Annotated in this window: 54 protein-coding genes and 1 pseudogene (2 of these 55 running past the window's edge); 35 read left to right on the forward strand and 20 right to left on the reverse strand. The window is 49.7% G+C overall.

Annotated features, from left to right (window positions below):
- The 6 genes from lpxL to ACJJI7_RS10470 all read left to right on the forward strand — a co-directional run.
- A protein-coding gene (lpxL, locus tag ACJJI7_RS10445; RefSeq protein ID WP_444902215.1) for an LpxL/LpxP family Kdo(2)-lipid IV(A) lauroyl/palmitoleoyl acyltransferase crosses the window boundary here: on the forward strand, positions 1-366 show its final stretch. Its footprint begins 600 nt before the window's first position; 366 of the gene's 966 nt are visible here — the last part of the coding sequence; its start codon lies beyond the left edge, outside the window; the stop codon is at positions 364-366.
- Positions 367-458: 92 nt separating this feature from the next.
- Entirely contained in the window at positions 459-1,334 is an 876-nt protein-coding gene (dapA, locus tag ACJJI7_RS10450; protein WP_020412005.1) for a 4-hydroxy-tetrahydrodipicolinate synthase, read from the forward strand.
- Positions 1,335-1,368: 34 nt separating this feature from the next.
- Positions 1,369-2,556, forward strand: coding sequence for an NlpB/DapX family lipoprotein (locus tag ACJJI7_RS10455; protein WP_020412006.1), 1,188 nt, complete (start codon positions 1,369-1,371; stop codon positions 2,554-2,556).
- Positions 2,556-3,329 (forward strand): MBL fold metallo-hydrolase, encoded by a 774-nt coding sequence (locus ACJJI7_RS10460; protein WP_282951600.1) that lies wholly within the window; start codon positions 2,556-2,558, stop codon positions 3,327-3,329. The genes ACJJI7_RS10455 and ACJJI7_RS10460 overlap by 1 nt, the downstream gene beginning before the upstream one ends.
- A 99-nt stretch (positions 3,330-3,428) precedes the next feature.
- Positions 3,429-4,253, forward strand: coding sequence for a sulfite exporter TauE/SafE family protein (locus ACJJI7_RS10465; RefSeq protein ID WP_444902214.1), 825 nt, complete (start codon positions 3,429-3,431; stop codon positions 4,251-4,253).
- A gap of 193 nt (positions 4,254-4,446) precedes the next feature.
- Positions 4,447-5,283: a sulfite exporter TauE/SafE family protein gene (locus ACJJI7_RS10470; RefSeq protein WP_020412009.1), complete on the forward strand. Its 837-nt coding sequence runs from the start codon at positions 4,447-4,449 to the stop codon at positions 5,281-5,283.
- A 97-nt stretch (positions 5,284-5,380) separates the two neighbouring features.
- On the opposite strand, the gene ACJJI7_RS10475 is transcribed toward ACJJI7_RS10470, so the two are convergent.
- A complete protein-coding gene (locus ACJJI7_RS10475) occupies positions 5,381-6,913 on the reverse strand; it encodes a peptide MFS transporter (RefSeq protein ID WP_444902213.1) in 1,533 nt (510 codons plus the stop codon).
- Between the two features lie 378 nt (positions 6,914-7,291).
- Between ACJJI7_RS10475 and ACJJI7_RS10480 the strand changes: the two genes are divergently transcribed.
- From ACJJI7_RS10480 to ACJJI7_RS10490, 3 genes are all read left to right on the forward strand, one after another.
- Positions 7,292-8,422, forward strand: coding sequence for a tetratricopeptide repeat protein (locus tag ACJJI7_RS10480; RefSeq protein ID WP_444902212.1), 1,131 nt, complete (start codon positions 7,292-7,294; stop codon positions 8,420-8,422).
- 228 nt (positions 8,423-8,650) lie between these two features.
- Complete coding sequence (locus ACJJI7_RS10485; protein WP_282951594.1) at positions 8,651-11,485, forward strand: TonB-dependent receptor plug domain-containing protein; 2,835 nt, start codon at positions 8,651-8,653, stop codon at positions 11,483-11,485.
- 372 nt (positions 11,486-11,857) lie between these two features.
- Entirely contained in the window at positions 11,858-14,863 is a 3,006-nt protein-coding gene (locus ACJJI7_RS10490) for a TonB-dependent receptor plug domain-containing protein (protein ID WP_282951593.1), read from the forward strand.
- Between the two features lie 77 nt (positions 14,864-14,940).
- Here the strand turns inward: ACJJI7_RS10490 and ACJJI7_RS10495 are convergent, their stop codons facing one another.
- Together ACJJI7_RS10495 and ACJJI7_RS10500 are read right to left on the reverse strand one after the other, a co-directional pair.
- Positions 14,941-16,602, reverse strand: coding sequence for a tetratricopeptide repeat-containing sulfotransferase family protein (locus ACJJI7_RS10495; protein WP_444902211.1), 1,662 nt, complete (start codon positions 16,600-16,602; stop codon positions 14,941-14,943).
- A gap of 107 nt (positions 16,603-16,709) precedes the next feature.
- Positions 16,710-17,000, reverse strand: coding sequence for a hypothetical protein (locus ACJJI7_RS10500; protein WP_020412015.1), 291 nt, complete (start codon positions 16,998-17,000; stop codon positions 16,710-16,712).
- A 962-nt stretch (positions 17,001-17,962) separates the two neighbouring features.
- On the opposite strand from ACJJI7_RS10500, the gene ACJJI7_RS10505 reads away from it, so the two are divergent.
- Positions 17,963-20,668: a TonB-dependent receptor plug domain-containing protein gene (locus tag ACJJI7_RS10505; protein ID WP_282951591.1), complete on the forward strand. Its 2,706-nt coding sequence runs from the start codon at positions 17,963-17,965 to the stop codon at positions 20,666-20,668.
- Positions 20,669-20,940: 272 nt separating this feature from the next.
- Positions 20,941-22,091: pseudogene (locus ACJJI7_RS10510) on the forward strand (IS30 family transposase).
- 435 nt (positions 22,092-22,526) lie between these two features.
- Here the strand turns inward: ACJJI7_RS10510 and ACJJI7_RS10515 are convergent.
- The 3 genes from ACJJI7_RS10515 to ACJJI7_RS10525 all read right to left on the reverse strand — a co-directional run bounded on the left by ACJJI7_RS10515 (position 22,527) and on the right by ACJJI7_RS10525 (position 27,413).
- A complete protein-coding gene (locus tag ACJJI7_RS10515) occupies positions 22,527-25,424 on the reverse strand; it encodes a TonB-dependent receptor (RefSeq protein WP_444902210.1) in 2,898 nt (965 codons plus the stop codon).
- Positions 25,425-25,550: 126 nt separating this feature from the next.
- The gene (locus ACJJI7_RS10520) at positions 25,551-26,612 is read right to left on the reverse strand and encodes a FecR family protein (protein WP_282951589.1); all 1,062 of its coding nucleotides are present in this window, start codon (positions 26,610-26,612) and stop codon (positions 25,551-25,553) included.
- 282 nt (positions 26,613-26,894) lie between these two features.
- A complete protein-coding gene (locus ACJJI7_RS10525) occupies positions 26,895-27,413 on the reverse strand; it encodes an RNA polymerase sigma factor (RefSeq protein WP_020412022.1) in 519 nt (172 codons plus the stop codon).
- 235 nt (positions 27,414-27,648) lie between these two features.
- On the opposite strand from ACJJI7_RS10525, the gene dnaX reads away from it, so the two are divergent.
- From dnaX to ACJJI7_RS10575, 10 genes are all read left to right on the forward strand, one after another.
- Positions 27,649-29,595 (forward strand): DNA polymerase III subunit gamma/tau, encoded by a 1,947-nt coding sequence (dnaX, locus tag ACJJI7_RS10530; protein ID WP_444902209.1) that lies wholly within the window; start codon positions 27,649-27,651, stop codon positions 29,593-29,595.
- Between the two features lie 62 nt (positions 29,596-29,657).
- A complete protein-coding gene (locus tag ACJJI7_RS10535) occupies positions 29,658-30,002 on the forward strand; it encodes a YbaB/EbfC family nucleoid-associated protein (protein ID WP_020412024.1) in 345 nt (114 codons plus the stop codon).
- A 30-nt stretch (positions 30,003-30,032) separates the two neighbouring features.
- Complete coding sequence (gene recR / locus ACJJI7_RS10540) at positions 30,033-30,641, forward strand: recombination mediator RecR (protein ID WP_020412025.1); 609 nt, start codon at positions 30,033-30,035, stop codon at positions 30,639-30,641.
- A gap of 5 nt (positions 30,642-30,646) precedes the next feature.
- Positions 30,647-31,774: a ribonuclease D gene (gene rnd / locus ACJJI7_RS10545; protein ID WP_282951587.1), complete on the forward strand. Its 1,128-nt coding sequence runs from the start codon at positions 30,647-30,649 to the stop codon at positions 31,772-31,774.
- Positions 31,775-32,062, forward strand: a complete 288-nt coding sequence (locus ACJJI7_RS10550) for a YcgL domain-containing protein (RefSeq protein ID WP_020412027.1) — start codon at positions 31,775-31,777, stop codon at positions 32,060-32,062.
- A 7-nt stretch (positions 32,063-32,069) separates the two neighbouring features.
- Positions 32,070-32,519: a YcgN family cysteine cluster protein gene (locus ACJJI7_RS10555; protein ID WP_282951586.1), complete on the forward strand. Its 450-nt coding sequence runs from the start codon at positions 32,070-32,072 to the stop codon at positions 32,517-32,519.
- A gap of 58 nt (positions 32,520-32,577) precedes the next feature.
- Complete coding sequence (locus ACJJI7_RS10560) at positions 32,578-32,958, forward strand: hypothetical protein (protein ID WP_353377026.1); 381 nt, start codon at positions 32,578-32,580, stop codon at positions 32,956-32,958.
- 435 nt (positions 32,959-33,393) lie between these two features.
- Positions 33,394-34,074: a YEATS-associated helix-containing protein gene (locus tag ACJJI7_RS10565; protein ID WP_020412030.1), complete on the forward strand. Its 681-nt coding sequence runs from the start codon at positions 33,394-33,396 to the stop codon at positions 34,072-34,074.
- Between the two features lie 139 nt (positions 34,075-34,213).
- A complete protein-coding gene (locus tag ACJJI7_RS10570) occupies positions 34,214-35,059 on the forward strand; it encodes an AAA family ATPase (protein ID WP_020412031.1) in 846 nt (281 codons plus the stop codon).
- Between the two features lie 101 nt (positions 35,060-35,160).
- Positions 35,161-36,342, forward strand: coding sequence for a vWA domain-containing protein (locus ACJJI7_RS10575; RefSeq protein WP_020412032.1), 1,182 nt, complete (start codon positions 35,161-35,163; stop codon positions 36,340-36,342).
- Between the two features lie 56 nt (positions 36,343-36,398).
- Here the strand turns inward: ACJJI7_RS10575 and ACJJI7_RS10580 are convergent, their stop codons facing one another.
- The gene (locus tag ACJJI7_RS10580) at positions 36,399-37,892 is read right to left on the reverse strand and encodes a peptide MFS transporter (RefSeq protein WP_020412033.1); all 1,494 of its coding nucleotides are present in this window, start codon (positions 37,890-37,892) and stop codon (positions 36,399-36,401) included.
- A 151-nt stretch (positions 37,893-38,043) separates the two neighbouring features.
- On the opposite strand from ACJJI7_RS10580, the gene hrpA reads away from it, so the two are divergent.
- The 7 genes from hrpA to ACJJI7_RS10615 all read left to right on the forward strand — a co-directional run bounded on the left by hrpA (position 38,044) and on the right by ACJJI7_RS10615 (position 47,244).
- On the forward strand, positions 38,044-41,958 hold the full coding sequence (hrpA, locus tag ACJJI7_RS10585) for an ATP-dependent RNA helicase HrpA (protein WP_282951584.1): 3,915 nt from the start codon (positions 38,044-38,046) through the stop codon (positions 41,956-41,958).
- 237 nt (positions 41,959-42,195) lie between these two features.
- Positions 42,196-42,519, forward strand: coding sequence for an HvfA family oxazolone/thioamide-modified RiPP metallophore (locus tag ACJJI7_RS10590; protein ID WP_020412035.1), 324 nt, complete (start codon positions 42,196-42,198; stop codon positions 42,517-42,519).
- Positions 42,520-42,612: 93 nt separating this feature from the next.
- Complete coding sequence (locus ACJJI7_RS10595; RefSeq protein WP_020412036.1) at positions 42,613-43,458, forward strand: HvfB family MNIO-type RiPP peptide maturase; 846 nt, start codon at positions 42,613-42,615, stop codon at positions 43,456-43,458.
- On the forward strand, positions 43,439-44,224 hold the full coding sequence (locus ACJJI7_RS10600; RefSeq protein WP_020412037.1) for an HvfC family RiPP maturation protein: 786 nt from the start codon (positions 43,439-43,441) through the stop codon (positions 44,222-44,224). The genes ACJJI7_RS10595 and ACJJI7_RS10600 overlap by 20 nt, the downstream gene beginning before the upstream one ends.
- 171 nt (positions 44,225-44,395) lie before the next feature.
- The gene (locus ACJJI7_RS10605) at positions 44,396-45,298 is read left to right on the forward strand and encodes an MlaA family lipoprotein (protein ID WP_245556659.1); all 903 of its coding nucleotides are present in this window, start codon (positions 44,396-44,398) and stop codon (positions 45,296-45,298) included.
- 38 nt (positions 45,299-45,336) lie between these two features.
- Complete coding sequence (locus tag ACJJI7_RS10610) at positions 45,337-46,515, forward strand: PP2C family protein-serine/threonine phosphatase (protein WP_020412039.1); 1,179 nt, start codon at positions 45,337-45,339, stop codon at positions 46,513-46,515.
- Between the two features lie 210 nt (positions 46,516-46,725).
- Positions 46,726-47,244 (forward strand): STAS domain-containing protein, encoded by a 519-nt coding sequence (locus ACJJI7_RS10615; protein ID WP_282951583.1) that lies wholly within the window; start codon positions 46,726-46,728, stop codon positions 47,242-47,244.
- Between the two features lie 69 nt (positions 47,245-47,313).
- Here the strand turns inward: ACJJI7_RS10615 and ACJJI7_RS10620 are convergent, their stop codons facing one another.
- The 3 genes from ACJJI7_RS10620 to dusA are packed head-to-tail and all read right to left on the reverse strand — an operon-like array spanning position 47,314 to position 49,780.
- On the reverse strand, positions 47,314-47,772 hold the full coding sequence (locus ACJJI7_RS10620) for a tellurite resistance TerB family protein (protein ID WP_020412041.1): 459 nt from the start codon (positions 47,770-47,772) through the stop codon (positions 47,314-47,316).
- On the reverse strand, positions 47,753-48,748 hold the full coding sequence (gene tal, locus ACJJI7_RS10625) for a transaldolase (protein WP_020412042.1): 996 nt from the start codon (positions 48,746-48,748) through the stop codon (positions 47,753-47,755). The genes ACJJI7_RS10620 and tal overlap by 20 nt, the downstream gene beginning before the upstream one ends.
- Positions 48,749-48,802: 54 nt before the next feature.
- Positions 48,803-49,780, reverse strand: a complete 978-nt coding sequence (gene dusA, locus ACJJI7_RS10630) for a tRNA dihydrouridine(20/20a) synthase DusA (protein WP_444902208.1) — start codon at positions 49,778-49,780, stop codon at positions 48,803-48,805.
- A 147-nt stretch (positions 49,781-49,927) separates the two neighbouring features.
- On the opposite strand from dusA, the gene ACJJI7_RS10635 reads away from it, so the two are divergent.
- The gene (locus tag ACJJI7_RS10635) at positions 49,928-51,073 is read left to right on the forward strand and encodes a site-specific integrase (RefSeq protein WP_444902207.1); all 1,146 of its coding nucleotides are present in this window, start codon (positions 49,928-49,930) and stop codon (positions 51,071-51,073) included.
- Here ACJJI7_RS10635 and ACJJI7_RS10640 read toward each other — a convergent pair.
- The 10 genes from ACJJI7_RS10640 to ACJJI7_RS10685 all read right to left on the reverse strand — a co-directional run bounded on the left by ACJJI7_RS10640 (position 50,991) and on the right by ACJJI7_RS10685 (position 54,544).
- Positions 50,991-51,245: a pyocin activator PrtN family protein gene (locus ACJJI7_RS10640; protein WP_475114842.1), complete on the reverse strand. Its 255-nt coding sequence runs from the start codon at positions 51,243-51,245 to the stop codon at positions 50,991-50,993. The two genes, ACJJI7_RS10635 and ACJJI7_RS10640, sit on opposite strands and share 83 nt — an antisense overlap.
- A 95-nt stretch (positions 51,246-51,340) precedes the next feature.
- Positions 51,341-51,616, reverse strand: coding sequence for a hypothetical protein (locus ACJJI7_RS10645; protein WP_444902206.1), 276 nt, complete (start codon positions 51,614-51,616; stop codon positions 51,341-51,343).
- 83 nt (positions 51,617-51,699) lie between these two features.
- Entirely contained in the window at positions 51,700-51,843 is a 144-nt protein-coding gene (locus ACJJI7_RS10650) for a hypothetical protein (protein ID WP_444902205.1), read from the reverse strand.
- A gap of 31 nt (positions 51,844-51,874) precedes the next feature.
- Positions 51,875-52,162, reverse strand: coding sequence for a phage antirepressor KilAC domain-containing protein (locus ACJJI7_RS10655; protein WP_444902204.1), 288 nt, complete (start codon positions 52,160-52,162; stop codon positions 51,875-51,877).
- Positions 52,159-52,317: a hypothetical protein gene (locus tag ACJJI7_RS10660; protein WP_444902203.1), complete on the reverse strand. Its 159-nt coding sequence runs from the start codon at positions 52,315-52,317 to the stop codon at positions 52,159-52,161. Before ACJJI7_RS10660 ends, ACJJI7_RS10655 begins: the two co-directional genes overlap by 4 nt.
- Entirely contained in the window at positions 52,317-52,625 is a 309-nt protein-coding gene (locus ACJJI7_RS10665; RefSeq protein WP_444902202.1) for a DUF6378 domain-containing protein, read from the reverse strand. Before ACJJI7_RS10665 ends, ACJJI7_RS10660 begins: the two co-directional genes overlap by 1 nt.
- Entirely contained in the window at positions 52,622-52,978 is a 357-nt protein-coding gene (locus tag ACJJI7_RS10670) for a hypothetical protein (RefSeq protein ID WP_444902201.1), read from the reverse strand. Before ACJJI7_RS10670 ends, ACJJI7_RS10665 begins: the two co-directional genes overlap by 4 nt.
- Positions 52,975-53,157 carry a hypothetical protein gene (locus ACJJI7_RS10675; RefSeq protein ID WP_444902200.1) on the reverse strand — a complete coding sequence of 61 codons (183 nt, stop codon included), beginning with the start codon at positions 53,155-53,157 and terminating at the stop codon, positions 52,975-52,977. Before ACJJI7_RS10675 ends, ACJJI7_RS10670 begins: the two co-directional genes overlap by 4 nt.
- Complete coding sequence (locus ACJJI7_RS10680; RefSeq protein WP_444902199.1) at positions 53,154-53,492, reverse strand: response regulator transcription factor; 339 nt, start codon at positions 53,490-53,492, stop codon at positions 53,154-53,156. Before ACJJI7_RS10680 ends, ACJJI7_RS10675 begins: the two co-directional genes overlap by 4 nt.
- Before the next feature lie 392 nt (positions 53,493-53,884).
- The gene (locus tag ACJJI7_RS10685; RefSeq protein WP_444902198.1) at positions 53,885-54,544 is read right to left on the reverse strand and encodes a helix-turn-helix domain-containing protein; all 660 of its coding nucleotides are present in this window, start codon (positions 54,542-54,544) and stop codon (positions 53,885-53,887) included.
- 84 nt (positions 54,545-54,628) lie between these two features.
- On the opposite strand from ACJJI7_RS10685, the gene ACJJI7_RS10690 reads away from it, so the two are divergent.
- From ACJJI7_RS10690 to ACJJI7_RS10715, 6 genes are all read left to right on the forward strand, one after another.
- Positions 54,629-54,880 (forward strand): transcriptional regulator, encoded by a 252-nt coding sequence (locus ACJJI7_RS10690; protein WP_444902197.1) that lies wholly within the window; start codon positions 54,629-54,631, stop codon positions 54,878-54,880.
- A gap of 137 nt (positions 54,881-55,017) precedes the next feature.
- Positions 55,018-55,527: a hypothetical protein gene (locus tag ACJJI7_RS10695; protein WP_444902196.1), complete on the forward strand. Its 510-nt coding sequence runs from the start codon at positions 55,018-55,020 to the stop codon at positions 55,525-55,527.
- Between the two features lie 291 nt (positions 55,528-55,818).
- A complete protein-coding gene (locus tag ACJJI7_RS10700) occupies positions 55,819-56,601 on the forward strand; it encodes a hypothetical protein (protein ID WP_444902195.1) in 783 nt (260 codons plus the stop codon).
- A 26-nt stretch (positions 56,602-56,627) separates the two neighbouring features.
- Entirely contained in the window at positions 56,628-56,873 is a 246-nt protein-coding gene (locus tag ACJJI7_RS10705) for a hypothetical protein (RefSeq protein WP_444902194.1), read from the forward strand.
- A gap of 49 nt (positions 56,874-56,922) precedes the next feature.
- A complete protein-coding gene (locus ACJJI7_RS10710; RefSeq protein ID WP_444902193.1) occupies positions 56,923-57,309 on the forward strand; it encodes a hypothetical protein in 387 nt (128 codons plus the stop codon).
- Positions 57,310-57,527: 218 nt separating this feature from the next.
- Positions 57,528-57,671, forward strand: the 5' portion of a protein-coding gene (locus ACJJI7_RS10715) for a D-Ala-D-Ala carboxypeptidase family metallohydrolase (protein ID WP_444902192.1). It continues 234 nt past the right edge of the window; 144 of the gene's 378 nt are visible here — the first part of the coding sequence; it begins with the start codon at positions 57,528-57,530; its stop codon lies off the right edge, out of view.

A 57,671-nucleotide genomic window follows, 5' to 3' on the forward strand; every position in this document is an offset into this window, starting at 1 on the left:
GACCAGGATTATGGAATTAAGCAGGGCGTCTTTGCCCCGTTTTTTGCCAATCCTGCGGCAACGGTGACAGGCACATCGCGATTTGCCCGGGTAGGACGCGCCAAGGTAGTACCCTATGTGCTGACTCGTTTGGAGGATTGCTCCGGTTACCGCCTGAAGGTGTACCCGCCTATTGAGGAGATTCCCTCTGGAGACGAACTGCAGGATGCCATCCTGGTCAACCAGTTCATTGAAGCTCGTATTCGAGAGGCACCAGAACAGTATATGTGGGTGCATCGACGTTTTAAGACCCGGCCGGAAGGCGCCAATAATGTGTACGAAGGGGTCCGTAAGAAGAAAAAGAAGCGCAGGAAAGTGGCGAGCTAGTCACACTGGCATAGACACTGCGCCCTAAGTAACATACAGGTTCGATTCTGGCGGTGCTATTCCAGGCCGAGCGCGAAAATTAAGGAGAGAGAATGTTTACCGGCAGTATGGTGGCCTTGGCTACCCCAATGTACGCAGACGGAAGCCTGGATTGGGACAGTCTGCGCAATTTGGTTGAGTGGCATATAGAACAAGGCACCCGCGCATTGGTTGCAGTAGGTACTACCGGCGAATCAGCCACTCTGGATGTGAATGAACACATTGAGGTCATCCGGCGCGTGGTAGATCAGGTTGCGGGGCGCGTTCCAGTGATTGCAGGAACGGGTGCCAACTCAACTACTGAAGCGATTGAACTGACAGAAAATGCCGCTCGTTGTGGCGCCGATGCCTGTTTATTGGTGACCCCCTATTACAATAAGCCTTCCCAGGAGGGCTTGTATCAACACCATCGCGCTATCGCCAAAGCGGTGGCCATTCCGCAGATCCTGTATAACGTGCCTGGGCGCACAGCTGTGGATATGTTGCCCGAGACTGTGCAACGTTTGGCTGCCATTGGCAATATTGTTGGAATCAAGGAAGCGACTGGAGACCTGGAGCGGGCTAAAGTTCTATTAGAAACTCTTCCCCAGGGTTTCGCCGTTTACTCCGGCGATGACTGCACTGCGATGGAGTTGATCCTGATGGGGGGGCAAGGTGATATCAGCGTCACCGCCAATGTCGCCCCAGCTGCTGTTGCGCAAATGTGTGAAGCTGCTCTGGCCGGAGATGCTGCGACTGCACGGGCAATTGATCAGCGTATCCAAATATTGCACAAAGTGCTGTTTTTGGAGTCCAACCCGATACCGGTGAAATGGGCTCTGCGGGAAATGGGGCGTATAGACGGGGGGATTCGCCTGCCGCTGACCAGCCTTTCCCCTGAGCATCATGCTACAGTGCGCGAAGCTTTGCGCAGTGCCGGCGTACTGTGAGTCCGCGAACAGAGAATTAACCAGGAAAGCTTTGATGAATAAATTGACCGTTGGAGCCGCGCTCTGTATTTCCAGTCTTACCCTGGCAGGTTGTGGTGTGTTCGGCAACGATGGCTATTTCCGCGATCGCAGCAATGATTACCAACAGGCCGACAGCTTGGCACCGCTGCAGATACCGGAAGGCATCAACGCCAAGCACCAGGAGGAGCTCTATGAGATCCCCCAGATTGCAGGAAATGAACTGGAGCAGAGTGACTTCGAGGTTCCGCGGCCTCAAGCATTATCTGTCAATGCTGGAACGGAACGGGTAAAGATACAAAAGCTGGGTAGCAACCGTTGGGTGCTGGTATCCCAACCACCGGCAGAGGTTTGGCCTCAGCTGCATTATTTCTTGCGCTCCTCGGGCTTACACGTGGAGATGTCTGATGCCAGCACCGGTATTATGGAAACGGCCTGGATGACATTTAACGAGAGCCCGGAAACCAAAGATAAGTACCGCCTGCAGATTGAAACCGGTGTGCAGCCCGACACTACCGAGATCCACGTGCGTCACCTGTCGGTTGCCGCGGATGCTCCGGTGGGAGGCTCCGTCAACTGGCCACAGCGTTCCAGTAGCCCTGAACGCGAAGGTTGGATGATCGATGAAATGTCCACATCCCTGGCAACCGAATCCACTGGTGCTTCTGCGTCATTGGTGGCCCAAGCTATCGGTGGCAGTACTGTGAAGGTTCAGTTGCGCGAGCCGGTAGGCCATGAGCCCTATATCTCTATGGGGCTGGAGATGGAGCGCGCTTGGGCGACAGTCGCTCATGCGGTGAATGCGGGAGGTTATCGTCTGCATCGTGAAGATTCTGATATCGGCCTTTTCTACGTCACTTACGATGAGGAGCGCGAGTTGGCCGATAGTGAGGATGACGGTGGCTGGTTCTCTTGGGGTAAGAAGGACAAACAAGATGAGCTGGCCGATAGTGCTAACCAGGTTACCCTGCAGCAGATTCTTGCCGGTATCGATACCACTGAAGGCACTGAGCCTCCCTTGTTCAAAGAGATCAAAGGGCTTGGTGTAAGCGCTAGTCCCGAAGGAGAATATCCTGGCTACTTGATTGTGATTCGCGGAAATGATGATGAGATTGAAGTGCGTATCCGCGATACCCGTGGCCAGCCGCTGTCTCGGACCAAAGCCTCTGAGTTACTACTCTCGATTCAGCAGAACTTGATTTAATGGGCCTGCGCTTCGCCTCACTGGGAAGCGGCAGCAAAGGCAACGGCACTCTGGTCGCCAGTGGCGACCACTGCCTGCTTGTTGATTGTGGCTTTACCATCAAGGAGACCGAGCGGCGTATGGCGCGGCTCGGTATGTCCCCTGCCGATCTCACTGCCATTCTGGTAACCCATGAACACAGCGACCACCTGTCTGGGGTTGCTCCTCTTGCGCGTAAGTATGGCTTGGCTGTTTACCTGACCCCGGGCACTCTCCGAGCTCGCGATATTGGCAAGTTGCCTGAAGTTCATCTGATTGAAGGTCATCAACCGCTTACTGTTGCGGGTATACAAGTCACACCTGTGGCTGTGCCTCACGATGCGCGGGAAGCCGCGCAGTATGTTTTTCGCAGTCGTGGCAGTAGTCTCGGCCTCCTTACTGATCTGGGTACGGTGACACCTCATGTAGAGGCCCACTTTAGCGGCTGCGACGCACTGGTTTTGGAGGCTAATCACGATCCCCAGATGCTGGCACAGGGGCCATACCCTCCCTCATTAAAAAGGCGGGTTGGCGGAGCTTATGGTCATTTGAGTAATCAACAGGCTGCCGGATTTTTGCAGCGGGTGGGCTATGAACAGCTGCAGCACTTAGTGGTAGCCCATATTAGTGAGAAGAATAATACGCTGGAACTTGCCCGTTCAGCGATGGCTGAGATGGCGGAAAGTGTGGAGAATTGTATTTTTGCCTGCCAGCAAGAGGGATTCGACTGGCTCACTGTGGAAGCACGGGGATAGGCCCCATTCGCTTCGTATCACTCGGCTCTAAATCTCTCAATACAAATCTGCTTTGCCTTAGTTAGGACGACCTCTGGCTATTCGAGGGACGGGGGATATATGGAAACAATACTGATTTATCTATTGGTTGGGGCGGTGGCTGGCACTATCGCTGGCCTATTTGGTGTTGGTGGCGGCCTGATTATTGTTCCAGCGCTGATACTGGTTTTTACCGCTATGGGAGTCTCGCCAGAAATTCTGACCCATATGGCTGTTGGGACCTCACTTGCCACGATTGTTATTACTTCTATTAGTTCTGTACGAGCCCATCACAAGAGAGAAGCTGTGGATTGGCAGCTGTTCAGGAAGATGACGCCGGGAATACTGCTGGGCTCTTGGCTGGGAGGGATGACGGCGGAACTGTTACCTGGGGCCTGGTTACAATTATTGATAGGAGTCTTCGCCATTGTGATTGCCGTCCGTATGTGGCTGAGTGGCCTCCGCCATGGCCAGGTTGAGGAGGGAGTTGGTAATCCTCCAGTTGCTCCTTTGCTGGCTGCTGCCGGCGGCGTGATAGGTTGGGCCTCTGCAATTTTTGGTATTGGCGGAGGGTCCCTCACCGTACCTTTTCTTTCCCGGTGTCGTGTACAAATTCAGCGCGCGGTTGCTACCTCTGCAGCTTGCGGGTTACCAATCGCTTTAGCTGGGGCGCTGAGTTTTACGGTGCAGGGGTGGGATAATAGCCAGCTGCCGAGCTGGAGCAGTGGATATATCAATTGGCCCGCTTTCCTGGGAATCGTCGCAACCAGTACCTTGTTTGCCCGTTTTGGGGCCAATCTGGCTCACCGTCTTCCGGCAAAGTGGTTAAAACATGGCTTTGCTGTTTTACTTTGTATGATAGGCGGGCGCTTTATTTGGCTCAATAGCAGCTTGCTAACCTCTTAGATACTGGCAGATTTTAATGGTAGTTTCCTCTTGAAGCGATTTGGTTGATTGGGGGGATCTTAAGATTCTTTTCCTTTGGCAGAATCAGGTGATCCCGTCTTATTATATCTGCCTACTTATCTGTTTATGGGCTCTAAAATATTCACTAACATCTGTCTCGGTGCGCTATTAGTAGTGACTAAAATGAAGCATCATGGAGATGTTTTTTATTTATTTATTGCTCGGTGCGGTTGCTGGGACTGCAGCAGGCCTCTTGGGAATTGGAGGAGGCCTGATTATTGTGCCGGCACTGGTACTGATTTTTTCTGCAATAGATATTTCTCCTAAGGTCCTAACCCACATGGCCGTGGGGACTTCTCTGGCGACAATAGTCGTAACTTCAATCAGCTCAGTGCGAGCGCACAACGCAAAGGGCGCAGTAGACTGGCACTTATTTTGGCTGATGACCCCGGGAATACTTCTGGGGTCCTGGCTGGGTGGTGTGACTGCAGACTTATTGCCTGGTGCTTGGCTACAGCTCTTGATAGGTATTTTTGCCATCTTAATGGCAATACGCATGGGATTGAGTGGCTTGAGAGCTATGCCTTTAAAGAACGGTAATAGCCGGTTACCATCTCGATTTCCCTTAATTTGTTCTGGTGGGGTAATTGGCTGGTTAGCGGCCATTTTCGGAATCGGAGGTGGGGCTCTGGTAGTACCTTATTTATCTCACTACCGGGTCAAGATGCAGCATGCTGTGGGAACCTCTGCGGCATTTGGGTTGCCTATCGCAATTTCGGGGACTCTCAGTTTTGTTGTGCAAGGATGGAGTAATAAGTTGCTGCCTAGCTGGAGTAGTGGCTATATCTATTGGCCCGCATTTTTGGGTATTGTTTTAACCAGTGTGTTCTTTGCCAAAGTAGGAGCGAGCTTGGCGCATAGGTTTTCAGCTGAGCGATTGAAATTGTGTTTTGCTTTACTGCTCTGTGTTATCGGGGGACGGTTTATTTGGCAAAATTTCAGTTTGCTAACAAATGTTTTAGCTAATTGAATTCAATTACTGGCAATCAACTATCTCGGTTAGCCTTTAAATGAAAGCCGCTGTTTCCAGCGGCTTTCATCAAACTGGACTCAGTTTAAGGCGTCTCTCATGCAGTTTTTGTTCCCACTTGGGATTCTGTCGCCTGCTGACCTTCATTGGCGTCACTTTCCCAATACTTGGATTTCAGGCTGATCAACGCGAGGATAATACCTACGCCGATGGTAAACAGGCTGATTTGCAGGTAAAGGTCGGGCATTTCTGCAACATTACTAGGATCGAAGTGTCCAGCCAGAAGACCCGAGAAAATATTGCCGATGGAATAAGTTAGGACAAAGACTCCCATCATCTGTCCAGCGAAGCGGCGCGGAGACAGTTTGCTAACAGCACTCAATGCTACCGGGCTCAGGCAGAGTTCGCCAACAGTATGCAGGAAGTAAGTTGTAACCAGCCAGTATGGAGCGACTTTAAGGCCATCAGCGGCATATTGAGCCGCAAAGAACATCACCAGGAAGCCGCTTGCCATAATGATGAGGCCAATTGCACACTTTAGCCCATAGGATGGCGTGATCATCCGCTTACCAAGATTAATCCATAGGGCGGCGAAGAAAGGTGAAAGGGTAATAATAAAGATGGAGTTGAAGCTCTGCAGCCAAGATGCCGGCATTTCAAAAGAGCCGATAAGGCGGTCAGTATAATCACGACCAAACAAGTTTAGAGATGAGCCGGCTTGCTCGAAGCCTGACCAGAAAAAAGTAGAGGCCACACAAACCAGGAACAGGGCCCACATTTTCTTTTTTTCGGAACCGCTCAACTTTCCGCCGAAGTAAATGAAGCCGAAGTAGGCCAGGAAAGTTAAAGTAAAGGCCACCGCGACATATTGAGCCATGACCGTCGGATTAATAACGATAGTGCCATTCATGGCAAGACCGGTGATCAAGGCCACACCGACAGCGATTACTCCGATGATTCGCCATGCAAGCTTGGCCTTTTCTGGAGCTAGAGGGTTTTCCGGTGCCAGGCTCGCATCACCCAGATTCCCGATTGTCCTACGGTATTGGATAAGACCGATCGCCATACCGACCGCTGCTGCACCAAAGCCCCAATGCCAGCCAACATTCTCACCAAAATATCCACAAATTGCATAACCGAGAATGGAACCAATATTGATACCCATATAATAAAGTGCGTAGCCACTATCACGGCGAACATCATCGGGCTGATAGAGGTGACCGACCAGGGCACTGATATTGGGTTTGAGTAGACCAGTACCGCAAGCAACCAGAATCAGGCCAATAAAGAAACTGCTATCTGTAGGGATTGCCAGAACGATATGGCCACACATGATAATAATGCCGCCATACCATATGGTCCGCTGTCCGCCAAGGAGGCGATCCGCAATCCAGCCACCAGGCAGGCCAAGGAAGTAGACAGCGCCAGTGTAAAGACCATAGATCGCCGTAGCAGCAGCGACAGTGAAGGCTAAACCTTCTTCTTGCAAGCTGGCGGTCATAAACAGTACGAGCAGAGCGCGCATACCGTAGTAACTCATCCGCTCCCACATTTCAGTGAAGAACAGTGTGGAAAGCCCTTTGGGGTGGCCAAAAAAGCCCCCTCCATTCTGATGTGTATTCGACGACATAAGCTGAATTTCCAATTGTTATAGCTCTAGTAGGGTATGCAGGGCATACCGGGTACATCTCTATTGATCCCGAGCAGTTGCTCGCTTTGACCATGCGGTCATCTCGTCTATTCAGGAGAAACTATACCCCCTCAAGTATTGATTCGAGATTCTTTAGCTAACTAGTTCTTTTCCTTGCCATAAGAAAGCCCTTCTCATGGAATTAGAAGATAGAAGCTTGCGAGCTAGCCCCCAAAGCAATTCCTGAAGTTTACCAGTTGTCTAATTTACAGGCGAACCGTTGTCGGATTATTTGGTGAAATGGAAATTGGGCACTTCCTTTACTCTCAAAATAGTGGTAAATCCTGTTTGAAAACCTATTTCAAGGGGAAAATAACAATGAAAGCCCCATTGCTGCTTAGCCTGATCCTGTTCTTGGCTGCTTGTTCAAGCTTGCCCTTTAAAAAAGATAAAGCGGAGATAGACCTGACCTCGGCCTTGAGCGGGGAGGCAATACTTGGGTATCCGGTCAGCCTGAATGAGTTGCCCTCAGAGGATCTTCTTTGGCTATCTCCCGAGGTGCGAGATTTTTTGGCGACTCTGGCTCCTGACTCTGATTCTCGCCACCGTCTTGCCGCTCTGATAAGGGCCTTCGAGGAGCGAGAGTTTCTGGTCCAGTACGATGAAAACAGTACGCTTTCGGCTATGGAAACCTATCGCCAGGAAAGAGGTAATTGCCTTGCTTTTACGTTGATGATGGTGGCTATGGCTCGGGAGTTGGGAGCGGAAGCTTACTTCAATCAGGTAGAGGTTCCACCAGTTTGGAGTCATGATGAGGCGGAGACCTTTGTACTTTATCGCCATATAAATATGGTTTCTGAAAGCCTCCGTGGCCGCCGGGTAGTCGACTTTAATCTGGCTGCCTATGACCCAGTCTATAAACAGTTCGAGCTGGATGACACCACAGCCTTTTCGCTTTATTACAGTAATCGGGGAATTGAGCTGATGCGTGCAGGAGAGCGGAAGCAAGCTTTTTTGCACTTGCGAAAGGCGGTGGAGATGAGCCCGGAGAGAAGCGACTTGTGGGCTAACCTAGGGGCAATGTACAGCCACTTTGGATTCCTCCAAGAAGCGGAGCAAAGTTATCGTAAGTCCTTGTTCTTGAAGAATAATAATCTCACCGCGATTAGTAACTTAGAGCGACTTTATCGCTTCAAGGGTGAAGAGGGTCTTGCTGATATCTATGCCAAGCGTGCCCGCTTTCATCGCGAGAGAAATCCTTATTATCTCTACTATCAGGCTCGGGAAGCCTACGAAGTTGGCGAGTATAGGCAAGCCGAGAAGCATTTGCGCCGTGCTGTTTGGCGGTATGAGGGTGATCACCGCTTTCACTTTCTTTTAGGGTTGGCAAGGTACCAGCTTGGGAACATGGCGGCATCACGAGCAAGCTTTGAAGAGGCCTTTTCTTTGGTAACTGGGCCATCTACTGCGAAAGCTTATGAGCGCAAGTTGAATTTACTTTTGAAGTAGGGGGGTGTACAGATTGTGACTTGTCACAATTGAGGGAAGTGTTCAGAGATGCAGGTTAGCAAGGTAAGCACTTTTTTTGAGTTTTGGGTAAATTTTTATTGAGGGGGGGAGTATCTGGTTCGTCTCTATCTACGTTGGGAGCTGAAGTGGCCATGGGGGTGGTTGCTTCATGAGTAAACTCAAACGTATCTAGTAGGGCCCAGCCCTACTCTAGAGAGAGATAAAACAATGAAAAGGAATATCCTTTCGTCTGCAATCAAGACAGCACTTGGAGTATCTGTAGTCCTTGGAGCAACTGGCCAAGCTTTTGCCCAGGAATCCGCGGATGCAAATGACGCGACACTGGTTGAGGAAGTAATCGTAACCGGTTCACGCATCACCAGATCTAACCTGGAAGCTGCTACACCAATCACAACCGTAAACTCTGAGAGCATCGAATTCTCCGGCATGGTGAACAGTGCTGATGTTCTGCGGAGTCTGCCGGCAACTGGTGTGTCAGGTATTTCTAGTAGCAACTCTAACTTCTTTACTTCTGGGGCTGGTATCAACACCGTTGAGCTTCGCAACCTGGGAGAGGATCGTACCCTTGTACTGGTTAACGGGCGTCGTTACGTTTCTGGTGTTGCAGGTACATCAGCTGTTGACTGGAACACTATCCCTACTGAGCTAATCGAGCGTGTAGAAGTTATTACTGGTGGTGCATCGGCCATCTATGGTTCTGATGCACTTGCTGGTGTAATCAACGTTATCCTCAAGGATGACTTCGAAGGGGTGAGCATCACCTCCTCGCATGGTGAAACTGTAGAGTTTGGCGATGACCAAACGGATCGTTTTAACATCACTGCTGGCGGCAATTTTGATGACGGTAAAGGTAATGCCGTTATCTCTATGACCTACACCGATCAAAAAGGTGTTTTGGCACGTGACCGCAAGAATACTGAAGTTGACGATATTGCTACTTGCCGTTTGACACAAAATATCGACGATTGTCAGGATAGCACCGCTCCATTTTACTCCTCCTACTCCGAGCACGGCCGCTTCTTTGTCCCATCCACAGGGGACTCTTATGTAGTTGATGGTGGCCAAGTTGTTCCTTGGGATCAGGAGAAGTATGGGTTTAACCGCCAAAACTTCCGTCGCTACACTGTGCCAACAGAACGCTACCTGATTAGTTCTAACCTGAACTATCAGATTAATGACTCTTTGGAAGCGTTTATCGAGACCACCTTTGCCCGCACCGAAACGCAGAGTGAAATCGAGCCATACCCACACAGTAACGATGACTTATTCATTACTGGGATCTCTGTTGATAACCCCTTCGTACCAGATGACCTGCGCGCCGCTGTAGTAGCTGAGGGTGACGACGTAATTGAATATTTCCGTCGTACCACAGAGCTGGAGCAACGAGGCTCTTTTGCGGAGCGTCAAACTTTCCGTGGCTTGGTAGGTCTGCGCGGTGAGTTCAACGACTGGAATTGGGATGCTTACTTTGGTCAAGGCCAAATGCAGGATAGCCAGCGTGGCACAGGTCAGCTTAATATTTCCAACTTCCGAAATGCGTTGGATGCGACCGTTGATGGCGATGGCAATATCGTATGTGCTGATGCCGCGGCAGTGGCAGAAGGGTGCGTACCAATTAACCTGTTTGGTTATGGTGCCATTTCTGCGGATGCAGCAAAGTATGTAACTGCTCCGTCAATTCGCGACCAGCGCACCAAGCAAACCTTTGGTGGTATCAACATAAGTGGCGAACTGTTTGAGTTACCTTCTGGCCCCTTAAGCTTGGCTGCTGGCCTCGAGTACCGTGATGAGTACGCGGCAGATTTCCCTGACGCCTTAACTCGCACCGGTCAGAATGCCGGAAACAAAGAAGAGCCTACTGAAGGCAGCTTCGATGCTACTGAGTTGTATGTTGAGGTAGAGGCACCAATACTCTCGGGTCTTCCTGGTGTCCAAGAGTTGAGTGTCGGCGCTGCATATCGTTATGCAGATTACAGCACTGTTGGCAATACCGATGCTTATACTGCTCGTGTTTCGTGGGTTATCAATGATGATTTACGAGTTCGTGGTCAGTATGCACGCGCTGTACGTGCCCCAAATATCAGTGAACTTTTCGCGCCTGGTGGAGAATCCTTTGGTGCAGTAAGCGACCCTTGTAATGGGGTAACTGCAACCACTACTGGTACTATCGCTGAAAACTGCCGTGCTATTCCTGCTGTAGCTGCTCGAATTGCGGATCAGGGTGTGTTCGACTTGACACAGACTGAAATCCAAGGAACTGGCGGTTTCGTTAATCAGGGCAACGGTAACTTGGATCCAGAGACTTCTGACAGTTACACCTTAGGTGTGGTGTTTGATCGTGACTTGGGTATTGGTAGTCTGTCTGTCTCTGTTGACTGGTACAATATCGAAATTGAAAATCTAATCGATACTGTTGGTCGTCAGACATCCGTGGATTACTGTTTCAACTCTACCAGCTATCCAAATAACTTCTGTGACTTTATCGTTCGTGATACTTCAGGCGCTGACTTCCAGTTGGGTGAAATTACTGAAGTGAATTCTGGCTATATCAATGAAGGTTCCCTCGAGACCGAAGGTGTGGATGTCCAGGTTCAGTGGGGTATGGAATTAGGTAGCGGTCAGTTGGATCTGTCTTTAGTCTATGGTCATATAATTGATTACACTGAGACTAAGTTTGGAGAGGGTGATGAACTCGTAGGAGAAGTTGGTATTTCTGAGAACGAGTGGGTTGCGACAGTTAATTACTCCTTGGATCGACTGATGGTACAGTGGGAGACCTCTTTCATTGGCGATGCAGTGCCTGACTTGAGTAATGACCTGTACAATTTTGAGGTGGGCACTTATGTCACCCATGACCTGTACGCTTCCTACCAATTCACTGATAGCATCAGCGCAAATCTCGGTATTAATAATGTTCTGGATGAAGAGGCTCCGGTTATTCTGACTGGCATTCCGGGCAATACAACCGGGCACGATACTGCTGCTGCTGTCTACAATGATATTGGTCGCAGTGCATTCGTGGGCGTTCGTATGGAGTTCTAATCCTCTTTACTGAAATCGCTAACAGCGGGCCATAAGGCCCGCTTTTTTATTTTCCTCTCCTCTAGAGTCCTCGCTAGTACTTGTTTTGGTTCCGCTTCATCTAGGGCTTGATTTTTAGCCATCTCTTTCCTTTCCATAAATATACTGCTTGCTAATGCGAAGTGCGTGATTCTCTGCTTAGGTGAATTATTTTCCCTAGGACAAAAGTGACTTTTACGAATATAAGGGCAAGCCCGAATTTATTGAGGTTTTCCTGGTTTAGACCGTCCAAGAACTGTTGGGAAGAAAGCAGCCACTTGGGGGTAGTTGTTTTCATGACACGTCAAAAATGACAAAAAACAAATAAGTCCAACGATCAAGAGAGGATTGACCATGAAGAAGAATCTCCTATCTGTGGCTGTAAAGGGAGCCCTTGGCTTCACTGCAGCGGCAATTATGGTTCCAGCTATGCCAGCTTTTGCCCAAGAAGATGCGCAAATGGTGGAAGAGGTTGTTGTAACAGGCTCCCGTATTGAGCGTGCGAATGATGTGAGTGTTAGCCCTGTAACTTCCGTTACTGCTGAAGACTTAAAAGCAACGGGGGTTGTACGTGTAGAAGATTTGATTAACGATCTTCCGCAGGTTGCTGCTACTCAAACAGCTGGGCAGGCCAATGGTTCAACTGGTACGGCAACGGTTTCTTTGCGTGGGCTCGGCTCCCAGCGCACACTGGTGCTGATTGATGGTCGCAGAATGCCGGCAGGTTCTCCACTGCAGGGTGGTTCTGGTGCTGACTTAAACCAAATACCTGGCGCTTTAGTGGAGCGGGTTGAGGTACTTACAGGTGGCTCTTCCGCAACTTATGGATCTGATGCAATTGCTGGTGTTGTCAACTTCATCATGATGGATGATTTTGAGGGCGTTCGTTTCGAAACCCAAACAAGTGTGTATCAACACAATAATGACAACAGCAAAATGCAAAGCTTGGTCGAATCTAATGGATTTGATGTGGCTGATGGCAGTGTGACCGACGGGGAAACCAATGATTTCTCCCTGATTATGGGGGCCAATCTCGATAACGGTCGCGGTAATGTAACAGCTTATGCGAACTATCGAAAAATTGATGCAGTACTACAATCTGACCGGGATTACAGTGGCTGTAGCCTGGATGGAGGCCCTGACAGCTTCGAGTGTGGTGGCTCCTCAACAGTTCCTTGGGGGCGTTTTACTGATTTTGGGGGCAATGACGGAGATAATACAGAGGGCTTTGACTACAGTCTTGATGGGACTGGCTTCACTAACTTTAGCCGCCTGTATAATTATGGCCCACTGAACTACTTCCAGCGCCCTGATGAGCGCTGGACAATGGGTGCTTTCGGTCATTATGAAATCAATGAGAAAGCTGAAGCTTATGCTCAGCTGATGTTTACGGATGACCGTACCGTTGCACAGATTGCCCCCTCAGGTGCTTTCTTCGTTACCGATGATTTGTATTGCGGCAACCCTCTTCTTTCTGAAGAGCAGTTCCAAGCAATCTGTGGCGTTTACGGCTTAACAAAAGATAATTATGTTAGTGATCTAACAGTTGTTAATACTGATCCAGACACAGGCCTTCAAACTTTTAATCCAGGTAAGGTATACATTGGTCGTCGAAATGTGGAAGGCGGACCTCGTCAGGATGATATGCGTCACACCACCTTCCGTGGCGTGTTTGGGCTGCGTGGCGACATAAACGATAGCTGGAACTATGATGTTTACTATCAGTATTCTGAAGTTAGTTTAGAACAGACTTATCTGAACGATATGTCTGTAACTAATATTCGCCGCGCGCTGGACGTTCGTACTGATGATCGTTTGGATGCAAATGGAAACCCTCTTGCAGAAACATACGGTCAACCTGTTTGTCAATCTGTTATTGATGGTTCTGACCCCAACTGTGTGCCCTGGAATGTATTTCAAGAGGGCGGTGTAACTCAGGAAGCGATTGATTACTTGGTCTTGCCACTTTATGCCCGTGGTACGACTGATCAGGAAATTATCTCAGGATATGTGACCGGTGATCTGACTGATTACGGCTGGAAACTCCCCAGCGCAGATAATGGTATCGCTGTAGTAATGGGCCTGGAAAGTCGCCGTGAGAGCCTGGTTTATTCTCCCGATGCTGGTTATCAGAATGGTGAGGGTGCTGGACAGGGTGGACCAACATTGCCTGTTGACGGCTCTTTGAGTGTTAAAGAAATTTTTAGTGAGATGAATGTCCCACTCATCAATGGAATGCCAGGTATTGAATACTTGGGATTAGAGCTAGCTTACCGCTACTCCGACTATTCTACAGATGAGCAGACTAATACCTATAAAATTGCAGCGGACTGGCAGCCTACTGAAGACTTAAAACTGCGTGGTAGCTTCCAATCAGCTGTTCGTCATGCAAATATTCGTGAACTTTTTCGCCCCCAGTCAATACAACTTTTTGATATGACTGAGGACCCTTGTGGATCTCGCACTAAAGATGGCCAGCCAGTTGCGCCTTCAGCAACTCTTGAGGCCTGTATGAATAGCGGCATTACTGCAGCCACCTATGGTAATTCAATAGATTCACCCGCTGGTCAATATAATTTTATTGGTGGAGGCAACCAGGAGTTGACACCAGAGGAGTCTGAGACTCTTTCATTTGGTTTTGTGTACTCTCCTTCATTTGTTGAGGGGCTGACTGTCAGTGCCGACTACTTCAATATTACTGTTGAGGATGCAATTGCCAATATTCAGCCAGAAACCATCTTGAACAAGTGTCTGGAAACTGGTGAGGCTCGATTCTGTGACTCTATTAGCCGCGGTGGTAATGGTAACTTGTGGATTGGTGAAGCGGCTATTACAGCGGTAGATGTCAATATCGGTTACTTTGAGACTGAAGGGGTTGATATTAATGCAAACTATGGCTTTGATATTGGAAGCTATGGCGCAATTGATATGAACTTGATTGCAACATACCTCACAAAGTGGGATCAGCAGGAGTTTAAAGGCGAGCCAGTTGAAGAATGCGCCGGTAATTGGGGCAGTTCTTGTGGTACACCCACTCCAGATTTCGTAAGCACCTTACGAACAACGTGGTCTACCCCTTGGAATTTGGATGTGGTTGGTAGTTGGCGCCATATTGGTGGTGTTACTGATCTCGGTGCAAATGAAGCAGACTTTGATGCAGTTGACTACTTTGATTTAGCAGCTTCTTGGGCTGCTTCTGAAAATTGGACCATTCGTGGTGGTATTAATAATGTTTTTGACAAGGAGCCACCTCTAACGGCTGATGCTGGTTCAAGTATTTTTGGTAATGGTAATACCTTCCCAGGAATCTATGATGCACTTGGACGTTATGCATTCTTAGGTCTGACAGTGGATTTCTAAATTTAGAAGCTAGATTTAGAAGTTAAAAGGCGCGGCATGATATGCCGCGCCTTTTTTGTTGGTGTTTTAGAATAGATTTAGCTCTTATATTTATTTAAGATTTTTAAATGCTTGCTGTAATAATTATTTCTTCCCATAGAGGTGCTATACAGAGGGTCGCGGACCTGCCAAATACTGGCTGTTTTTACATAATTTTTCCTTTGGGAGAAGTCTAGGCAGCTGGACTCCCATGGTAACTCTAGAAATCTCAGAAGTTCTCTAGTTGTGATTTCAGAATTAGTTACAAGGTTCTCGTAGTTGATTTCATAGATATCATGTGGGAAAAGATTCTTCCAGTGATCCATTAAGTCAATATGTTCGCTGTAGTAGTGTGCAATATGTTCCAGGTTTACTGAATAATTAAAATCTGGCCCCATTTGTTGGAAGAAAATTGATAGGCAGTTGTCTAAAAAGTTTCTTGTTGTCCATACTATTTTCGCGTTAGGAAAAATTTTTTTTATTAATCCAATGTGGAGGAAGTTGTCAGGCCTTTTGTCTGTGATATATTTTTCGATTGGAACAGGTCTTTTTAATTCTTTTATATAGAGTTTTGATAAACTATTGAAAAAGTCTTGTTTTTTTGTCTTCAGGATTGGAGGGTATTGGCTTCCCATCTTTTTAACCTGTTCAGGTATAAATTCTATTTCTCCACCTGGGGAGACTTGAGAGTGGCCACTTAATATTTGTTCAAGTAGGGTGGAGCCTGAACGAAACATACCACAAATGAAAATTGGAGTGATACTGCTATTCCCTGATCCCTCTGGGATGGAATTATCTTTAAAAAACACATCTTTCAGTGTGTTTGTTTGCCACTCCTGTAGTTTAGGGTCGTAAGGTGGGATTCGTTGAGCACCTAAGGCATTGGCTTCGCAATAAGTTTTAAATGCTGCATCATACTGGTGGCAATCATCAAGCAATTTTCCTAATGCGAAATTTAGTTCCTCCATGTTAAGGTTAGAGAGCCTACCAGAATCTAAGGCTTTTCTTATATTGTTTATACGAGGGTCTTGGATGCTGTCGGCATGGTACATATATGATAGTCGAGCGAGAGCCAAACTGCATTTTGGATCGACTTTCAGGGCTTCGTGATATATTTTAGTTGCTTTCTGTTTGTCGCCTTGTTCTTCAAACAGAGCGGCAAGGTTTAAAAGGGCGGGTGTATATTCTCTGTTTTTATTTAGTGCAAGCTGATAACTGTCTTTGGCTTTATCCTCTTGTCTTAGTTCAGAATAAATGACCCCGATATTTGTGTAGACCTCTTCCGGATTTGAGATCCCCTTGCTCAGAGCTTTTTTGTAAAAGGATAAGGATTCTGAAAGTCTGTTTTCTATTTTTAAATGGTATGCGAGGTTGTAGATAATGTTTGGGGAACACCCTGGCGTCTGTTGGATGTAATGGTTTAGAGCCTGTATAGCCCTATCGTTATATCCTTGTGACTGAGCTAGCTTATATGCTTCGGCCCAATAGCTTGTGTCATTTTTTTTTATTGAAGCAAGAGAAAATAAATGATCTAGGGCCTTGTCCTTTCTGCCAAGCCTCAACGTAAGTTTGTATAGCTCCTCAAGAGCCAAAGTTTTCAAGTTGTTATCAGAGTCTTCTAGAACCCTCAGTAATTTAGCCTCAGCTGCTGTATATTGGTGCTTATTAATGAGCTTTTTGGATTGTTGCAATTCACTAAATGAAGCCTGAGGTTTAGTCATTTGAGTTGTCCACAGCAGATGATTGAAAAAAAGGCGCTTACACAAGCGCCTTGGTGGATGATCAATTTTTTTGAAGCTTCTGCCCCAAAAACTTTAGTTGGTACAAATTATCCACCTTCAGGATTGCCTAAAACCCCTTTACGATTTTGGTTATTTACCATGTTGGATGACTCGCGAGACATCCTTTTCCATTCTTCCGCTGTCATGCATGTTTTTTGCTTAAATCTGGAGCCGGTAATTGCTCTTGATTTACAAATCAGTTGATTGCTGGTGTTACTCTCGACTTCATTTGTATTCTGGCTGGATGGTGCAATGTTTTGGCCTTGTTGTTGCTCACTTGCGCAGCCTATAAGTAGCCCCAACCCGAAAAAAACAGAGATGAGTGATTTTTTTCTCATTAGATATTTCCAATTATCTTAAACAAGTCCATGCTAATGCTTAAATAAAGGCGGATCTATTATAAGGCCACCAAGCGTTGAGGTCACCCTAAGGCGGAGAAAGAAACGATTCAGGGGCAGGCTAATTAAGAACTATATTTCTCGTGTTAATAAAGTGGTAAAAGCGGCTGGTTCTAATAACTGATTCTTCCTTAATGGTCTTGAAGTAAAAACTTTCGACATTTATTGCGTAAAGTGAAACTCCTCTTAATTTTCGATCATTCTCATGGTGAGCGGCACTCTTTTTTAATTTTGGCTTTTATCTTTTTGGTCGATGTGTGTTTTCACTAGTGATTTTTGGGGGTAGAGGTCGGAATGTGATAATAAGTAGGGGGTTTCAGGTTGGTTTGGTGAGTTCTGGGCCTAGGGGGCAGCGTGAGTTGACTGTAATAAGGTTTGTGAGTCATGTGTGTTAAGTGATATAGGTTCATAATGCTACAGATCGCTGCCTCCTTGAGAATAGTCTCATCAAGAGGACTCTTTAAGTCCTGGCTATACAGTTTCATGTTTTCATTCTGGAGAGATCGATAAGTCCTGAATTGGTAGAGGACCCTTTGCTCTCTCACCCCATTTCCCCACAAGCTCCCCCTAATATGAGTAAACCCGGGGCTAAATCCTGCCAAAATAGCCTTCAATCAGCTTATCTTGGATAGCATTGGGCTTAAGTGTTTTTATACTAATAATTCCCTGTATTTCGCAATATAAAGCTAATTTTAGACTGTTAGATAAGTATGTATATCTGATATCGAACGGTATATGTACTAAATATCTTTTTGTTTTTAATCACAAGCAAGCCAACCTTGAACAAAAAAAAGTCACAATAGTTCCATAAATCTCTTCAATGCTTTAAAGTCAGGTACGTTCTTTAAGAATGCTAATAGATAAAAGCAGTTTAAGTACCTTAAGTATAAGAAGGTTCCACTATGATCAAGACCAAACTGAGCGTTGCCATTGCAGCACTGGGCACGATCGCCAGCACTGGCGTATTCGCCCAGGAATCCGTCCCCGGACCAGAGGTTGAAGAAGTAGTTGTTACTGGTTCTCGCATTGCGCGTGACCCACTGTCCACTACTGGCCCAATTACCCTCGTTGACTCAGAAGCCATCCAGCGTTCTGGAGTGGGCACCATCGACGAACTGTTGAACCAACTACCGTCCATGGGTACCACCGGTATCAACGCCAACGATAATAATGGCGGTGCTGGTCTTTCATTCGTGGACCTACGTAACCTGGGTTCAGCGCGTACCCTGGTACTGGTTAATGGTCGCCGCTTTGTGTCTTCAAGCTCAGGCGTGAGTTCTGCTGTAGATATGAACAATATCCCTGTAGACATGATTGACCGGATTGAAGTGCTGACTGATGGTGCCTCTGCGGTATACGGCTCTGACGCTGTGGCTGGAGTTATCAACGTAGTATTGAAAGACTCTTTCGATGGTGTGCGTATAAATGCCCGTGCTGGTGCTACTGAAGCTGGTGGCGGAGAGAATGGCGAGCTGTCTATCACTTTCGGTAAAGAGTTTGATCGCGGACAATTCATCGGCAACGTTACTCATAGTAAGCGCGATGAGATCGCTTACACCGACCGTGACTGGGCTGGCCTACAAAGCTCTATGTCCCCGACTGGCAATATTTTCACCAACTACGGTGCTTTTAGTGTTGGTGAGGATGGTGAAACGCTTGGTGATTACTCCTCTTACGACATTGGCCAGTACATGTGGCTGTCCGGGTCTATGGAACGTACCAGCTTTACTGGAAGCGGCACCTTCTCAATTACTGACTCCATCGAATTCTATGGAGAAGGTTCTTACACCACTAAAACTACCAATCAGCAGCTTGCTGCTCAGCCGATGTACGCAGGCAATGGCCTGAACATCACTGCTGACCATCTTTCAGCAGAAGTCCAGTCTCAGTTGTCCGACGCTTGGCAAGCGGCTGAAGATGCCTACCAAATTGAGCTCGCGGCATATAACGCAGCTGTTGCAGAGTGGGAAGCCCAGGGCAGCCCTGATGACCTGAAGCCTACTGAACCAGAAGCCACTCACGGTGAAAACTGGCAAGACGGCCTCAGTGATGTGCGCTTACGCCCGGTTGCTGGTGGTACCCGCGACTCTGAGCAACAAACTGAAACTTACCGAATTCTCGGCGGCTTGCGTGGTGATTTCTCCAATGGCTGGGGCTGGGATGCGTTCGTGAGCTACGGCAGAAACGAAGGTGATAACACCGTTGGTAACTCCATCAGCAAGACGAAAGTTCAGGAAATTCTTGATGGTGTAAGCGGTATTGCAGAGGAAGATATCCAGTTCCTCGGCGGCATGAGCGGTGAAGTTATCGACTACATCAGCTACACCGATCGTGAAGACAACGAATACGATATGCTTAATGTCGGCGCTAGCTTGACCGGAGACATCGAACCTATTCAGTTCCAAGGTGGAGCTTTAGGTTTTGCTGCGGGCGTTGAGTATCGTAAAGAGTCTGGTGAGTTTAATCCGAGTGAAGAAACTCAACTTGGTGAGACCTTTAGCAACCAACAAGATGCCACTTCTGGCGACTTTGCGGTAACTGAGGTATTTGCAGAATTCAACCTGCCAATCCTGGCTGGTGCCAAGTTTGCTGATGAACTCTCCGTTGACGCTGCTGTACGTTACTCTGACTATGACACCTTTGGCGGTCAGGCAACTTATAAGCTTGGCGCTGTATACGCACCAACAGAAAACCTGCGTTTCCGTACCAGCTTATCCACTGCATTCCGTGCTCCAGGTATCTATGAACTCTATAGTGGTTCTGCTCAGAGCTACGAGTACCTCATCGATCCCTGTGATACCAGCAGCAACAATGAGGATGGGCAGGGTGCAAACTGTGGCATGGTAGGCGCAGGCTTCACCCAGGCAGGCAATCAGGTACCAACCAACATCGGTGGTAACGAAGATCTGCAGCCTGAAGAATCTACAAGCTTCACGGCTGGTATCGTATGGACCCCGGCTTTTGCTGAAGATCTGTCTATCACCCTTGATTACTTCAAAATTGAAGTCGAGGATGCAATCACTTCAGCTGATACACAGCAAATCCTGGATGACTGCTACCGCGATGGCAACGCTACAGCTTGTACGCTGGTACGCCGCAGCGACAGTGGCCAGATCGAGTATCTGGAAGGCTCCCTGATGAACATCGGTGAGATCAACACCAGCGGTATTGATATCGATGTAGTTCAGAACTTCCATTACGATGCGGGTAAATTGGCTCTGCGTGCCCAGGCAACTCACCTGCTTGAGTACGAAGAGTACAACTCTCAGACAGACCAGACCACTGACCGGGTAGACTACATTGGCACTACCAGTGAGGCTTACACCAAGTGGCGCGGCCTTGCCAGTGCAACCTGGTACGCTGACAACTGGGACTTTGGAGCTGACATTCAGTACATTGGTGATGGCCACAGCCCATACATGGACATGCCTTCCCACACTTATCTGAATTTGAAAGCAGGCTGGGATGTAAATGAGTCCATGCGCCTAACCGCTGGTATCGATAATGTGACCGATCGTGAACCGTCTACTACTTCAGGTAGCGATTGGAACGGCACTTACGACTTCCAGGGCCGCTACGCCTGGGCTGGTGTTACCTATCAGTTCTAAGAGCTGTTAAAGCATCATATTAAGGGGGCTATTTTAGCCCCCTTTTTATTGCTTTGATTTTTGTTAATTTCTTAGAAAGATTATCGGTCAAATACTGCGAAGTTCTACATGGTTGTTTAAAGTAACCTAAACCAATATCAATTTATTGGCCTCAGTGACGCTTTTTATTGAGGTTGAGTTTCTTTACTTTATTCTCCTAATCTAAGTACCTGTAGATTCAATTGATCAGTGCAACACCCCTGTAGGAATATGGCCTATCGGGGGATCATTGAATGAAGCGTATATTTACAGCAGAAGAAAAGGAGTGGATTTTCGACGCTTGGAAAAAGGGCATTGGCTTTTGTGAAATTGCCAATGCCATAGATTCTAAGCCAGGAACCATTTTTACTGTTTTGAGAGATACTGGCGGAATTAAACCAATACCCAGAAAGCCATCTCCTCAACACCTCACATTAGCCGAACGCGAGGAAATACGTGCAGATCTTTCTGCAAAACAAAGTATTCGAGCAATCGCTCGCTCCTTGAATCGGAATCCATCCACAATCTCGCGTGAGATTCAGAGAAATCGGGGGCGACGATACTGTAAAGCAGTAGACGCAAACAACCGTGCAAAACGGATGGCAAGGCGTCCCAAGCCGTATTTGCTGGAGCAAAACTCGAGGCTAAAGAAGCTTGTTTTGGAAAAATTAGAGTTGAACTGGTCTCCAGAGCAGATATCGGGTTGGTTACGGAAGACATATCAGGCTGATGAATCAATGCAGATATCAGCAGAGACTATCTATAAAACACTGTACTTCCATGTGCGTTCAGCACTTCATCATAAGCTAGTAAAGCATTTGCGTCGATCTCACAGTCTTCGTCACAGCAAACAACATTCACGTAAAGGCGAGCGCGGTACTATCAACATCGTCAACGGTATATCGATAAGGGAGCGTCCTCAGGAGATACAAGAACGATGTGTTTTAGGTCATTGGGAGGGTGACTTAGTGTCAGGTTCAAACAACACTCATCTCGCCACGCTTGTGGATCGAAAATCGCGCTATACGATCATTCTTAAATTGAAAGGGAAAGATGCGACTTCTGTGAACCAGGTGCTTGTTGCTAGGTCTAAAAACTGCCAAAAGAGCTTTGCCAATCACTGACGTGGGACCGAGGAATGGAGTTGGCGAAGCACGCTGAATTTAAGGAAAATACAGGTGTTCCTGTCTTCTTCTGCGATCCTCAGAGCCCTTGGCAAAGGGGAACTAATGAGAATACCAACAGCTTAATCCGTCAGTACTTTCCAAAAAATACATGCTTGGCGCAGCATACTCAGAGGAAACTCAATCAAGTTGCTAACGAGCTTAATAGCATGCCAAGAAAAACACTGAACTTTGCGACACCAAAGCAGGTTATTAAACAGGGTGTTGCCTTGACAGGTTGAACCTACACCTGCTTTTTTCTTGTCGGTGGTGTGATTGATAGAATATTAGTGCCCAGCCAATTGTTAGAATTGCCTTTAATGATCGACACCTAGGTTTTCCTCGCTTTTTCTTTAAGTTCTATATAAAAGAGGAAGTGCTTATTGTTTTATCTGGTGTAGATTTCACACTTTTTTGGATAAGGGAAAGGTTGTAAGTGTGGGATGTGTACTAGCCTTGAATTGAGTTTAATATACTTGGTCAGGGCTTAAATTTTCGATCCTAATCAGGGCTGTTGAAGTTATTTTAATAGCGTTATAGCAATGGGTTAGGGGGATTCGTATTGTACTGCTATCTAATTCTTCTATTAGGTTGTCGGTTGATGCTTCAGGGGAAAGTGTTCTTCTGGAGGCGTAGTGAATTACATCTTGGTACGTAACTGGGAGGCTGGCTATAAGTCAGAATTTGAATGAAATATTTCCAAATAAAAACCGGCCAGTTAAATCATATGTGCGATAGTCAAAATTATTATCTGTAGCGGTAATAGTAAGAGGAGGAGCGGTGTCGAACAGGTTTCTTATTCCAAATGAAAGTTTATAATTTGATGCGACAGAGAAGGCAAATTGTAAATCGTGTGTAGACCAGCTATTAATTTTTCGATCTACAAATGCATTATCCTCAACATAGGACTCCCTCATTTCTCCTACGAAGTGTACAGTGTATCCGGCTTCCCATTGATTTCCAGTCCAATAAATCCCTGCATTAGCTTTCCAGTCGGGAAGAGATCCCGCTCCACCCTTTGCAGTATTTACAAATAATCCTGCTAAGTCTTCCTCAGGCAAGCTCGGGGCACTTTGGTTTAGGTAGTGCAGCATGTGGCTCAGGTTCAGAGCAAAGCTAACTTGGCCGATACCCTCTGGATTTACCACTTGGCGGAGGGCAATGTCGTAGCCTCTTATATGGCGGCTTCCTTTATTGATACGCGTGGCTAAGATTTTTGTAATTTCACCATTTTCATCCCTAATAACTTTTTGATCAAAGGTTCCCATATAAGCATTTTGCTCGACTAAAAACTGCGGACTAGCACCAATCACTTCTTCTTGTCGTATGTCGTAGAACTCAATAGTTGCGTTAAGACCTTCAAGTTGACTTGGGGTCCAGCTGAGACTGGCGAAGAGGCTTTTTGATGTCTCTGGCTTCAGGTTGGGGTTACCACCAAACTCAGTTAGGTATTGGATTCGAGCGCTGTCTGATTGTTTTAAGCATCCAATTAGTCTGTCTGCATTCTGACCCGTACATGGATCTAAGATAAACTCCTGACTCTGATAACCCTGCTGGTACATATCGGTAAGAGTTGGGGCCCTAAACCCTGTAGTAAAACTGGCTCTCAGTTGCAGGCTCTCTGTAGGGTGCCAGCGAATAGCTAACTTAGGGTTATGAGTACTGCCAAAGTCACTGTAGTCGGAAAGTCTTACTGCGCCATCTAGCCATAGTTTACTTTCTTGTATGGGTATCGAAACTTCTGCGAAAGCTTCTCTGATGGTACGGGACCCTTTAGCTGAGCCAGGTGTATAGCCTCCAATGAATGAAAGCTCCATGCTGTCATTGGAGTTTGAGGTTAAGCCCTCGTGTCGAATTTCAATACCCCCTGCTGCTAGTATTTCCCCTGATTTTATTTGCCCTAGTGCACCATCAGAGACAAAGGTTAGTGACTCCATGCGTGAATGGTTCCGGGTGGAGCTTTGGTCACGGATGAAGTCCAGTTGCTCCTCGTTGATGCTGCCACTTGGACCTAGAAGATTTACAGGGGTACAGCCGTTATTTGTGCTGCAAACATCAGGCCCCTTTAGCCCCAGGGAGAGAGCAAAAGGATCGATTAAGTTACTGATTTTCTCGGTTCTGTCGGTATGGTGAAAGGCTGCGCCAAGTTCCCATTGCCACTCATTGTGTACACCTTTCAGGCCTCCGTTAAAACGCCAGGTTGTTGCATGGTTCTCTTGAATGCGGGGCCCTAGCTCAATGATTCGTTTCCGGACGTCAATGACATCTTGATTGAAAGGGTTGTAGATGTTGTCTGCTGTTATAGTCAATTCACCATTATCAAAGCGGGTGAATACCGGGGTGGGAGCGTTGGTGGCTTCTGCTGAGGTGTGCAGTCCCATTATTTCTGCAAAAAGCTGAGTGTTCTCACTTAAATCGAAGCTGGTGGATATATAGCCGGAGTTATTTTCGACAGGGGTTATTGCAGAAGTGTAGTCATTGTAGTTGTACCTCTCCTCAAGAGACCAATCCTGGTAGCTCCCACTTGGGGCGTTGGTAAGTACCTGATTTCTGCCTAAAGCAATAAAGCCTTCAGGAATTGCAGATGAACGTTTATCTGTACCGCCATCCCCGCGGCTATCCGCTGACTCTGACAGGCTGCGATCGCGGCTCATCACCGATCCCTGTCGATAGTGTGCCAAGCCTATCATCAGGTGACTGCGCTCCCCTTGCCGTCCCCAGGTTAGATGGTGGGATTCAGTCTGGCGGTCATTTTCGTATGCTTGGCCGTAGTAGCTATCGATAGAGAGTCCCTCGAAGTCCTTGCGCAGAATGATATTGATAACCCCGGCAATTGCATCTGATCCATAGATAGCTGATGCGCCGTCTTTTAGGATTTCAACGCGCTCAACCAGAGACAGGGGAATGGTGTTGAGGTCTGTAGCCTCACCGTTAAATCCATCTCCTATGATGCGGCGGCCATTGATTAGGACTAAGGTATTGCTCGCAGGTAGGCCGCGTAATGATACCGTTGCCGTGCCGTTGTCTTCTTGGCTGACTGATGTGCTGGTGGAGTTGCCGGATACTGCCGGTAAGAATTTTAATAAGCCCGCAATTGTTTGCGCCCCTGTAAGCTCAAGTTGCTCTCGGGAAAGTCGGTCGATAGGGGCGTAACTATCAAGCTGGTAATGACGCAGGTGGCTGCCCGTCAGGCTTTGTCCTGTAACAGTGACTTCCTCTGTTGGGAGAATGGTTGTGCCTAAGGGGTCTGGTGACTGCTCTTTGTTAGGTGTTATCGCAAAAGAGCTTGGGCCAATGCGCTGGTAGGTGAATGGAAGGTCCCGCAATAACTGCTGTAGTATGGGTTCGAATTGGCCATCATCACTTGTCAAGGTCTGCTTGGGTACCGCATAGCGGGATGCAGATGAGGTTTGCACCAGAACGGAGATCTTACACTGTTGGCCTAATGATATTAGGGCCTGGGGAAGCGACCCTGCTGGTAGTTGGATTTTGGGTTCTGGGCAGGCGGCATCAGCTGTACCAGTATTTGGTAGCAGCAAAGCCAGAGAGAAAAAAGCCCAGTGCTTTAGCTTCAAAGAGGGTGCCCGTGTTTATTGTATTCAGTGTCATAGCTGGCACTGAAGTACTTGTTACTATTTTATTAGTGGGCGGCAAATTGTAATTTGCACAATAAACAACCGCCAAATTAAGACGGTTATAACCTAGTTGTGCTTTGGGGACAAGATAGTCAGGTTAGAGTTACTGCGGTCTTGCTGAAGTTGTAAGGCTGTTGCAATGGCCTCTAGGGTATTATCAGGGTCAGAAACGGCGAAAGTACCAGAAACCAGGCGCCCCTCTACTTGTGGAGTGGCAGCTACAGGTACCGAAAGATAACGATTTAACTCCTCTAGGGCCTCTTTTAGTGGAGTTTTCTCAAAAACGAGAAGGCCACGGGTCCAGTCAGTTACTTCCTCGGGAGAGGTCCTACGGACTTCGCCAAGGCCTCGATCAGTAATGCTGACTTTCTGGTTTTTGGTTAATTTTACCGACTCTGGGGCCAGTCCGGGGCTGGATTCTGCCTCGCTTACTGATACTGTACCTTCAGTGACAGATACCCTGGTGCTCTCCGGGTTGAGCTCTACATTAAACTCCGTCCCAAGTACGCGAATATTGGCGCCGCCGGCTGAGACAGTGAATGGTCGGGAAGTTTGTCGGGCAACTTCAAAGAAGGCTTCGCCGCGAATTAGTTGGGTCTGCCTTTCGTTTCGGCTGTAGTTAATAAGCAGCTTACTGTTGGAGTTTAGTTTTATTTCTGACCCATCAGCTAGGTTTATCGTTCGAATCTCACCAAGTTCGGTGGTATAGACTTCCTGCTTGGGTTTTCCTGTATTAAGCCACTCTAAACCGACCAGGGCAGCGAGAAATACGCCACAGGTAGCTAGCCCACCACTGAGGATCCACTGCGGCATACCCCAACTGCTACGCATTGACTTCTTCGAGGTCCCAAAATTTTGCTTTCTTTCGTGAGTAGAATCAGCTATCTGTGGCGCTGGAGTGCTTTCTGGGAAGAGCTGGTCAACCGGCATATGTGCAAGTGCACCTAGGTCACCCCATAGCTCTGCAATTTCCTCAAAGGCCTGGTGGTTCTCACTCGACCCGGACAGCCAAACTGCAAAATCACGCTTATCAGCTTTACTGACGACATCAGAGCGTAAGCGCGCAACCCAAGCGCAGGCCTGATCCAGGCTTTCTTCGCTTAAGTTTTGTTGTGCGTTGATATTCATGCTTGCTCTGATATTTCGTGTTTCTGGCTATTCAGTGAGACTGTCGTGCCTAAATTTGTGGTGCATCTTACTCAAATTCCGCTGATTTGTGTGATGCATGCGGCTCAAACTTTCCATTTGCGAAATAATCACAATGTACTCGATCACTTTGTCAGCAAAATATTCTGAAAGTGCCCTGATTGGCAGGGTTGTTCAAGCTTTAAGTATCTTCCTTGCATTCTGAGACGGCTGAGCAGATTCCCCCCTCAACAAAATTTTGAATTCTTGGGGGATCGCAGAGATTTAGTCGACCTTCTTTCTACAGGCTTTTAGAGCCTGTAGAATATATTTCTCCACACTACTGACCGAAATATTCATTTCTCGTGCAATTTCACTGTAGGAAAGCCCGCGGGCTCTATGTAGCAGGAAGGCCTGGCGACATTTGAGTGGCAGTTTATCCATGGTTTCGTAGATGGACTGAAGCTGTTGACGTGCTGCGAGAACCCTTTCCGGGGATTGATGGTCAGCGTGATCATCGCTGTGGGGCTCCCCATCAAAGGGAACTTGCTGATTGATATATTCCACATGCAGCTTGCCCCGGCGCAGTTGATCGACAGCCAGGTTGTTGGCAATTTGATAGAGGTAAGCGCGGGGGTTGTCCAGTTCCTTTTCGTCGCTGAGTTTTTGCAGGCGCAGGTAGGCGTGTTGTGCGATATCTTCGGCATCATCTGGACTTTTAACAATGCGTGCAACAAACCGTACCAGGGCTTGGCCGTGCTCGGCAAACAGCTTTTCCAGAAGCGTCTTCCTGGCCTTATTCATTACTTATCGTGATCCCCGTACCAAACTCGCTGTAGTTATGGACTGATTGTTCTAAGTGCGAGTTGGCGCACAGTTATAACACAAGCATTGCTTTGGCTACGAGTGGCACGATCGATCTCTTTAGGTTGCTGTTGGTGACCGGCTATGCGTAGGCGCCTATGCCGGTATAATGGCGCCCGCGCAAGTGGCGCACGATGATCGATTTTGCAGAGGTGTGCCGAGCACCGGAGACTGGATGAGCTATCAAGTACTGGCACGTAAGTGGCGCCCACGGCTATTTCGGGAGATGGTAGGGCAGGAGCATGTACTCCAGGCCCTGATCAACGCCCTGGACAACGGCCGCCTGCATCACGCTTACCTATTTGCCGGTACCCGGGGGGTGGGTAAGACCACCATAGCTCGAATTCTAGCCAAGTGTTTGAACTGTGAAGAGGGTGTCAGCTCTGAGCCCTGCGGCAAGTGTGATACTTGCATGGAGATTGCTGATGGTCGCTTTGTTGACCTAATTGAAGTGGACGCGGCATCTCGCACCAAGGTAGAGGATACCCGTGAACTGCTGGAGAATGTTCAATATGCTCCGACAAGAGGGCGCTATAAAGTTTACCTGATTGATGAAGTCCATATGCTCTCCAATAGCTCCTTCAACGCCCTGTTGAAAACCTTGGAAGAGCCCCCTCCTCATGTGAAGTTTCTTCTCGCCACAACAGATCCGCAAAAGCTGCCGGTCACTGTGCTATCCCGCTGCCTGCAATTCAAACTAAAGAATATGAGTCCTGAACGGGTGGTTGAGCATTTGCGCTTTGTTTTGGAGCAGGAGCAGGTACCTTTTGAAGAGGGGGCCCTCTGGCACCTTGGGCGCGCTGCGGACGGCAGTATGCGAGATGGCATGAGTCTTACCGATCAGGCGATCGCTTTCGGAGCCGGAAAAATTAGTGAGGCTGAGGTTCGAGGTATGCTCGGTAGTATTGATACCGGGCTGGTGTGGAAGTTACTCCAAGCTCTGGCTGATGAGGATGCCGTAGCGCTGTTTGCGGTGGTTGCAGAGCTGTCCCAACAGGCACCCGACTACGGCGCTGCGTTAGCGGAGATTGCAGATAACCTACATCGCTTGGCAGTCGCCCAGGTTTTACCTCAATCGATGGATAATTCTCTTGGGGATGGGGAGCGGCTGAAGACTCTTGCGGCTCAAATAGCCCCGGAAAATATACAGCTTTATTACCAGATGGCTCTGCATGCCCGCCGCGACTTGCCTCTGGCCCCAGACCCGCGAAGTGGTTTCGAAATGGCGTTGCTGCGTATGTTGGCATTCCGCCCCCAAGGGGTAGCGGATATCCCCAGGAAGGCACTTCCTGTGAATGAGCGGGAAGGGCAGGGCATTCCTGAAAAGGTAGAATTACAATCTAGCTCCCCAATAGTACGGGAGGATGCCGAGGCAAAAAAGTCTGAACTGACCTCGCTACAGCCAGAGGTTGCGGCGGATAAAGTGATACCTGTTTCCGGGGAACAGTTGAAGCCAGTTCAAGCAGACGAACAACCGGTGCTGAAGGTTGCAGGAGAGCCTGCGGAGCCGGACATGCCTGAGTCCGAGATCACTCCGGGCCGTGTGGATGAGGAGCTACCCTCTCCCGAGATTGAAGCAGGAGTGTCATCGCCGAGCCCCCGTGAAAATGTCTTGGCTGAGCTTCGACAGCGTGTAGCGGAAGTGGAGTCGACCCCGGTAGTTCCCGCACAGCCGCAGCAGAGGCCAGCAGTGGTAGCCACCGAGGTGCCAAAAGCGCGCCTTGATGCGCTCACTCCAGGCAGTTGGCCGGCGATGTACCAGCAACTGGGAATCAGCGGGATACTGCATTCTATCGCCCAGCACCTTGAGCTTGTGGGGCGCCGGGACAATATACTGTCCTTTACCTTGGATGAATCCTATAGCAGCCTCTATGACGATGTGCATCAGAGGCGTCTCGGAGATCTGCTTGGAGACTTCTTTCAGCAGCCGGTGGTGGCGCAGATCCAGGTTGGCTCGGTGCAAGGCGGCACACCTGCGCGTTTGGCAGCCGCGACCCGTGAGGCTCGCCTTGTCGCTGCCCGTGAAGCGCTGACTACTGATCCTTTGGTTCAGGAGCTACAGGCCGAGTTAAATGCGCAGTTACTACCAGACTCCGTCGAATCGCTAGTCGAAGCAGATTAATACAATATTGTATGCCCGGTTTTTATTTGGGTGGTTACATGAAACAGGAATAGAGGTTACTTATGAAAGGTTTGGGCGATTTGATGCAGCAGGCCCAGAAAATGCAAGCCGACATGCAAGAAAAGATGCAGAAGCTCCAGCAGGAGTTAAGTGACCTGCGTGTCTGTGGTGAGGCTGGTGCGGGTCTGATTAAAGTCACTATGAATGGCCGTCACGATGTGACATCAGTAGAAATTGATCCTTCGTTGCTTACTGAAGATAAAGAAATGCTTGAAGACTTACTTGCGGCGGCAGTCAATGATGCGGTGCGCAGGGCTGAAGAAAAGGCTCAGGAGCTGCAAAAGCAGCAGGTTGGCGATCTTGCTTCGGGTATTAATCTGCCCGAGGGTTTTAAATTCCCGTTCTGATAGCCGGGCATCCCATCTAATTAGAGTTTTATGTTTAGTCCCCTGATCGAAGAACTGATTCGCGCATTGCGCTGCCTGCCTAGTGTTGGGCCCAAGTCTGCGCAGCGCATGGCGATGTACCTGCTGGAAAAGGATCGCGATGCTGCAGTGCTTTTGGCGCAGAGCCTGTCGCAGGCAGTGGAAAAGGTTGGCCGTTGCAACCAGTGCCGGACACTCACAGAGGAAACTATTTGCGCGCTGTGTAATAACAGTCGTCGCGAGCAAACGTCCCTATGTGTAGTGGAAACCCCCGCAGATGTTTTGGCGATAGAGCAGGCTGGCAATTATCATGGCCGTTACTTTGTACTGCATGGCCATCTCTCCCCAATTGATGGTGTAGGGCCAGCGGACCTGGGAGTAGATTTGCTGGAGCAACGCCTCGCCAGTGAGTCCCTGCAGGAATTAATTGTAGCGACCAACCCGACGGTCGAAGGTGAGGCAACGGCGCAATATATAGCTGAGCGTGCAAGGGCGCATGGTGTAGCGGTAAGCCGCATCGCTCACGGGGTTCCCATTGGAGGAGAACTGGAATATATCGACGGCGGAACTCTGGCTCATGCCTTTAACAGCCGCACATCTTTTTTCCCCTCTGTTGAGTGATACCGATGGTTGAGATAGATACCACTCCGCGCTGGGTGGATAGCAGCGAGCAGCTGGCTGCCCTGTGTACCGAGTGGCGCCGGCAGCGCGCGGTAGCACTGGATACTGAGTTCATGCGCAGTCGTACCTTTTACCCTCAGCCAGCCCTGGTGCAGGTAGGGGATGGGAAGTACTGTTACTTGATCGATAATCTAGCTATTGAAGACCTTCAGCCTCTGAGGGATTTACTCCTGGATGCGGCTGTGACCAAGATCATGCATAGCTGCAGCGAGGACCTGGAAACCCTGGAATGCCTGTTGGGAGTCGTTCCTGAGCCGATTTTCGATACCCAGATTGCAGCTGCTATGAGTGGCATGGGGGCGGGCCTGGGATATGCGGCTACTGTTCGCGAGTTATTGAATATTGAATTACCGAAAAGTGAGACCCGCTCTGACTGGCTGCAGCGTCCACTGAGTGAGGCACAACAGAGTTATGCGGCTCTTGATGTCGCTTGGTTGCCAGTGCTTTATGGTGTTTTACTGAAGCGACTAGAGGGATATGGCCGGGAAGGATGGCTTCAAGAGGATTGCGCTGCACTGGTAATTGCTGCGCGTAGTCCACAGGCGCCGGAACTCTATTATAAGAAAGTAAAGGGGGCATGGCGCCTGCGTGGCAAGCAGCTGGCGGCCCTTCAAGACCTCTGTGCCTGGCGTGAGCGCGAGGCACGGGTACTAAACATGCCGCGTAATCATCTGCTCAAAGAAAATATCTGTATGGCCCTGGCCCAGCAGTTACCGCGGCATAAAGGTGCTCTGAGTCAGGCTGGGTTTGAAGGTCGCGCCCTCAGGGAGCATGGGGACAGTCTGTTGCAGGTGATTTCCCAGGCTGTACAGCGGAGCGATATGCCAGCACGCCTACCGCAGCCCCTCAATCGCCAGCAGGGAGAGGTTCTCAAACAATTGCGCCAACATCTCAGCATAATTGCTGAACGCGAGGGCCTGCCAGCTGAAATCCTTATCCGCAAGAAGGAGCTAGAGACTCTGGTGCAGGCCCGCAAGCCGGAGCTACAAGGGCGCATGTGTGGTTGGCGGGCAAAGGTTGTGGGCGAGCCTCTGCTTAATGTATTGCGCCAGCTGCGCAAAGAGGAACTATAAGTGAAAGTTTTATGTGATATATACCGCAGTCCCAAAAAAGAGGAAATGTACCTGTACGTGGATAAACGTGAGGGAACTGCGCGGGTACCTGAAAATCTATTGGAGCTATTTGGCAGCCCTCAGCACCTGACTACCATGTTGTTAACCCCGGAGCGTAAACTGGCGCGCGCAAATGCTGACAAGGTCCTGCAGGATGTGCGTGCGCGAGGTTACTATTTACAAATGCCGCCGGTAGCTGATTCTGAAATGAGTGAAATCGCATTGAAGAACAGTAAGCTGCAACGCTGAGACTGAAATGGCTCAAGTGCCTTTTTGGCGGCGTAAGACCCTTGAACAAATGAATGCTTCCGAGTGGGAGGCGCTTTGTGATGGCTGTGGACGCTGCTGTATACATAGTCTCGAAGATGAGGAGACGGGAGAGGTATATAGTACCAACGTCGCCTGTCGACTGCTCGATACATATTCCTGTCGCTGTAGCCAGTACAGCCGGCGTAAAGTATTGGTGCCTGGCTGTATACAGCTTCAATTAGAGGACGTTCCAGAGTTCGGCTGGTTGCCGAGTACTTGTGCTTACCGCTGCCTGTCAGAAGGGCGCTCTCTACCGGATTGGCATCCACTGATTAGTGGGGACACAGAGTCGGTGCATAAGGCCGGTATTTCAGTTCGTGGCAGAGTCGTAAGTGAGGAGCTGGTGCACCCGGATGATATGGAAGAGCATATCGTTACCTGGGTTGATGTTGATTGAGAGGATGCCTCCAGATGTTCTTGCGGGAGGCGATGAGGATTTAGAGAAGAAAGTAAAAATGTCAGAAGATTTTCAACTTGCCTGGATTGTTTACACGGCGTCGACTCTGGTGCTGTTATTGGCGGGCTGGTGGTTTATGCGCAATTGGCGCTGGAGCTGGTTGCGCCGTACTCTTTTATTAATCTTTGCAGCGGTATTGTTAGTGCCGGTAAAGGTACCTGTTGCTGAATCAGTGGCGATGCCAGTGTTACCTCTCTTTGTTTATCAGATGCTTTTTGAAGAAAATGGCGCAGCGCCGGAGGTCACCGCAAATCTGGTTTTTTCCGCTGGCGGAGCTTTGGCTGTGATGGTTTTTTGGGGGATTGTCACCCTGCTGCTGCGCTTTCGGCGCGATCGACGCAGTCGCTTTGATGATGACCCATACTTTAATGAGCAGTAACCGCCAGAGACCAGACTTTTTTTAGTTAGCGATCACTTTTAAGGGCTGGTGGACAAATAATTGCCTATTAGCCTTTCTTGCATCTAGCCAGTTAATAGTCGACCCAAATATTTCTTCTGCGAACTACCTTTCCCCATTGGATCAAAGGCGCCGTATCCTCTGCTCCGGAGTTCTCTATCCGGTGACAGCTGCTATATCTATTAGGCTGCCTGCAGGCTTGGCGTGAGGCCATGCTAGTCGGTTCAATTCTCGACGTTGAATAAGGGCGTAGCCATATAGAAAATGCGGCTTGGAATGTCCGTAAGCAATTCGAAAATTCACTATGCTGGCAGCTTGATGGCCGGACTTAAAGAAAAATACTGAAGAAGTGCAATTGGCACATTATTCCGTCCTTGTAAGTTGGCGGAGGCTGCTATTGACGTCTGAGGAATCCTGATGCTCGACCACCTGCTGATTCTTACCGCGGTAATGCTGGTTTCGGGCATTCTTGGCGGGTTGGTGAATTACTATCAGATGCTGTTTACAGAGGAGGATCCGGCCGGTCTTGCACGTTGCCTGATTATGGGCTTGTGCGGTGCCTTGATAGTGCCAATTTTCCTCAAATTCACTCAAAGTGACCTCTTGATTGAGATCCAGGGGGATCCATCGCGCCTGCTGATTTTCACCGGCTATTGTTTACTGGCTGCCATTGCCTCGCGTATGTTCGTTTTTAATGCTGCACGTCGTCAGTTACGGGACGCCAGTATTGCCCGGGCCAGGGTTGAGAACCTTGAGCAGGAGCTGCGTACAATGCAGCTCGAGATGATGCCGTTATTGGAGCATGAAATTGAAGGGGATCTGGAGCAGGGGCCAGTGCTGGATTTTAACCAGATCCGTAAGCTGGATGAGAATGCCCTGCAAGTGCTCAACCTCCTTAATAGTGGTGAGTGTGTATTTCGCTCCCTGTCAGGAATGGTGCAAGACAGCGGTATGGAGACCAATTCTGTCGCCCGCGCCTTAAATAGCCTGTTAGTGTTGGAGATGGTCGGTAAGATTCATAGTCACTTGGGAATCCGCTGGTACATCACCAGTAAGGGAAGACAGGTGGTACATCGCCGTAGTACCCAGATGGCTTGACCCCGGTTGCATAAGCAGTCGCTCAGCCTACTCAAGCTGGTCATCCAATTTGGTCGTTCCCGCCTCGCCTCCTGCCCTGTTGTTCAATTATCATTCGCTAAATCAGATAGATAGCGGCGAATACAGGATTGGAGTAGTCATGAAATTTACCGGTACCGACAGCTATGTAGCTACTGAAGACCTGCAGATGGCGGTAAACGCAGCGGTCACCCTGCAGCGTCCCCTTCTGATCAAAGGCGAGCCGGGCACCGGCAAAACTTTGCTTGCGGAGCAGGTTGCGCAGAGCCTCGGCATGAAGTTGATCCAGTGGCATATTAAGTCCACTACCAAGGCACAGCAGGGTTTGTATGAATATGATGCCGTGTCACGCCTGAGGGATTCCCAATTGGGAGTGGATAAAGTCCATGATATTGGCAATTACATCAAGCGCGGTAAGCTGTGGGAGGCTTTCGCGGCTGAGGAACGTGTAGTACTGCTGATTGATGAAATTGACAAGGCAGATATTGAGTTTCCCAATGACTTGCTGGTAGAGCTGGATCGCATGGAGTTTTTCGTCTATGAAACCGGCGAAACCATCAAAGCCAAGCAGCGTCCCGTCGTAATTATTACCTCCAATAATGAGAAAGAGTTGCCTGATGCTTTCTTGCGCCGGTGTTTTTTCCATTACATCAGCTTCCCCGACCGTGACACCATGCGCAAAATTGTTGACGTGCATTACCCGGATATAAAGGGGCAGATGGTGGCAGAGGCGATGGACATCTTCTTCCAGCTGAGGGAAGTGCCAGGCCTAAAGAAAAAGCCCTCTACTTCGGAGTTGATTGACTGGCTGAAATTGTTGATGGCAGATGATATTCCCGAAGAAGTCTTGAAAAACCGTGATAACAGCAGTGCGATCCCTCCTCTCTACGGAGCCCTGCTGAAAAATGAACAAGATGTTCATATGCTGGAGCGTCTTGCGTTTATGGCGCGTCGAGATAATCGTTAATTGGTGAATCGCTGTGTTTCAGGGAGAGGATATGCTCTTCCTGAAGTTTCATCGGTTGGTTCGATTGCAACCCTATTTTCCTATGCTGACTGCGAATTACTATGCTGATTGGCTTTTTTCTAAATTTACGCCGCTATAAATTACCGGTATCCATTACCGAGCTGCTTTCCTTGCTCGAAGCTTTGCAGCAACGTTTGGTGTTTGCAGACTTGGAGGAATTTTACTTCCTGGCCCGAGTTTGCCTGGTGAAGGATGAGAAGCATTTCGATAAATTCGATCGCGCGTTTGAGTCTTATTTTAAAGACCTGGAAACACTGGATGATATTGTCGAGCAGATGATCCCGGATGACTGGCTCCGTGCAGAGTTCCTGAAACAGCTCACGGAAGAGGAAAAGGCTAAGGTCCAAAGCCTCGGTGGTCTGGAAAAACTGTTGGAGGAATTCAAAAAGCGCCTTGAAGAGCAGAAGAAGCGCCACAGTGGCGGCAACCGCTGGATCGGTACCGGTGGCACCAGTCCTTTTGGTAACAGCGGCTATCACCCGGGAGGAATTCGGGTTGGGGGTAAGGGCCGCAACCGCTCGGCATCCAAAGTGTGGGAGAAGCGTCAGTTTAAGAACCTGGATGACAGTGTCAGCCTGGGTACTCGTAATATCCAGGTCGCCCTGCGCAAGCTGCGAAAATTTGCCCGCACCGGCGCTGCTGAAGAGCTGGACCTGGATAACACAATTTCCTCCACAGCACGCAATGCGGGCCTTTTGGATATCCAGATGGTTCCGGAGCGGCACAACGCGATAAAAGTATTGATCTTTTTTGATGTAGGGGGCTCCATGGACCCCTACGTACGGGTTTGTGAAGAACTGTTTTCAGCCTGCCGCTCCGAATTTAAGCACCTGGAGTATTTTTATTTCCACAACTTTGTCTATGAGCATGTTTGGAGAGACAACCAGCGTCGTTTCAGTGAAAACACTTCATTGCTGGAAGTACTGCGTACTTATGCCAAAGACTATAAAGTTATTTTTGTGGGCGATGCCTCTATGGCGCCCTACGAAATTACCAGCCGCTATGGCAGTGTCGAGCATATGAATGAGGAACCCGGTGCTGCCTGGATGGAGCGAATTACGAATACCTACAGTAACCTGGTCTGGTTAAATCCTGTCGGTGAGGAGTACTGGCAATACACCCCCAGTATTGGAATGACACAGCGTTTGGTCGATGGGCACATGTACCCGATGACTTTGGCGGGGTTGGATAGGGCGATCGCCTATCTGGTAAAAGGGCGCTGATGCTGCAGTAATATCTTTCAAGTCAGGCGGCACTGTCCGAACCGCCTGATCACTTGTTACTTATCATTGCCGCTAAAGTGTTTTGGGGGCACACCGTCGTGATCGGCGGTGATACTTAATTCCTCTTTAGTGGTTTCTCCTACTGTGGCGTGCACCTCCTCCGCGCCATGCATCCAATCCACCAGTTTCTCGCGAATGAGATACAGGATAATTCCTGCAACAATGGCAACCAGGGCTACGCCCCCAAAAGTAGCGAGAGGGCCGGACACTCCCACCAACTTGCCAATTTCCGCCGCTCCTTTGTTAGCAATACCAATAAAGGCAAACCAAAGCCCCATCATTAAGGATAAATAGCGTAGAGGGGATAATTTGGTGACTACTGAAAGCCCGATAGGTGATAGGCACAGTTCACCGATAGTGTGAAAAATATAGGCAAACACCAGCCACCATATACTTGCTTTTATGGTTGTAGAGTCTCCGATTTGTAATGCTGCTCCACACATTGAAATAAAGCCGATACCAAGAAATACCAGCCCTAGGCTGAACTTGGCTGGCGAGCTGGGTTCCTTATCTCCCATTCCTATCCAGATGCTGGCCATAATCGGCGCGAGGATAATGATAAATATGGGATTCACCATCTGTAGCCAACTGGCTGGAATCTCCCATCCCAAGATATTTAGGTCGGTGCGATATTTGGCAAACAAGTTCATTGAGCCGGCAGCCTGCTCAAAACCGGCCCAGAAAATCACTATAAAAACACCAAGTACCAATATGACCTTTATACGGTCTCGCTCTTCGTGAGTCAGGGGACGATGCTTTTCGGCCTCTTCATGTTTCCGGTTTTTGAGTTCCAGGTGTGCAGAGGGCTCTACGCCGATTTCTCCCAGATAGCGCTTGGCCTGGGTCATTTGCAGCAGCAGGCCCAACAACATGCCGACTCCTGCAACGACGAAGGCCAACTGGTAGTCCACCTTCTCTCCAACCCAGCCCACAACTAAATAACCGAGGATTGAGCCCAGGTTTATGCCCATATAGAAAATGGTAAATGCCGTATCGCGACGGTGATCTCCCTCTTCGTAGAGGTCTCCGACCATGGTGGAAATATTTGGTTTGAAGAAACCATTGCCGATAATCAGCAGGGCCAGTCCCAGCCACAGCATATAGATCTCACTGCCATTGGGCAGCCAGGCGTGGGGGAAGCCAAGGGAGAATTGTCCCAGCATCATCAGGGTGCCGCCGAACATAATGCAGCGGCGTTGTCCCCAGCGGTTGTCCGCCATCCAGCCGCCGATAATTGGAGTCAGGTAGACCAGCATTGCGTACCATCCCAGGTAGCTGAGGGCTTTGGATTGTAATTCGGTCTCGGTGAGCTGCTCCCAGCCGAATACTGCAGCGGTGGCTGTGGAGGTCAGGTAGAAAACAAAAATACCGCGCATACCGTAGTAGCTGAGGCGTTCCCACATTTCTGTACCAAACAGCAGAAACAGGCCTTTGGGATGGCCAAACAGCTGCCCGGCGCTGGAGGGAGGCTTGGGCTTGATCTCTTGCATAGTACCGCTCGCAAGGTGTGACCCTGAGGCGCAATGGTGCTTCTAAAATTGACCTCTATCTGCTCCAGTATAGATGAGCGCCACAGTAAGGTTTGATAGCCCTATCGTATCCAGGGGTTATAATCCCGCGTTTGCCATTGCTGTACGAATTATGAGTCACACCGAAGCAGAAAAAGTTGTGGGAGCGCTGCAAACCCGTATCCCGGCCTGTATGGGTAGGGATCGTTTTGACTTGCGCAGAACCCTGAAGAACGTGCGCCGGCGCCAGAAAGAGGGCAAACCGGTCGATCGAATGCTGGCCCAGCTGGAACAACAGTTACAAGCGTCTGAAGCCCTGGTGGAAGAGCGTCGGCGAAAGCTACCGGACGTGCAGTGGCCGGAAGCACTGCCCGTGGTAGCGCGGCGTGATGAAATCGCCGGGTTGATCGAAAAGCACCAGGTTGTAGTTATTGCCGGTGAAACCGGTTCTGGTAAAACCACCCAGTTACCGAAAATCTGCCTGTCTCTGGGGCGGGGGATTTACGGCCAGATTGGCCACACCCAGCCGCGCAGGATTGCCGCTCGCACTGTGGCCAATCGAATCGCCGAGGAATTGCAGCAGCCCTTGGGGGAATCAGTCGGTTACCAGGTGCGTTTTACCGATCACAGTACTGAACATACCCATGTCAAACTAATGACAGACGGCATTCTGCTGGCAGAAATTCAGCGTGACCCACTGTTAAATAAATATGACACGCTGATTATCGATGAAGCCCATGAGCGCAGTCTCAATATTGATTTTCTGCTGGGCTATTTGAAAACTATCCTGCCCAGGCGTCCAGACCTGAAACTGATCATTACCTCGGCCACTATCGACCTGGAGAAATTCTCCCGACATTTTGATGATGCGCCCATTATCGAGGTATCTGGCCGGACCTATCCGGTGGACATTCATTACCGCCCGGCTGTGGACAGTGATGCGGATCTCAATGAACAGGTCGTAACTGCGGTAGGGGAGTTACTGCACGAGGAAAAATCCAGCAGCCGGCGCGGCGGGGATATACTGGTATTTATGAGTGGCGAGCGGGAAATCCGTGAATGTGCCAAGGCCCTGCGGGATGCGCAGATTGCCCAGCTGGAAGTATTGCCCCTTTATGCGCGTTTGAGTCTGGCGGAGCAGGCCAAAGTCTTTCACGGCCATAAAGGCCGCCGTATTGTACTCGCCACCAATGTGGCGGAGACCTCTATTACGGTGCCGGGAATTCGCTATGTGATCGACCCGGGTACTGCACGCGTCAGTCGCTACAGCTATCGCAGTAAAATTCAGCGACTGCCTATAGAGCCGGTTTCCCAGGCCAGTGCCAACCAGCGTGCCGGCCGCTGTGGCCGCGTCAGTGCCGGTGTCTGTGTACGCTTATATGAAGAGCGGGATTTTGCGCAGCGTCCGGAATTTACCGATGCGGAAATTCTGCGTACCAACCTGGCTGCAGTAATCCTGCAAATGTTGCAGTTGCGTATTGGTGATATCCGCGAGTTTCCTTTTGTTGATCCGCCCGATCCGCGCCTGATTAATGATGGTTACAAGCTATTACAGGAACTGCAGGCCGTCGATGGTCAGGGCAGGGTCACTAAACTGGGGCGAGCCCTTTCACGATTGCCGCTGGACCCACGACTGAGCCGAATGTTGCTGGCCGGGGCAGATAATGGTAGTGCGCGTGAATTATTAGTTATTGTCGCCGCTCTGGCCGTACAGGATCCGCGCGAACGCCCGGTGGAAAAGCGTCAGGCAGCGGATGAAAAACATCGCCAGTGGCAGCATGAGCAGTCAGATTTCCTGTCCTTTGTACAGCTTTGGGATACTTTCGAAATCCAGCGTCAGGAGCTGAGTCAAAATCAGTTGCGAAAATGGTGCCAGAAAAATTTCCTGTCCTGGTTGCGTATGCGTGAGTGGAGAGATATCCACCACCAACTGCGGGTGGCTTGCCGCGATCTTGAAGTAAAAGAAAACAAAGAGCCAGCGGAGTATGAAGCGGTACACCGGGCTATAGTCGCAGGTCTTCTCGGTAATATTGGCGCTCGCGATGAGAACAAGGAATTTATTGGCTGTCGCAATCGCCGCTTCCATATTTTCCCTGGATCTGGCCAGTTCAAGAAGCCTCCCCGCTGGGTTGTTGCCGCCCAGTTATTGGAAACCAGCCGTTTATTCGCCCATACGGTTGCAAAAATAGAGCCCGATTGGGTATTGGCTGCATCCCAGCACCTGGTTAAGCGAAATTATTTCGAGCCTCATTTTGATGCCCGTTCGGGTCAGGTGATGGCCTTTGAGAAGGTTTCCCTGTACGGCCTGGTGCTGGTGGAGAAACGCCGGATTCCCTACGGTAAGCTTGATCCGAAAACCGCGCGGGAAGTCTTTATTCGCCAGGCTTTAGTGGAGCAGCGTTATCGAGGTAAAGGCCGTTTTTATACACACTACACCGACCTGCTGAAATCTCTGGAAGAGCTGGAGGCTAAATCCCGCAGGCGGGATATTCTGGTAGATGATGAAGTGATTTATCGCTTTTTCGATGAGCGTATACCTGCCGATATCGTTAACCTGGCTGGGTTTGAGCACTGGCGCAAGAAAGTGGAATCCACTGATCCGCAGTTGCTCTTTATTCCCCGTGAATTGTTGATGCAGCAGAGTGCGGATCACGTCGGCGAAGCCCAATTCCCCGATGAATTGCAATCGGGCGGTATTGTTTATCCGCTCAGCTATCATTTCGAGCCGGGCAGTGTGGATGACGGTGTCAGCATTCAGGTACCGGTTGCGGCTTTGCACCAGGTGCCCGCTGCTCGACTTTCCTGGCTGGTGCCTGGAATCCTACGGGATAAATGTATTGCCCTGGTCAAAGCCTTACCTAAACAGTGGCGTAAATATTTTGTCCCCGTACCAGCAGCAGTGGATAAAGCCCTGCCGCGATTGCGCCCGGATAATGTCCCCTTATGGCAGTCACTAGCACTGGAGTTACAGCGCCAGACGGCGCAGCAGTTGCCTGATAGCGCCTGGGAATCCGCTGAGCAATCCCTGGAAGATTATTATCGCTTCAATATCCAAGTGGTGGATGAGGCAGGTAAATTGCTCGACCAGGACCGAGATCTCTCGCTGCTACAGGCGCGCTACCGCGATCGGGTGCAGCAGGGGCTTGCGAGTGCAGGAGACAGCTTTGAGCGGGAGGGGATTACCAGCTGGGACTTTGGAGAGCTTCCAGAAACCCACACCCTTAACCAGGGCGGCCTCAAGGTGCGGGCATACCCGGCTCTGATAGAGGAAAAAGACAGTGTTTCTCTGAAACTCCTGGATAACCCGGATGACGCGCGCCGGCTGAGTCGTGCAGGTATTTCCCGCCTGGCACTGTTGCACTTGCCGGAGAAGGTTAAATACCTGCGCAAGGAGCTGCTTCGTGGCAAGGAGCTGGGGTTATCTGCCGCGGACTTGGGGCGGCGTGAAGAGGTTGCAGACGATATCCTGTTGGCTGCCGTGCGAGAGGTATTTTGGCCTAAGGGCAATTGGCCGCGTACCGAAGCTGAATTTCTGTCCGCGCTGGAAAATGATAGTGACCTGGTGGGGGTGGCCCAGGAAATTGGGAACCTGCTGGTCAAAGCTTTAGCCCTACTTGTGCCCCTGCGCAAACAGATCAAACAGCAGAAAAACCTGGCAGTTGCAATGGCGGTGGGAGATATTCAGCAGCAATTGTCTGGGCTCTTTTATCGCGGTTTTCTGTTCGATACCCCTCTGGAATGGTTGCGTCAGTATGGCCGTTATCTTAAGGCGATCGCTATGCGACTGGAAAAAGCCGTCCTCGACCCGAATCGTGATCGCAAATTACAGGTTGAGTACCACAAGGCCGCGGAGCCTTATGCCGATCTGGCTGAAAAATATTCAAGCAGGGAGTTGGCTGCGGAAGCCTTGCTAGTGGATTACCGCTGGATGCTTGAAGAGTTCCGCGTTTCTTTATTTGCCCAGACCCTGAAAACCCTGATGCCAGTATCTTCCAAGCGCTTGCATAAGGCGTGGGTGGAGGCTGATGGGAAGGGGCTGGTAGGTTGATTGCCACTATTGGTATGAGATCACAAAAAAACTGATTTCTTTATGTAATATTCTGGCAACCGGTTCGACAAACCTTATGTGAGTAGGCTATAGGTTCAAAGTGGCGTGAGATTCTCACCCTAAGCTGGCTAGCCTCAACAAATGACGGTTTTCCATCCCGCGTCATTATACTGGCGCGGGAGAAAAGAAAGTCTTTGGTACTTTTTATTACTCAGGGTATTAATTAGGAGATCCCTTATGAACAAGAAGCATCTTTCCCCCGTAGCGGCCGCAGTTGGTGCAGCGTTTATTGCCTCTGCTGCGATGAATGTGTCTGCAACCACTGGCGAAGCTAATCCGTTTGCTGCGGCAGAGCTGACTTCTGGCTACAACCTGGCACTGGCTGACCATGGCGATAAGGAAAAAGAAGGCAAGTGTGGCCACGACAAGAAAAAAGAAGGTAAGTGCGGCGAAGGTAAGTGCGGCGAAGGCAAGAAGAAAGAAGGCAAGTGCGGCGAAGGTAAATGCGGCGAAGGCAAGAAGAAAGAGGGTAAGTGCGGCGAAGGTAAGTGTGGCGGATAATTTAAAGCCATACTCGATCGGGGCGGTATTGCGTTAACTGACGCGCCGCCCCTTGTTCTTTTCTTCACATAGAACCGTTTGAGGCAGACAGAAGTGCGAAATTATCCAGTGGAGGGGGCCGGTCTTGGACTGCGTCGCTCTATGATGGGAGAGGAAGTGCCATCTGCTGCGGTGGATTTCTTTGAGGTAGCGCCGGAAAACTGGATCGGCGTCGGTGGGCGCTATGGCCGCTGGTTTCGGGAATTTACTGAGCGCTACCCATTTATTTTGCACGGCTTGTCCCTTTCAATTGGGGCGCCGGAGCCTTTGGATATGGACCTTGTTGGGTCTATCAAGAAATTTATTCGTGAGCATGATATTCGCTATTACAGCGAGCACCTGAGCTACTGCTCCGACCACGGACATCTCTACGATTTACTGCCGATTCCCTTTACTGAAGAAGCGGTGATGTATGTCGCCGAGCGAATTCGTATTGTGCAGGATGCATTGGGGCAGCGTATTGCCATGGAAAATGTTTCCTACTATGCCGCACCAGGCCAGGAAATGAGCGAGCTGGCCTTTCTAAATGCCGTACTGGAGGAAGCAGACTGTGACCTTCTCCTTGATGTAAATAATATTTACGTCAACTCCATTAATCATCGTTACGATCCATTTGAGTTTCTGCGCGGACTTCCTTCGGAAAGAATGCGCTATGTACATGTGGCGGGACATTACGACGAGGCGGAAGATCTAAAAGTAGATACCCACGGTGCACCGGTAATTGATCCTGTGTGGGAGTTGTTGAATAAGGCTTATGAAATTCACGGTGTAATGCCAACCCTGCTTGAGCGGGATTTCAATATTCCACCCATACCGCAATTGCTCGAAGAAGTAGGGCATATCAAAACCATTCAGGCCAGTCACCAAGTAGAAGAAAACTATGTCCTCAGTCGCCGATAAAACTGACAATTTTCAGGGGTTGCAGAGAGACTTGGCTGCTCATCTGCGTGCTCCGGAGCAATGCACACCGCCTCCCCAAATTGAAGATCGGCGCTTGGCGATTTATCGGGATCTAATTTACAACAATATTGAGTCTTTTATCTCGAGCGGGTTTCCGGTGCTGCGCAGTCTCTATAGTGACGAATTCTGGCACGCTATGGTGCGTGATTTTGTGCATCACCATACTTCTAGCAGTCCCTACTTCCTGCAAATCAGTGAGGAGTTCCTCACTTACCTGCAAAATGAGCGGGGCCAGCGGGAGGGAGATCCCCCTTTTTTACTGGAGCTAGCTCACTACGAATGGGTAGAGTTGGCACTGGATGTCAGTACCGCTGAGATACCTGCCAACCTCAGCCGCGAGGGGGATATATTGGGATCCGTACCAGTAGTATCGCCCCTGGTATGGAGCCTTAGTTATCGATATCCCGTGCATCGTATTGGCCCGGTGTTCCAGCCTCAGGAACCCGATGAAACCCCCACCTTTTTGCTGGTGTATCGCGATCGCAGTGATGAGGTGAATTTCATGGAAATTAATGCGGTGACAGCGCGTTTGTTGCAACTGGCTTCAGAAGAGTCGGCCACTGGAGAGCAACTGTTGGCACAAATTGCTGCAGAGTTACCCCAGGTAGATACCAGCACCCTGAGGAGTTTTGGTGTGGAGCTATTACAGAAACTTCTGGGGAATGGTGTAATTGCAGGCCTTAAACCTCTACCTGCTGAAAAATAGGTGTCGACAGCTTATCTTTTGGCGTCATTATTATTCTAAAGCCCCGCTGCACTTGCCTGAAACTGCTTCATCTTTGACGAATCCCAGCTGCTATGCTGCCGAGGGTAGCTTACGATATGCGAGGGCGTTAGAATCCTTGGTCTTAGTATTTGTTAGTAGAGGAGCAGGGTTTTGCTAGGACGCAGAGTTTTATCGCCCTGGTTGATGGCCGCGCTGATCGCGGTTTCTCCAGTGAGTGTATTAGCGCAAGATGACCCGTTTGGAGGCGCGGCAGGGGATACCGCCGTTCAAACTGGTACTGATGGTCAGGTTACCACAAGTGGCGATGAAAATGGTTCGCTACTGGATGAATATGGCTTTGATCCCGCGGATGAATTTGGTGGTGCGGAAGGGGAGGATTTTTCCCTTCGTGACCCATGGGAAGGTTTTAACCGCGCTGTCTTTAGTTTTAATGATGGCGCTGATCGCTATGTGTTGAAGCCAGCTGCCGTCAGCTATCGGCAGATCACCCCAATATTCGTGCAACACGGTGTTAGCAACTTCTTCAGTAATCTGGGTGAAGTGACCAATACCTTTAATGGCGTATTGCAAGGTAAATGGGGCCAGGCAGGCAATGATGCAGGTCGCTTGCTGATTAATACCACTATTGGTATTGCCGGTCTTTTTGATGTTGCCAAGCATATGGGGCTTGAAAAAGGCGATGGCGAGGACTTTGGTCAAACCCTGGCTGTTTGGGGGGTGCCTTCCGGTCCATACCTGGTTTTGCCGCTTCTGGGTCCTTCCACAGTTCGGGATACGCCAGCACGGGTAGTTGATTACTACACCAACCCGCTGACCTATGTGGAACATGACCCTACACGCTATACGTTGAGGGCAACCGATATTATTCAGAGCCGCGCCAGCTTGCTGCAGGCCGAATCACTGTTACAGGGGGATCGGTATGTGCTGTTACGTGATGCTTACCTGCAGCGCCGCGACTTCCTGATCGTGGATGGCGAAGTAGATGTGCAGAGTGAAACTGAAGCCGCTGAAGCGATTGACCAGGGTGAAGTTGAAGAGTCCAGTGACTACTGATCACCGGATAGAACTTACTCTTTTTCCAAGGGCCACTCATGCCCGGTCCCGGTAGCCTGTTACTGACTGATGACGAGCGCTCCCGCAGTTTCCTGCGTGGAGCGCTTTCACGCCAAGGGTTCTCTGTTGCGGAGGCAAGTAGTGGGCAACAGGGTATCCAGCAATTTTCCCCCGGTCTTTTTCAATTGGTCGCGGTGGACTTCCAGTTACCCGATATGAGCGGGCTGGAGGTGTTACAAAAAATCAAACGTCAGTCTCCAGATACCTCTGTCATCGTAATTTCATCCAGTGCAGTACTGAATGATGCCCTGCAAGCAATACGCCTGGGCGCCTGCGATTATCTCCTCAAACCTCTCAAGGAAGCCGCGCAAATTGACCGAGTTATTTGTCGTATCAGCGGTGAGGAGAATCTGGCCCAGCAGAACCGGGAATATCGGGAAGCTCTGGAGCGGCGTAACATAGAGCTGCGTGATCACGTAGAGCTTTTGCGGCGGGACCAGGAGGCTGGCCGCCAGCTGCAACAGCACTTGCTGCCGCGTACGCCTTATAGTTATCCAGGTGGTATTGAGGCGAACTATCGCCTGATTCCCTCACTGTATCTCAGTGGTGACTTTGTCGATTACGGCCTGTTTGGAGAGCGTTTTGTCGCCTTCTACCTAGTGGATATTTCCGGTCATGGTGTCTCGTCTGCGCTGGTTACCGCACTCGTCAAGCACAGCATCATGCATCGCCTGCGTGAGGGTCCACTTTTTACCCAGCTGGAGTCCCTTGGCAGTGACCTGTTAGAAGTTCTCGAGCTGATCAATCGGGAGTTGTTATCCACACATATGGGCAAACATGCCAGCATGTTCGTCGGTGTTGTGGATACGGCCGCGCGCCAGCTGCACTATGCTGTTGCCGGGCAGATTCCCATGCCGGCTCTCGCCAGTGATGGTGGCGCTGATTGGTTGCCGGGCAAAGGGCGTCCGTTAGGTATCTTTGAGCGGGGTGACTGGCAGGTAATGTGCGCCGAGCTACCGCCCAGCTGGCGTTTGGTGGCGTGCTCCGATGGCGTTCTGGAGCTGCTTCAGGGAGATCTTCTGGAAAAAGAGGAGCGCCTCTTACAGATGATCGCCGAGTGCGGAGGAAATTTGGAAAGTTTGTGCCAGAGCCTGAAAGTAGATACTTTTGGGGCGTTACCGGACGATATTACGATCCTCACCCTGGGGCACAATTAGGACGAGCGTTTGCATCGACTAAATAGTCGAATTTCATGCCCTAGTATACTTGTCAGTCCGGGCAGTCAGGAGTAAGCTCCGCCCACTTTATGCACAAAATTGCACAAGGCGGCAAAACCACCGAGTGCGGCTTGTGTTCTCTACCAGTGAACTTTTGCCACCTGTTAGCACTTTCACCTAAAAGTGTATCCGGGTGAGCCAGGGGTTGTTATGCAGTCCGGGCAAATTATGGTTGGGGCCCACGAGGGCGTTTACATCATCAAGTTGATTGGTGATGTTCGGCTCAACCTTTGTACTTCCTTTGATAGCTTCATCGACAACATGTTTGCGCGAGATGACTTCGCTGGGGTGGCTTTCGACCTGGACCGTGCCGAAGGTGTTGACAGCACGACCCTTGGCCTGATGGCAAAAATTGCGATTCGCGCCCAAGAGCGCGGCTGTCAAAAGCCATTGGTTTTCTCTGCCGATAAAGGAATTCAACACCTGCTTGATGCAATGGGATTTGACTCCCTGGTGGAGATCAGTAGTGAGCAATATGATATCTCCGTTGAGACTAAACCCCTGGTCTGCAACACCCCTGATGAATGTGCTGCGCGGGAGAAGGTACTGGAAGCACACCGTGTTTTGATGAGTATGAACGAGCAAAATGCGGAAACTTTCCGCGATCTGGTGCATACCCTCGAGCGGGAATGCGAGCCCTACAGCAAACGCTCCGCCCGTCTGCATTGAGCTTCTTAAGGGCTCCTGCTACCGATTTGGCGCTTTAGACCTATTCCCCCAACTTATTCAGCTAGCGACTCAATTATCTTTCAAATCCCTCGCTTCCGCCCTGGCTCTGGTGAACAGTCCGTGGGGTAGGTAGATAAGTTCGGATACCCGGCGAATAAGGTGTTCCTCAAATGCCTCGATAACATCATCGGAAAAAGCGACCTGCCACATTTGCCGAACCAGCAGGTACTTGTCCTGCTCAGTGAACTGATCATTAACTGCTTGGGTAAACTCGAATAATGAGGTGGCATGCTCCCGTTGATCAATGGCCTCATCAATAATCTCGGCGGCGCTGTGTACATCTAGTGCATAGTGTTGGCAAAGTAGATGCGTGAGGGTGTCGCGCTCGCGCTGGTCCAGCTTCTGGTCCACAGTCGCCACTTCAACTAGAAGGGCGGCGCTGATCATGCGCACGTCTTTTTCATTACGTGTTTCTACATCGGCACTGTTGCCAATCTGCTCAAACAGCTTACGGATTTGTTGCAGCATCAGTTTCCTGGTGTCCCATCACTTGGCTTTGTAGCAGCATTTCAAGTCGCTGCTGGTCTTTAACAAAGTTGCGAATGCCTTCTGCTAGCTTTTCTGTAGCCATGGCATCGCTATTGAGCTGGTAGCGGAATGTCGCTTCCTCCAATCTCTGGGTTGGCCGAGCCAAAGGTTCTGTAATCGCCGGTAGGCCTCCTACCAGCATCCCCTCACTTTCCTCCAGGGACTGCAACAACTGCGGGCTGATAGTCAGGCGATCGCAGCCAGCCAAGGCTTCTATCTCACTTGTATTACGGAAACTGGCACCCATCACGATGGTGTCGTAGTCGCGGGATTTATAGTAGTGATAAATATTGCGTACCGACAATACACCGGGATCCTCTTCGCCACTGAACCCCTTGCGCTCACCATTTGCCAGGTGCCAGTCGAGGATACGGCCGACAAAAGGAGAGATTAAAGTGGCTCCGGCCTCGGCACAGGCGATGGCCTGGCACAGGCTGAATAGCAAGGTCAGGTTACAGTGGATGCCTTCTTGTTCCAGGATTTCTGCCGCTGCAATACCCTCCCAGGTGGAAGCAATTTTGATGAGCACACGGTCCCTTTCTACATTCGTTTGTTCGTAGAGAGTGATCAGGTGCCTGGCGTAATCAATTGTGGCGCGGGTATCGAACGAGAGTCGCGCATCCACCTCGGTGGAAACCACGCCGGGGACCAGCTGTAATATCTCTGTACCGATACCCACTGCTAGCTTAATTGCCGCTAATCGCGCTGTCTCCGCTGTCCCACGTTGCTTCTGGTGGCGAGCTGCCCACCCCAATGACTCTTTGATAAGCGATTTGTATTGAGGGAGCTGGGCGGCCTTGTACAGTAGTGAGGGGTTGGTGGTGGCATCTTGAGGGCGGTAGCGGCGGATAGCCTCAATATCACCCGTATCGGCCACTACTAAGCTGCGCTGTTTAAGTTGTTCCAATTTGTTCATTGCACTCCCTCTGTCATTGATTGGCCTCCATTTCCAGCCATCTTGGTTTACCCTCTATGCGGCCTGGGTAACGAGCGTTAAAGCGTGTTCAACAATTTCTGGTCCGGCCCCTTTCTTGTGGGCATTCTCACTTAGGTGGCGGCGGAATCGCCGCGCGCCCGGCAGCCCCTGGAAAAGCCCGAGCATATGTCGGGTAATATGATTCAGGCGCTGGCCGCGCTGCATTTCATTTTCTATATAGGGCAGCATTTGCTCGACCACTTGCGCTGCATCCGGCCCTTCACTTTCACCAAATAGCAGGCTATCCACTTGGGCAAGGATTGCCGGAGTTTGATAGGCTGCACGCCCCAGCATAACACCGTCCATATGCCGCAAATGTTGCAGGCTCTCCTCTAGCGAGTTAATACCCCCGTTAATAATGATTTGTAGCTGTGGATAGTCCTGTTTCAGACGGTAAACCATATCGTAATTAAGTGGGGGGATTTCGCGGTTTTCCTTTGGGCTGAGGCCTTTTAGCCAGGCTTTGCGCGCATGTACGATAAATGTGTCAGTGCCAATAGCTGCCTGGGCCTCCACAAAACGGGTCAGGCCAGGATAGTCCTCCATATCATCAATACCGATTCGGTGCTTTACCGTAACTGGGATAGATACTGCTTCGCGCATCGCGGACAGACCCTCAGCCACCACATCCGGTTCTGCCATCAGGCAGGCACCAAAACGGCCCGATTGCACCCGGTCACTGGGGCAGCCGCAGTTGAGGTTAATTTCAGCGTAGCCCCACTCCTCGGCGATACGGGCGCATTCGGCCAGCTCCCTGGGATCGCTTCCGCCCAGTTGCAGGGCTACGGGTTGCTCTGCTGCATCAAACTGCAGGTGGCGCTCCCTGTCTCCATGCAATATTGCCCCAGTAGTCACCATCTCCGAATACAAGCGTGCCCGCTTACTCAACAGGCGCCACATATAGCGGCAATGGCGATCACTCCAATCGAGTAGTGGCGCGGTACAAAAGCGGTGGGGACTGAAATCTGACATAACTTCTTGATTTTACTGCATTTAGCGGAATTGTAAGCGCTTCAGCTTAAGCCTTCAAAGGCGCCTAAAAACCCTGTTTTACCCGGTTTTTCTCGCTCGTGTGGTACATTACTGGTACAAGGAATTGCTTGTACCAGTGAGGGAATAATGGCCACGATCAGGGCACGGAAAAATGCCAAGGGGGAGGTGCGCTATACGGCGCAAATCCGAATTTTCAGGGATTCAAACGTAGTTTATACGGAGTCGGAGACGTTCGGCAAAAAAGCCTTGGCCAAGGCCTGGGCAGACAAGCGTGAAGCCGAACTTCGCGACCCTGCCGAATGGCACAAAAGCCAACACCGAGGCATCAGCGTAGGCCAGGTATTGCAGACCTATCTAGACGATTTTATCGATGTAGGTAATTTCGGGCGATCCAAGCTTTCCACTATCAAAATGTTAATTAAGCGGCCAGATCTTGCAGATCTTGATGCCGTAAATCTACGCCGTTCTGAGCTGCTCAATTATCTGCGCAGGCGATTAAAAGAAGCTAAACCGCAAACGGTAAAAAACGACATCATGTGGTTGTCAGTGGCATTCAGGACTATTGCCGCTAGCCGGGAGTGGCCTATTGCAGTAGGTGAAGTCAGTACAGCATTTGATGTTGCGGTGCAGACGCGCATGGTTGCCAGAGCTGAAAAGCGGGATCGTCGGCCTGCATTGGAAGAGTTGGAAACCTTTATCGACTATTGCCGGGCGAGCAGAAAACTAAAAATTCCCATGGATGAATTGGTGCTATTCGCTATTTTCTCCGCCCGCCGTATGGAAGAGATCACTGAGCTACGCTGGGATGATCTAGATGAGGAGCGTCGGCAGATTCTAGTACGCGATACGAAAGACCCTATACGCCCAGTCTCGTTTTGGGCTCACTTGCCCGATGAGGCACTGGCAATAATTCTACGCCAGCCGCGTAAAGATGAACGTGTTTTTCCCTATCTGGCAAAATCAGTGGGTGGCCGTTTTGGGGTAATTAATAAGGTGTTGGGTATTGCTGATCTGCATTTTCATGATCTGCGCCATGAAGCTGCCAGCTATTGGTTTGAGCGCGGCCTGCCAATCCAACGAGTGGCCCAGATTACCGGCCACCGCACTTGGTCGACACTGCAGCGCTATACCCACTTATATGAATTTGGAGAGATGGACAAATACGCGGGCTGGAAATACCGGCCCGTGCTTAAGCGCTGTTCAAGCGCTCCCAATCATTCAGCGCCTCCTGTCGACATTGATCAATATGCTGAGCCAGATCATTCGCATTAATAAGCCATTCAGATTTTTGTGACCCGCCGCGATAGGCGGGCACAGGCAATTGGTGCAAGCGCGCGCGTTCCATCGCTTTCCTAGGCAGCATACCGAAATACTTCTGGCAGCAAGCCTTGAGCGGGATATCCACACTGCCGAATTCCGCCATTAGTAAAAATACCGTATTCATAGTGGTGATCCTTTCCTTAGAGCTCTACACCAGGACAAAGCCTTGGCCTTCGTGTGTGAGTGCGCCCGCTTTCTGCATAGAGAAATTTTTGAGGGTTAGCAATATTGAGGTTTAGTTACGTTGCTTAACTCAGGAGGACAGCTTTTTTCTTTATCTTTCCGTCGCTTTAACTTTCCGTTAATTACGCTATAAATTTTTGCGGTGTCAGTTTTCTTATCAAAGATCTGTGCCCAGTGAGTAAATATCTCATTCTTGGCTATCTGCTTTGCGGCTTCCTGTGCTTCCTCTTCAGTGTGGAATGACTGTTTAAAGTCCTTAATTCCGCCCATCATTAAGTTGTAGGCGCCACAGAAAAGTGCGTATCTCTTCATTTGATCCTCCATGCTTTTAAAAAAAGGGCTCCTTACTGGCAGCCCAGGTACGGTTACAGATGACTGAATGCGCCGGGGCGCGGTTAAATTTTTTGGCCGTTTAGGAATGCCACGCGATTGGCGGCAAGCTCGGGGCTGTTGTGATCGGAGTCGGTATGCCAAGTGCCGCTAGGGTCATAGAATCCGACTGTCCAGAGTCCGGGTTCGGTTTGTTGGTATACGTACATTTTTCAATCCTTTGCTTTTATTTGTGGTTGATTAACTGGCTTGGGGTACAGTTTTATTTTCGATAAGGTCGCGCATCCAAACCATGCCGTTAGATGTAACTTTGGTATTGATATACGGCACTGCCACTGGCCCGCGTTTGTATTGAGCGTTTTGTGCAACGAGCAAACCTTGTGTTGTGGCGAACTTGGTGGGTGAATTACGCATGGGTTCATGGCTGTGCAACAAGCCGTTATTCCGCATGAGTTCCATTAATTTATTTCTACCCATTCCCAACAGGCGGGCGGCTTGGGTGATGGTGAAAAGTTTTTCTCTGTTCACGCTGCCTCCTGATCGTCTTGTTCTGGGGCTTGGCCTTGGATGGTTTTTGTGAGTGTGGCGATTTGTTTGCGCATTCTCACAATTTCAGTTTCTTGCAGCTTTACCTTGGCCAGCAATTCTTCGTACAGCTCTAATATTCGGCTGAACTCATTCATTAAATTGCCCTGACCTTTGCGGCGGCTTCGCCGGCTAGGGCAACGTAGGCGGCGCCGTCTTCATAGTCGTCAGCTACAAATACGCCGACGCTTGCGCGGGATTGTTTGAGGAGCGCCATAAACATCCAGCCTTGCTCCTCGGTGACGCAGTGTCCGTAAAGGGCATTAAAGGCGGTTACGGTTTTGGTCATAGAGCGCTCGCCGTCTTCGCTGTCGCGTTGCTCGGCACGGTCGCGCATGTGTTGGACGCCCTTTTCCAGAAAGGCGGGGGCGCTATAGTCCGGTGGTGTAAATTCTTTTGTGTTCATGCGACCTCGCTCTCATTGATTTGCTGTGCAAGGTGATCGAGGGCTGCGAGGTAATCAGTTGCAGCTTGCCGACTTTTACTAAGGGCATTTTGTATGGCTTCTGTGCGGTTTTCCCCGAAGCCCTGTGCCAGGCCTGAACCCACGACATTGGGGAAAATGTCATAGGTGACGTTTAGGCACGCGTGAAAATCCAATGCCCCATCCGAATTGCGCCGGCAGGTCATATCCCCAAGGGTCATATCCCCCGGTAGTTGTTCACCCTGCAGCACAATGGCTTCCATGCTGACTACAGAGTGGTCAGGATTTTTTCCTGTGTCGGTGATTGAGGCCGGCATAAATTGGATGCTATTCATGCGGCATCACCTCCAAACGGTGGCCAGTTGTTATTTACTGGCTTTGCGGAGGTGGATTTTGGCTGCACTAGGCGGGTGCCAATTTTGAGGACGGCGTTGGCGATATCGATGCGACGCTTGAGGCGGTCGATATTGCTTTTACTCATGGCAGTTGGATGTATAAACACGGTGGCGCTCATGCGAAGTTCTCCCGGTTGCGGATGCGAATAGTTCGAACTGTGAGGCGGCGTTGGATGCGGGTACGCAGTTGTTCCTGTGCATCTGAACCAATGCCGTTAAGAACTGAGGCGATCAGGGCGAATTGAATTAATCCGTGTTTTACCGCTTTAGCCACTGCGTCTGTGCTGTTGCGGGCGTGCAGTTTGTAGAAGCATTCGGCCAGCAGGTTGCTGACATTAGTGACTGAGCACCGCATGGCCTGGGCGGTCTCGCGGTTGGATAGCCCTTTGGCGCGGTGCGTCAGCGCTTCGGCCTGGCGTGGGGCCAGTGGTCTGAAGTTGGTGGCGGTGTGCATTTGAGCGCCCTTGTTATTGGCTGTTGGTGAAATATTAGCAATGACGCTTTTAATTTGTCAACGTCATTGCTAATAATTTGAGTGTGCCTGGTCTGTTAAGGGCGGGTGGTATCCTCAAGACTCGCCTCACACTAAAAATGAAGGGAGCATTGATATGGCTGCAAAGAGGTGGTTATTAGGTATCTGTTTGCTGTTGCTAGCGGGTTCAGTGTTTGCGGATTTTAAGAAAGAAATAGCGGCCTGCGCGGTGAGGGATGGCGATCTCACTTGATTGGAGTGCTACGATCAGCTGGGTTGTAGGTCTAGATAATGCAATTAAGCCCTTGAGGGAAACCTGCAATTGGTTACCGGAAATAATGGCCTCATAAGAATATAACCCGTGAATGCGGGCTTTATTTTTTCCTGGACAGCGCTTCAACAGTGTTTTTGATGAGCTCGATATCTTCTTTGCTTATTGAGCCTTCTTGGAGTTTTTCTGTAATCAGTCGCACGAGCTCTATGAACGCTTTATTGGGCGGTGATGTCGACGGCTCTCCTGCCGTGATTTGCTGAATGATTTTCCGTTCGGACCATTCACCGGCGTCGTTCTCTGAAGTGGCGGGATAATCTAAAGATCCTGGGACTAATTGTAATTCCCTTTCTATATAGCGAGCGGCCCGATTACCAATGACTAGCTCTCCGTTGAGGGCCTTGGCAAGGCTTGGGAGTATAGCTTGGAGTTCTTGTTCCAAGGCTCCTTCACCATGTTCTTCTGCCAGTATTAGTAGGTTTCGACGGCGGATTTGCCCAATATTGGCGAACTCGGTCATTGCGTGGTTAGGATCAATTTCCCAAGGCTCAACTTGGAGCAGCTTGGAAAACCTTAGAATGGCATCCGTGTTAAGGGGTATCCGGCCGGTCAGATATTGGGCCACGGAACCTTGGGAGCTCCAGCCAATAAGTGCAGCGGCCTTCTCCTGTGTAAGGCCGAGCTCTTTCTTTTTCTCATCCCATATATTTCTCAGCCTTTCTATACAGGTCTGTTCATGGGCGGTTAACGGGCGTCTTTTCATAGGCGCGAGCTTATTAGCGTTGCTACTTTTCGGCAATCGCCATTGACGTTGACATGGTTTAGCGTCAATGCTAATTTTTGTTGAATGAAGCCGATTGAACTTGCCATTAAGACTGTGGGGACACAGCAGAAGCTAGCGACTGCCTTGGGGCTTTCTCAGGGAGCAGTTGCACAGTGGGTGACAGGCCGTAGGCCGGTGCCGCCTCGCCAATGCATACCAATAGAGATGGTGGCGGGCGGCGTAGTGACTCGTCATGAATTGCGCCCGGATGTTTTTGGGCCAATGCCTGCGGGCAGCGATCCTGGAGAGCCTCCAGAAGTTCAGCAGGCAAGTTGAGCGGGTGAGGGTTAGCCGGTGAAACCAGAATAACGATCATTTTCAAATCCCCATTTTATTGTCCTGCCATTCTGCGGTTTTTGAAGATCGGGATTAATTCATTGCGGTATATGGGGTTTTATACAGGAGAGGGATAGGTGGATAAGCAAATCGATCAAGATGCAATTGCGGAGTTTCTAAAATCTGAACAGGGTGAGGCGCTGATAACAGAGTGTTTTTCTGATTATCTGGATCGCAATGATCCTGCGAAGTTTGCCAGCTGTGCACAACAGGCGGCAGATAGCGCTATGCAGATTACGGGGTATTTAAATCAAGTCGCCGCTTCGCATGAGTTGACCAAGCTACGACATGCTAGTCCGGAGTTGAAGATTCCCGAGGGGCGGCAGCGTTGGCTAGACAGCCTAACCATATTTGACCGAATTCGGGCGGCTTTATTGATTGCCGTTCAGGGGGCAAGGTGTGCTGGGGCTATGAGTGAACATGCGGTGATGTGCCCAGAGCGCCCAACAAGTGATATTGGTGCTATTGAGATGGAGACTGCTCGCTTGCTGGGTGATGTTTGTATTGCTTTGCTAAAAGCACAGCCGCCTCAGGTGATTCAGCAGATTTCGAAAGCGCGAGTTGAACGCCTGACTCAGAGTGGCTGAGGTAGCTCACACAATGCCAGTAGTTGTTGCTGACGTAAATGCAGTCGCCAGGGTGAACCGTCATTTCTGATTGAAATGTGGGAGGGCATGAGTCGTCAGGGTCGGAAAGATACTTCAATTTGTACAGGTATCCAGCCATGGATTTTCTCCGATTGTTGTTTGTTGGCACTTTCAGCATACCGAGAAACCCGTCACCTGGGTAGTGGTGAGGCGGCCGGGGCTGTCCGGTGTTTTTCTCAAGGATAGGTAAAAACAATATGATCAAATTAATTTGTTTTCGAGGGGGGGTGCATGATTCGTCGAAGCGCTAAGCCATCTTCAAATTATTTGGTGGTTGCTAATTCCGTTGTGTGCGACCGGCGTATCTCTTTTGCTGCAAGCGGTTTGCTGCTGCATCTGCTGTCGAAGCCTGAACACTGGGAGGTTTCCCCTTCAGCATTAGCTAAAGAAGCTCAGGAGGGCAGGGATAAGATATACAGGCTATTGGGGGAGTTAATTGAAGCCGGCTATTGCGAGCGTATTACTAACCGTGAGCGGGGAAAAATAATCGGTACAGACTATGAAATCTCTGATACCCCCAGTCGCTCCAAAACGGATTCTGAACCACTTCCTGAAAAACCGGATACGGTTTTGCCGGATACGGTTTTGCCAGATACGGTTTTGCCGGATCGGGTTTTTACGACACAAGAAAGTAAAGATACTAAGAAAGTAAATAATCTAGAAAGTAACCAGAGAGAGAGCGGTCAGTGTGGTGCCCTTGCTGTCCGTCAGGAATCTGCCCCGCCATCGAAGCGTGGTACTCGCCTTCCCGATGATTGGCAGTTAACCCAAGAATTTTACGATGAGGCGGCAAAGACGCGGCCAGAGGTGATGCACCAGATCTACGACATTGCGGCTAGCTTTGGTGATTACTGGAAATCTCAGTCGGGCAAGCAGGGGGTACGGCGTGATTGGTTGGCGGTGTGGCGTAATTGGGTGAGGCGGGAGAAGTTTATTCCACAGCAGCGGGCGGTGCCCCATCAGAGAACCCGAGACCGGCCAATCGGTGAGATTCTGACAGATACCAACTGGTAAACACGAAATATCAAGGAGCGATAGCTATGACCGTTGTGACCCTCACCGAGGCGAAAGAGCGAATTTTAACAACTGCAGCCAGCAGGCCGTTAGCAGCATTCCGCACGGACAACCCACGCCAAGTGGATCTAGTGTTTGCCAATACGGTGGTAACTCAAAATAAAATCCGGCAGGTGCATGAAGATTATCTGGGTACTTTCCACCGAGATAACCTGCATGTGGCGAGAAAGGTTTTTCAGGAGCATTTTGATAGTTTTCAGGTGGCTGCTTGATGGGTTCGGTTGGTGTGATTTTCCAGTGTTTTTCAAGAGGGTTTTACTAATGTCGGAAGTTGGTATTCGTGATCTCTTGTGGGAGTGGGCCAGAGCGTATCCTGAGAGGGCGGGAGATTCTGTATCTTGGCCGCGTATGGCGGCATTTGGTCGGGAGATGATGAGCGGATGCACGGAAATTACAACGGGAATCGATTGGGAAAGAGCGGCTAGAACGGATGCTGTGGTGCTCGCTTATCTGAACACGATTACTCGTCGGCAGGACAAAGGGAAGGCAGAGTTGGAGGGAATGGTTTTCTGGTTGAGGTATTACTATCGATGGGAGATGCCTCATGTGTGTAAGAAGGTTGGCCAAAGCAAAAGCTGGGTAATTAATATGTGCCGAGTTATTGAGGGAACGGTAGAGGCATTTTATTTGGCGCGAGATGCTGCATGACTGGCTTTTAATACAGTACCAAGCTGTTGACAGTGTACACGTGTACACTCTAATATCTGCAAAGCTGCTCAGGTTATTGATGCGGCGAACAGAATACCCTTCTAAACCGGCCTTGTGCCGGTTTTTTCGTTTCTGAATCCCTATTTTTCATTGCTCCATCCTCTGCTCTTGGCGGCGCTCTTATGGGCGCCTTTTTTTTGCTTAAATATTGAGGCTTTATGTTCCAGAACGACTATTTCACAGAGTCGGAATTAGCCTGTCGTTGTTGTGGAAAAAATCATTTCGAAGATGAAACGCTCAGGCGGTTAATTCTAGTTAGGGAGCGATATGGCAAGGCGATGATTATTAATTCCGGCTACCGT

It is taken from the genome of Microbulbifer variabilis (assembly GCF_056232115.1).

Excerpts from the sequence above, each read along its gene's own strand:
- ACJJI7_RS10665 (WP_444902202.1), bottom strand. The coding sequence starts at position 52,625 with ATGAACACAAAAGAATTTACACCACCGGACTATAGCGCCCCCGCCTTT.
- ACJJI7_RS10700 (WP_444902195.1), top strand. The coding sequence starts at position 55,819 with ATGATTCGTCGAAGCGCTAAGCCATCTTCAAATTATTTGGTGGTTGCT.
- ACJJI7_RS10680 (WP_444902199.1), bottom strand. The coding sequence starts at position 53,492 with ATGCACACCGCCACCAACTTCAGACCACTGGCCCCACGCCAGGCCGAA.
- ACJJI7_RS10455 (WP_020412006.1), top strand. The coding sequence starts at position 1,369 with ATGAATAAATTGACCGTTGGAGCCGCGCTCTGTATTTCCAGTCTTACC.
- ACJJI7_RS10580 (WP_020412033.1), bottom strand. The coding sequence starts at position 37,892 with ATGCAAGAGATCAAGCCCAAGCCTCCCTCCAGCGCCGGGCAGCTGTTT.
- dapA (WP_020412005.1), top strand. The coding sequence starts at position 459 with ATGTTTACCGGCAGTATGGTGGCCTTGGCTACCCCAATGTACGCAGAC.
- ACJJI7_RS10520 (WP_282951589.1), bottom strand. The coding sequence starts at position 26,612 with ATGAATATCAACGCACAACAAAACTTAAGCGAAGAAAGCCTGGATCAG.
- ACJJI7_RS10710 (WP_444902193.1), top strand. The coding sequence starts at position 56,923 with ATGTCGGAAGTTGGTATTCGTGATCTCTTGTGGGAGTGGGCCAGAGCG.
- tal (WP_020412042.1), bottom strand. The coding sequence starts at position 48,748 with ATGAACAAATTGGAACAACTTAAACAGCGCAGCTTAGTAGTGGCCGAT.
- rnd (WP_282951587.1), top strand. The coding sequence starts at position 30,647 with ATGGTTGAGATAGATACCACTCCGCGCTGGGTGGATAGCAGCGAGCAG.
- ACJJI7_RS10495 (WP_444902211.1), bottom strand. The coding sequence starts at position 16,602 with ATGACTAAACCTCAGGCTTCATTTAGTGAATTGCAACAATCCAAAAAG.
- ACJJI7_RS10565 (WP_020412030.1), top strand. The coding sequence starts at position 33,394 with ATGCTCGACCACCTGCTGATTCTTACCGCGGTAATGCTGGTTTCGGGC.
- ACJJI7_RS10525 (WP_020412022.1), bottom strand. The coding sequence starts at position 27,413 with ATGAATAAGGCCAGGAAGACGCTTCTGGAAAAGCTGTTTGCCGAGCAC.
- ACJJI7_RS10535 (WP_020412024.1), top strand. The coding sequence starts at position 29,658 with ATGAAAGGTTTGGGCGATTTGATGCAGCAGGCCCAGAAAATGCAAGCC.
- ACJJI7_RS10490 (WP_282951593.1), top strand. The coding sequence starts at position 11,858 with ATGAAGAAGAATCTCCTATCTGTGGCTGTAAAGGGAGCCCTTGGCTTC.
- ACJJI7_RS10640 (WP_475114842.1), bottom strand. The coding sequence starts at position 51,245 with ATGAATACGGTATTTTTACTAATGGCGGAATTCGGCAGTGTGGATATC.
- ACJJI7_RS10555 (WP_282951586.1), top strand. The coding sequence starts at position 32,070 with ATGGCTCAAGTGCCTTTTTGGCGGCGTAAGACCCTTGAACAAATGAAT.
- ACJJI7_RS10590 (WP_020412035.1), top strand. The coding sequence starts at position 42,196 with ATGAACAAGAAGCATCTTTCCCCCGTAGCGGCCGCAGTTGGTGCAGCG.
- ACJJI7_RS10575 (WP_020412032.1), top strand. The coding sequence starts at position 35,161 with ATGCTGATTGGCTTTTTTCTAAATTTACGCCGCTATAAATTACCGGTA.
- ACJJI7_RS10620 (WP_020412041.1), bottom strand. The coding sequence starts at position 47,772 with ATGCTGCAACAAATCCGTAAGCTGTTTGAGCAGATTGGCAACAGTGCC.
- ACJJI7_RS10650 (WP_444902205.1), bottom strand. The coding sequence starts at position 51,843 with ATGTACGTATACCAACAAACCGAACCCGGACTCTGGACAGTCGGATTC.
- ACJJI7_RS10660 (WP_444902203.1), bottom strand. The coding sequence starts at position 52,317 with ATGAATGAGTTCAGCCGAATATTAGAGCTGTACGAAGAATTGCTGGCC.
- ACJJI7_RS10635 (WP_444902207.1), top strand. The coding sequence starts at position 49,928 with ATGGCCACGATCAGGGCACGGAAAAATGCCAAGGGGGAGGTGCGCTAT.
- ACJJI7_RS10600 (WP_020412037.1), top strand. The coding sequence starts at position 43,439 with ATGTCCTCAGTCGCCGATAAAACTGACAATTTTCAGGGGTTGCAGAGA.
- ACJJI7_RS10690 (WP_444902197.1), top strand. The coding sequence starts at position 54,629 with ATGAAGCCGATTGAACTTGCCATTAAGACTGTGGGGACACAGCAGAAG.
- ACJJI7_RS10670 (WP_444902201.1), bottom strand. The coding sequence starts at position 52,978 with ATGAATAGCATCCAATTTATGCCGGCCTCAATCACCGACACAGGAAAA.
- ACJJI7_RS10645 (WP_444902206.1), bottom strand. The coding sequence starts at position 51,616 with ATGAAGAGATACGCACTTTTCTGTGGCGCCTACAACTTAATGATGGGC.
- ACJJI7_RS10475 (WP_444902213.1), bottom strand. The coding sequence starts at position 6,913 with ATGTCGTCGAATACACATCAGAATGGAGGGGGCTTTTTTGGCCACCCC.
- dnaX (WP_444902209.1), top strand. The coding sequence starts at position 27,649 with ATGAGCTATCAAGTACTGGCACGTAAGTGGCGCCCACGGCTATTTCGG.
- ACJJI7_RS10675 (WP_444902200.1), bottom strand. The coding sequence starts at position 53,157 with ATGAGCGCCACCGTGTTTATACATCCAACTGCCATGAGTAAAAGCAAT.
- ACJJI7_RS10610 (WP_020412039.1), top strand. The coding sequence starts at position 45,337 with ATGCCCGGTCCCGGTAGCCTGTTACTGACTGATGACGAGCGCTCCCGC.
- ACJJI7_RS10685 (WP_444902198.1), bottom strand. The coding sequence starts at position 54,544 with ATGAAAAGACGCCCGTTAACCGCCCATGAACAGACCTGTATAGAAAGG.
- ACJJI7_RS10500 (WP_020412015.1), bottom strand. The coding sequence starts at position 17,000 with ATGAGAAAAAAATCACTCATCTCTGTTTTTTTCGGGTTGGGGCTACTT.
- ACJJI7_RS10465 (WP_444902214.1), top strand. The coding sequence starts at position 3,429 with ATGGAAACAATACTGATTTATCTATTGGTTGGGGCGGTGGCTGGCACT.
- hrpA (WP_282951584.1), top strand. The coding sequence starts at position 38,044 with ATGAGTCACACCGAAGCAGAAAAAGTTGTGGGAGCGCTGCAAACCCGT.
- ACJJI7_RS10470 (WP_020412009.1), top strand. The coding sequence starts at position 4,447 with ATGGAGATGTTTTTTATTTATTTATTGCTCGGTGCGGTTGCTGGGACT.
- ACJJI7_RS10615 (WP_282951583.1), top strand. The coding sequence starts at position 46,726 with ATGCAGTCCGGGCAAATTATGGTTGGGGCCCACGAGGGCGTTTACATC.
- recR (WP_020412025.1), top strand. The coding sequence starts at position 30,033 with ATGTTTAGTCCCCTGATCGAAGAACTGATTCGCGCATTGCGCTGCCTG.
- ACJJI7_RS10570 (WP_020412031.1), top strand. The coding sequence starts at position 34,214 with ATGAAATTTACCGGTACCGACAGCTATGTAGCTACTGAAGACCTGCAG.
- ACJJI7_RS10560 (WP_353377026.1), top strand. The coding sequence starts at position 32,578 with ATGTCAGAAGATTTTCAACTTGCCTGGATTGTTTACACGGCGTCGACT.
- ACJJI7_RS10480 (WP_444902212.1), top strand. The coding sequence starts at position 7,292 with ATGAAAGCCCCATTGCTGCTTAGCCTGATCCTGTTCTTGGCTGCTTGT.
- dusA (WP_444902208.1), bottom strand. The coding sequence starts at position 49,780 with ATGTCAGATTTCAGTCCCCACCGCTTTTGTACCGCGCCACTACTCGAT.
- ACJJI7_RS10460 (WP_282951600.1), top strand. The coding sequence starts at position 2,556 with ATGGGCCTGCGCTTCGCCTCACTGGGAAGCGGCAGCAAAGGCAACGGC.
- ACJJI7_RS10485 (WP_282951594.1), top strand. The coding sequence starts at position 8,651 with ATGAAAAGGAATATCCTTTCGTCTGCAATCAAGACAGCACTTGGAGTA.
- ACJJI7_RS10705 (WP_444902194.1), top strand. The coding sequence starts at position 56,628 with ATGACCGTTGTGACCCTCACCGAGGCGAAAGAGCGAATTTTAACAACT.
- ACJJI7_RS10505 (WP_282951591.1), top strand. The coding sequence starts at position 17,963 with ATGATCAAGACCAAACTGAGCGTTGCCATTGCAGCACTGGGCACGATC.